General features: G+C 70.6%; 68 protein-coding genes (1 of these 68 cut by a window edge). 49 read left to right on the top strand and 19 right to left on the bottom strand.

Annotated features, from left to right (window positions below):
• The 14 genes from ACWCRJ_RS09930 to ACWCRJ_RS09865 all read right to left on the bottom strand — a co-directional run.
• Positions 1 to 1,026 carry the 5' portion of an MFS transporter gene (locus tag ACWCRJ_RS09930; protein ID WP_450938793.1) on the bottom strand. It extends 144 nt beyond the left edge of the window, so 1,026 of the gene's 1,170 nt are visible here — the first part of the coding sequence; the start codon lies at positions 1,024 to 1,026; its stop codon lies beyond the left edge, outside the window.
• The gene (locus ACWCRJ_RS09925; protein ID WP_450938792.1) at positions 1,023 to 1,544 is read right to left on the bottom strand and encodes a hypothetical protein; all 522 of its coding nucleotides are present in this window, start codon (positions 1,542 to 1,544) and stop codon (positions 1,023 to 1,025) included. The genes ACWCRJ_RS09930 and ACWCRJ_RS09925 overlap by 4 nt, the downstream gene beginning before the upstream one ends.
• Positions 1,541 to 2,428 carry a winged helix-turn-helix transcriptional regulator gene (locus tag ACWCRJ_RS09920; RefSeq protein WP_450938791.1) on the bottom strand — a complete coding sequence of 296 codons (888 nt, stop codon included), beginning with the start codon at positions 2,426 to 2,428 and terminating at the stop codon, positions 1,541 to 1,543. The genes ACWCRJ_RS09925 and ACWCRJ_RS09920 overlap by 4 nt, the downstream gene beginning before the upstream one ends.
• A gap of 29 nt (positions 2,429 to 2,457) precedes the next feature.
• Positions 2,458 to 2,886 (bottom strand): hypothetical protein, encoded by a 429-nt coding sequence (locus tag ACWCRJ_RS09915; protein ID WP_450938790.1) that lies wholly within the window; start codon positions 2,884 to 2,886, stop codon positions 2,458 to 2,460.
• Positions 2,887 to 2,895: 9 nt separating this feature from the next.
• Complete coding sequence (locus ACWCRJ_RS09910) at positions 2,896 to 3,339, bottom strand: hypothetical protein (protein WP_450938789.1); 444 nt, start codon at positions 3,337 to 3,339, stop codon at positions 2,896 to 2,898.
• On the bottom strand, positions 3,336 to 3,812 hold the full coding sequence (locus ACWCRJ_RS09905; protein ID WP_450938788.1) for a hypothetical protein: 477 nt from the start codon (positions 3,810 to 3,812) through the stop codon (positions 3,336 to 3,338). Before ACWCRJ_RS09905 ends, ACWCRJ_RS09910 begins: the two co-directional genes overlap by 4 nt.
• A 112-nt stretch (positions 3,813 to 3,924) precedes the next feature.
• Complete coding sequence (locus ACWCRJ_RS09900; protein WP_318321038.1) at positions 3,925 to 4,284, bottom strand: SH3 domain-containing protein; 360 nt, start codon at positions 4,282 to 4,284, stop codon at positions 3,925 to 3,927.
• Positions 4,285 to 4,471: 187 nt separating this feature from the next.
• Positions 4,472 to 5,194, bottom strand: coding sequence for a hypothetical protein (locus ACWCRJ_RS09895; protein WP_450938787.1), 723 nt, complete (start codon positions 5,192 to 5,194; stop codon positions 4,472 to 4,474).
• 51 nt (positions 5,195 to 5,245) lie between these two features.
• The gene (locus ACWCRJ_RS09890) at positions 5,246 to 5,944 is read right to left on the bottom strand and encodes a hypothetical protein (protein WP_450938786.1); all 699 of its coding nucleotides are present in this window, start codon (positions 5,942 to 5,944) and stop codon (positions 5,246 to 5,248) included.
• Between the two features lie 30 nt (positions 5,945 to 5,974).
• Complete coding sequence (locus ACWCRJ_RS09885) at positions 5,975 to 6,439, bottom strand: N-acetyltransferase family protein (protein WP_450938916.1); 465 nt, start codon at positions 6,437 to 6,439, stop codon at positions 5,975 to 5,977.
• Between the two features lie 23 nt (positions 6,440 to 6,462).
• Complete coding sequence (locus ACWCRJ_RS09880) at positions 6,463 to 7,050, bottom strand: hypothetical protein (RefSeq protein ID WP_450938785.1); 588 nt, start codon at positions 7,048 to 7,050, stop codon at positions 6,463 to 6,465.
• Positions 7,047 to 7,541, bottom strand: a complete 495-nt coding sequence (locus ACWCRJ_RS09875; RefSeq protein ID WP_450938784.1) for a type II toxin-antitoxin system RelE family toxin — start codon at positions 7,539 to 7,541, stop codon at positions 7,047 to 7,049. Before ACWCRJ_RS09875 ends, ACWCRJ_RS09880 begins: the two co-directional genes overlap by 4 nt.
• On the bottom strand, positions 7,538 to 8,149 hold the full coding sequence (locus tag ACWCRJ_RS09870; RefSeq protein WP_239760567.1) for a DUF4913 domain-containing protein: 612 nt from the start codon (positions 8,147 to 8,149) through the stop codon (positions 7,538 to 7,540). The genes ACWCRJ_RS09875 and ACWCRJ_RS09870 overlap by 4 nt, the downstream gene beginning before the upstream one ends.
• Before the next feature lie 204 nt (positions 8,150 to 8,353).
• Positions 8,354 to 9,109 (bottom strand): DNA-methyltransferase, encoded by a 756-nt coding sequence (locus ACWCRJ_RS09865; protein ID WP_409125458.1) that lies wholly within the window; start codon positions 9,107 to 9,109, stop codon positions 8,354 to 8,356.
• 537 nt (positions 9,110 to 9,646) lie between these two features.
• Here ACWCRJ_RS09865 and ACWCRJ_RS09860 point away from each other — a divergent pair.
• From ACWCRJ_RS09860 to ACWCRJ_RS09755, 22 genes are all read left to right on the top strand, one after another.
• Positions 9,647 to 10,762, top strand: coding sequence for a C40 family peptidase (locus ACWCRJ_RS09860; protein ID WP_450938783.1), 1,116 nt, complete (start codon positions 9,647 to 9,649; stop codon positions 10,760 to 10,762).
• A gap of 203 nt (positions 10,763 to 10,965) precedes the next feature.
• Entirely contained in the window at positions 10,966 to 11,331 is a 366-nt protein-coding gene (locus tag ACWCRJ_RS09855; protein ID WP_450938782.1) for a hypothetical protein, read from the top strand.
• A 254-nt stretch (positions 11,332 to 11,585) separates the two neighbouring features.
• Positions 11,586 to 11,894, top strand: coding sequence for a DUF6112 family protein (locus tag ACWCRJ_RS09850; protein ID WP_217570564.1), 309 nt, complete (start codon positions 11,586 to 11,588; stop codon positions 11,892 to 11,894).
• Positions 11,894 to 12,577, top strand: coding sequence for a hypothetical protein (locus tag ACWCRJ_RS09845; protein ID WP_450938781.1), 684 nt, complete (start codon positions 11,894 to 11,896; stop codon positions 12,575 to 12,577). Before ACWCRJ_RS09850 ends, ACWCRJ_RS09845 begins: the two co-directional genes overlap by 1 nt.
• Before the next feature lie 41 nt (positions 12,578 to 12,618).
• A complete protein-coding gene (locus ACWCRJ_RS09840) occupies positions 12,619 to 13,983 on the top strand; it encodes an SCO6881 family protein (RefSeq protein WP_450938780.1) in 1,365 nt (454 codons plus the stop codon).
• 87 nt (positions 13,984 to 14,070) lie between these two features.
• Positions 14,071 to 15,543, top strand: coding sequence for an SCO6880 family protein (locus tag ACWCRJ_RS09835; protein ID WP_450938779.1), 1,473 nt, complete (start codon positions 14,071 to 14,073; stop codon positions 15,541 to 15,543).
• 255 nt (positions 15,544 to 15,798) lie between these two features.
• Complete coding sequence (locus ACWCRJ_RS09830) at positions 15,799 to 16,254, top strand: DUF6238 family protein (protein WP_450938778.1); 456 nt, start codon at positions 15,799 to 15,801, stop codon at positions 16,252 to 16,254.
• A gap of 29 nt (positions 16,255 to 16,283) precedes the next feature.
• Positions 16,284 to 17,798: an ATP-binding protein gene (locus ACWCRJ_RS09825; protein ID WP_450938777.1), complete on the top strand. Its 1,515-nt coding sequence runs from the start codon at positions 16,284 to 16,286 to the stop codon at positions 17,796 to 17,798.
• 459 nt (positions 17,799 to 18,257) lie between these two features.
• Positions 18,258 to 18,407: a hypothetical protein gene (locus tag ACWCRJ_RS09820; protein ID WP_259407623.1), complete on the top strand. Its 150-nt coding sequence runs from the start codon at positions 18,258 to 18,260 to the stop codon at positions 18,405 to 18,407.
• Between the two features lie 42 nt (positions 18,408 to 18,449).
• On the top strand, positions 18,450 to 19,232 hold the full coding sequence (locus tag ACWCRJ_RS09815; protein ID WP_450938776.1) for a hypothetical protein: 783 nt from the start codon (positions 18,450 to 18,452) through the stop codon (positions 19,230 to 19,232).
• Between the two features lie 23 nt (positions 19,233 to 19,255).
• Positions 19,256 to 19,795 carry a hypothetical protein gene (locus ACWCRJ_RS09810; RefSeq protein WP_450938775.1) on the top strand — a complete coding sequence of 180 codons (540 nt, stop codon included), beginning with the start codon at positions 19,256 to 19,258 and terminating at the stop codon, positions 19,793 to 19,795.
• The gene (locus ACWCRJ_RS09805) at positions 19,707 to 20,879 is read left to right on the top strand and encodes a hypothetical protein (protein ID WP_450938774.1); all 1,173 of its coding nucleotides are present in this window, start codon (positions 19,707 to 19,709) and stop codon (positions 20,877 to 20,879) included. The genes ACWCRJ_RS09810 and ACWCRJ_RS09805 overlap by 89 nt, the downstream gene beginning before the upstream one ends.
• A 40-nt stretch (positions 20,880 to 20,919) precedes the next feature.
• Positions 20,920 to 21,615, top strand: coding sequence for a hypothetical protein (locus ACWCRJ_RS09800; RefSeq protein ID WP_220645639.1), 696 nt, complete (start codon positions 20,920 to 20,922; stop codon positions 21,613 to 21,615).
• A complete protein-coding gene (locus ACWCRJ_RS09795; RefSeq protein ID WP_450938773.1) occupies positions 21,612 to 22,157 on the top strand; it encodes a hypothetical protein in 546 nt (181 codons plus the stop codon). Before ACWCRJ_RS09800 ends, ACWCRJ_RS09795 begins: the two co-directional genes overlap by 4 nt.
• A gap of 35 nt (positions 22,158 to 22,192) precedes the next feature.
• The gene (locus ACWCRJ_RS09790; RefSeq protein WP_450938772.1) at positions 22,193 to 22,789 is read left to right on the top strand and encodes a hypothetical protein; all 597 of its coding nucleotides are present in this window, start codon (positions 22,193 to 22,195) and stop codon (positions 22,787 to 22,789) included.
• Positions 22,790 to 22,843: 54 nt separating this feature from the next.
• Positions 22,844 to 23,593 carry a glycosyltransferase family 2 protein gene (locus ACWCRJ_RS09785; protein WP_450938915.1) on the top strand — a complete coding sequence of 250 codons (750 nt, stop codon included), beginning with the start codon at positions 22,844 to 22,846 and terminating at the stop codon, positions 23,591 to 23,593.
• Complete coding sequence (locus tag ACWCRJ_RS09780) at positions 23,593 to 24,120, top strand: hypothetical protein (protein ID WP_450938771.1); 528 nt, start codon at positions 23,593 to 23,595, stop codon at positions 24,118 to 24,120. Before ACWCRJ_RS09785 ends, ACWCRJ_RS09780 begins: the two co-directional genes overlap by 1 nt.
• 21 nt (positions 24,121 to 24,141) lie before the next feature.
• Positions 24,142 to 25,317, top strand: a complete 1,176-nt coding sequence (locus ACWCRJ_RS09775; protein WP_450938770.1) for a hypothetical protein — start codon at positions 24,142 to 24,144, stop codon at positions 25,315 to 25,317.
• 110 nt (positions 25,318 to 25,427) lie between these two features.
• Positions 25,428 to 25,766: a hypothetical protein gene (locus ACWCRJ_RS09770; protein ID WP_319645821.1), complete on the top strand. Its 339-nt coding sequence runs from the start codon at positions 25,428 to 25,430 to the stop codon at positions 25,764 to 25,766.
• On the top strand, positions 25,763 to 26,119 hold the full coding sequence (locus ACWCRJ_RS09765; protein ID WP_450938769.1) for a hypothetical protein: 357 nt from the start codon (positions 25,763 to 25,765) through the stop codon (positions 26,117 to 26,119). The genes ACWCRJ_RS09770 and ACWCRJ_RS09765 overlap by 4 nt, the downstream gene beginning before the upstream one ends.
• A gap of 91 nt (positions 26,120 to 26,210) precedes the next feature.
• Positions 26,211 to 27,362 carry an MFS transporter gene (locus ACWCRJ_RS09760; protein WP_450938914.1) on the top strand — a complete coding sequence of 384 codons (1,152 nt, stop codon included), beginning with the start codon at positions 26,211 to 26,213 and terminating at the stop codon, positions 27,360 to 27,362.
• 167 nt (positions 27,363 to 27,529) lie between these two features.
• Entirely contained in the window at positions 27,530 to 27,961 is a 432-nt protein-coding gene (locus ACWCRJ_RS09755) for a hypothetical protein (RefSeq protein WP_450938768.1), read from the top strand.
• A 119-nt stretch (positions 27,962 to 28,080) separates the two neighbouring features.
• Here ACWCRJ_RS09755 and ACWCRJ_RS09750 read toward each other — a convergent pair whose 3' ends face one another.
• Positions 28,081 to 28,983, bottom strand: coding sequence for a hypothetical protein (locus tag ACWCRJ_RS09750; protein ID WP_450938767.1), 903 nt, complete (start codon positions 28,981 to 28,983; stop codon positions 28,081 to 28,083).
• 519 nt (positions 28,984 to 29,502) lie between these two features.
• On the opposite strand from ACWCRJ_RS09750, the gene ACWCRJ_RS09745 reads away from it, so the two are divergent.
• The 27 genes from ACWCRJ_RS09745 to ACWCRJ_RS09615 all read left to right on the top strand — a co-directional run bounded on the left by ACWCRJ_RS09745 (position 29,503) and on the right by ACWCRJ_RS09615 (position 52,807).
• Positions 29,503 to 29,724: a hypothetical protein gene (locus tag ACWCRJ_RS09745; protein WP_450938913.1), complete on the top strand. Its 222-nt coding sequence runs from the start codon at positions 29,503 to 29,505 to the stop codon at positions 29,722 to 29,724.
• Positions 29,725 to 29,919: 195 nt separating this feature from the next.
• On the top strand, positions 29,920 to 31,056 hold the full coding sequence (locus ACWCRJ_RS09740) for an AAA family ATPase (protein WP_450938912.1): 1,137 nt from the start codon (positions 29,920 to 29,922) through the stop codon (positions 31,054 to 31,056).
• The gene (locus ACWCRJ_RS09735) at positions 31,053 to 32,852 is read left to right on the top strand and encodes a hypothetical protein (protein ID WP_450938766.1); all 1,800 of its coding nucleotides are present in this window, start codon (positions 31,053 to 31,055) and stop codon (positions 32,850 to 32,852) included. Before ACWCRJ_RS09740 ends, ACWCRJ_RS09735 begins: the two co-directional genes overlap by 4 nt.
• Positions 32,853 to 33,102: 250 nt before the next feature.
• Positions 33,103 to 33,552: a hypothetical protein gene (locus ACWCRJ_RS09730; protein WP_411150664.1), complete on the top strand. Its 450-nt coding sequence runs from the start codon at positions 33,103 to 33,105 to the stop codon at positions 33,550 to 33,552.
• Positions 33,553 to 33,657: 105 nt separating this feature from the next.
• Entirely contained in the window at positions 33,658 to 34,095 is a 438-nt protein-coding gene (locus ACWCRJ_RS09725) for a hypothetical protein (RefSeq protein ID WP_259407628.1), read from the top strand.
• On the top strand, positions 34,092 to 34,874 hold the full coding sequence (locus ACWCRJ_RS09720) for a hypothetical protein (RefSeq protein ID WP_450938765.1): 783 nt from the start codon (positions 34,092 to 34,094) through the stop codon (positions 34,872 to 34,874). The genes ACWCRJ_RS09725 and ACWCRJ_RS09720 overlap by 4 nt, the downstream gene beginning before the upstream one ends.
• An 8-nt stretch (positions 34,875 to 34,882) precedes the next feature.
• A complete protein-coding gene (locus ACWCRJ_RS09715) occupies positions 34,883 to 35,758 on the top strand; it encodes a hypothetical protein (RefSeq protein WP_450938764.1) in 876 nt (291 codons plus the stop codon).
• 36 nt (positions 35,759 to 35,794) lie between these two features.
• Positions 35,795 to 36,478, top strand: coding sequence for a hypothetical protein (locus ACWCRJ_RS09710; protein WP_450938763.1), 684 nt, complete (start codon positions 35,795 to 35,797; stop codon positions 36,476 to 36,478).
• 27 nt (positions 36,479 to 36,505) lie between these two features.
• Complete coding sequence (locus ACWCRJ_RS09705) at positions 36,506 to 37,255, top strand: hypothetical protein (RefSeq protein WP_450938762.1); 750 nt, start codon at positions 36,506 to 36,508, stop codon at positions 37,253 to 37,255.
• A complete protein-coding gene (locus ACWCRJ_RS09700) occupies positions 37,252 to 37,911 on the top strand; it encodes a hypothetical protein (protein WP_450938761.1) in 660 nt (219 codons plus the stop codon). Before ACWCRJ_RS09705 ends, ACWCRJ_RS09700 begins: the two co-directional genes overlap by 4 nt.
• Before the next feature lie 33 nt (positions 37,912 to 37,944).
• Positions 37,945 to 38,346 carry a hypothetical protein gene (locus tag ACWCRJ_RS09695; protein ID WP_239757755.1) on the top strand — a complete coding sequence of 134 codons (402 nt, stop codon included), beginning with the start codon at positions 37,945 to 37,947 and terminating at the stop codon, positions 38,344 to 38,346.
• A 43-nt stretch (positions 38,347 to 38,389) separates the two neighbouring features.
• Positions 38,390 to 39,166: a DUF317 domain-containing protein gene (locus ACWCRJ_RS09690; protein WP_411150575.1), complete on the top strand. Its 777-nt coding sequence runs from the start codon at positions 38,390 to 38,392 to the stop codon at positions 39,164 to 39,166.
• Positions 39,167 to 39,438: 272 nt separating this feature from the next.
• Complete coding sequence (locus ACWCRJ_RS09685; protein WP_318323381.1) at positions 39,439 to 39,828, top strand: hypothetical protein; 390 nt, start codon at positions 39,439 to 39,441, stop codon at positions 39,826 to 39,828.
• On the top strand, positions 39,825 to 40,640 hold the full coding sequence (locus ACWCRJ_RS09680) for a DUF317 domain-containing protein (protein ID WP_450938760.1): 816 nt from the start codon (positions 39,825 to 39,827) through the stop codon (positions 40,638 to 40,640). The genes ACWCRJ_RS09685 and ACWCRJ_RS09680 overlap by 4 nt, the downstream gene beginning before the upstream one ends.
• A 58-nt stretch (positions 40,641 to 40,698) precedes the next feature.
• A complete protein-coding gene (locus tag ACWCRJ_RS09675; RefSeq protein WP_239757751.1) occupies positions 40,699 to 41,079 on the top strand; it encodes a hypothetical protein in 381 nt (126 codons plus the stop codon).
• Complete coding sequence (locus ACWCRJ_RS09670) at positions 41,070 to 41,936, top strand: DUF317 domain-containing protein (protein ID WP_239757749.1); 867 nt, start codon at positions 41,070 to 41,072, stop codon at positions 41,934 to 41,936. The genes ACWCRJ_RS09675 and ACWCRJ_RS09670 overlap by 10 nt, the downstream gene beginning before the upstream one ends.
• A gap of 17 nt (positions 41,937 to 41,953) precedes the next feature.
• Entirely contained in the window at positions 41,954 to 42,547 is a 594-nt protein-coding gene (locus ACWCRJ_RS09665) for a hypothetical protein (RefSeq protein WP_450938759.1), read from the top strand.
• 5 nt (positions 42,548 to 42,552) lie between these two features.
• Positions 42,553 to 43,323 carry a DUF317 domain-containing protein gene (locus tag ACWCRJ_RS09660; protein WP_450938758.1) on the top strand — a complete coding sequence of 257 codons (771 nt, stop codon included), beginning with the start codon at positions 42,553 to 42,555 and terminating at the stop codon, positions 43,321 to 43,323.
• 33 nt (positions 43,324 to 43,356) lie between these two features.
• A complete protein-coding gene (locus ACWCRJ_RS09655) occupies positions 43,357 to 45,156 on the top strand; it encodes a type IV secretory system conjugative DNA transfer family protein (protein WP_450938757.1) in 1,800 nt (599 codons plus the stop codon).
• Between the two features lie 289 nt (positions 45,157 to 45,445).
• Positions 45,446 to 45,817, top strand: coding sequence for a hypothetical protein (locus tag ACWCRJ_RS09650; RefSeq protein WP_450938756.1), 372 nt, complete (start codon positions 45,446 to 45,448; stop codon positions 45,815 to 45,817).
• A gap of 202 nt (positions 45,818 to 46,019) precedes the next feature.
• Positions 46,020 to 46,688, top strand: a complete 669-nt coding sequence (locus ACWCRJ_RS09645; protein WP_450938755.1) for a hypothetical protein — start codon at positions 46,020 to 46,022, stop codon at positions 46,686 to 46,688.
• Complete coding sequence (locus tag ACWCRJ_RS09640) at positions 46,685 to 46,930, top strand: hypothetical protein (RefSeq protein WP_450938754.1); 246 nt, start codon at positions 46,685 to 46,687, stop codon at positions 46,928 to 46,930. The genes ACWCRJ_RS09645 and ACWCRJ_RS09640 overlap by 4 nt, the downstream gene beginning before the upstream one ends.
• Before the next feature lie 186 nt (positions 46,931 to 47,116).
• Positions 47,117 to 48,076, top strand: coding sequence for an alpha/beta hydrolase (locus ACWCRJ_RS09635; RefSeq protein ID WP_450938753.1), 960 nt, complete (start codon positions 47,117 to 47,119; stop codon positions 48,074 to 48,076).
• A 23-nt stretch (positions 48,077 to 48,099) separates the two neighbouring features.
• Positions 48,100 to 48,978 carry a hypothetical protein gene (locus tag ACWCRJ_RS09630; RefSeq protein ID WP_450938752.1) on the top strand — a complete coding sequence of 293 codons (879 nt, stop codon included), beginning with the start codon at positions 48,100 to 48,102 and terminating at the stop codon, positions 48,976 to 48,978.
• Positions 48,979 to 48,983: 5 nt separating this feature from the next.
• The gene (locus ACWCRJ_RS09625; RefSeq protein WP_450938911.1) at positions 48,984 to 50,243 is read left to right on the top strand and encodes a DNA cytosine methyltransferase; all 1,260 of its coding nucleotides are present in this window, start codon (positions 48,984 to 48,986) and stop codon (positions 50,241 to 50,243) included.
• Positions 50,243 to 51,367, top strand: a complete 1,125-nt coding sequence (locus ACWCRJ_RS09620; protein WP_450938751.1) for a DnaB-like helicase N-terminal domain-containing protein — start codon at positions 50,243 to 50,245, stop codon at positions 51,365 to 51,367. Before ACWCRJ_RS09625 ends, ACWCRJ_RS09620 begins: the two co-directional genes overlap by 1 nt.
• 63 nt (positions 51,368 to 51,430) lie before the next feature.
• Positions 51,431 to 52,807, top strand: a complete 1,377-nt coding sequence (locus tag ACWCRJ_RS09615; RefSeq protein ID WP_450938750.1) for a DUF317 domain-containing protein — start codon at positions 51,431 to 51,433, stop codon at positions 52,805 to 52,807.
• Between the two features lie 135 nt (positions 52,808 to 52,942).
• On the opposite strand, the gene ACWCRJ_RS09610 is transcribed toward ACWCRJ_RS09615, so the two are convergent.
• The 4 genes from ACWCRJ_RS09610 to queC are packed head-to-tail and all read right to left on the bottom strand — an operon-like array spanning position 52,943 to position 55,417.
• The gene (locus ACWCRJ_RS09610) at positions 52,943 to 53,710 is read right to left on the bottom strand and encodes a GTP cyclohydrolase, FolE2/MptA family (RefSeq protein ID WP_450938749.1); all 768 of its coding nucleotides are present in this window, start codon (positions 53,708 to 53,710) and stop codon (positions 52,943 to 52,945) included.
• Between the two features lie 2 nt (positions 53,711 to 53,712).
• Positions 53,713 to 54,069: a 6-carboxytetrahydropterin synthase QueD gene (queD, locus tag ACWCRJ_RS09605; RefSeq protein ID WP_362713074.1), complete on the bottom strand. Its 357-nt coding sequence runs from the start codon at positions 54,067 to 54,069 to the stop codon at positions 53,713 to 53,715.
• Complete coding sequence (gene queE / locus ACWCRJ_RS09600) at positions 54,069 to 54,704, bottom strand: 7-carboxy-7-deazaguanine synthase (protein ID WP_450938748.1); 636 nt, start codon at positions 54,702 to 54,704, stop codon at positions 54,069 to 54,071. Before queE ends, queD begins: the two co-directional genes overlap by 1 nt.
• Positions 54,705 to 54,706: 2 nt before the next feature.
• The gene (queC, locus tag ACWCRJ_RS09595; protein WP_450938747.1) at positions 54,707 to 55,417 is read right to left on the bottom strand and encodes a 7-cyano-7-deazaguanine synthase QueC; all 711 of its coding nucleotides are present in this window, start codon (positions 55,415 to 55,417) and stop codon (positions 54,707 to 54,709) included.
• Positions 55,418 to 55,532 lie beyond the last annotated feature (115 nt).

Below are 55,532 nucleotides of genomic sequence, written 5' to 3'. Positions count from 1 at the left end.
CGGGAAGGGCGTAAGGAGCAGCAGGATCGTCACCGCGAGGGTGTTGCCGAAGACGTCGGCGGGGATCAGGTGGGAGCGCAGGGTGCGCAGCACGACGGTCATGCCGCTTTCGCCGGCCATGAAGAGCGCGATCAGCGCCAGATAGGCGGGGTAGGTGTGCGTGAGGGCGAGGGTGAGGCAGGCCGAGGCCGTGATCGTCGCGCAGACGGCCCCGGCGGGCCACAGACCGCAGCGGTCGATGGCGTGGCGGCACAGGGAGATCGCGATCAGGGAGGCTGCGGCGGCGGCCGACCAGAGCAGGCCGACATCGGCGCTGGAGTGGCCGAACTGCTGGATGACGATCACCGGGGCGGCGGCCTGCAGGAGGCCGACGGCGAGGTTGGACAGCGTCAGCCCCGCGACGAGCCAGCCGAGTGCCGGCAGCGCGCGTAGGGTCTGCCAGCCCGTCTTCCATCCCTGCCGTACGGCCGCCGGGGTAGTGGCGTGCTGGTCGGTGTGCTGCTTGGGGGCGAGGGCGGCGGCGAGCAGGGAGAAGGCGGCGGTCGCGGCGAGCATGCCGGTGGCGCCGGTGTGGGCGAGGAGCAGTCCGGCGAGCGCGGGTCCGGCCAGGGTCGCCGTCTGATCGATGCCGAGGAGCACCGACTGCACACGGTGAGCACGCGCACCGGCGGTACGGCTTGCCAGCCCGCCCGCGGTTTCGGCCGCGACGTAGCTGAACTCGGTGAGCACACCGGTGCCGGCGGCGAGCGCCATCACCGTGATGGTCTTCCCCAGCCCGCCCGTCTGGGCCCCAAGGAGCAGCGCGGCGGCCAGGACGAGGGTGGCCCGGGCGGTGGCCGCGAGGCGGAAGACGCGGGTGGTGCCGTGGCGGTCGACCAGGGCACCAGCCACGGCGAAGGCCATCAGCCGCGGCGCCCATTCCAGGGCGAAGGCCAGGCCCGTGAGGGCCGCGGATCCGGTGGTGGCGAGGACCAGCAGGGGGGAAACCGGTCGGTGGGAGGGCCGGTTTCCGGTACGGGCTCTCACGCAGCGTGCTCCGTCTCATCCGCCGCGTGGGAGGAGCGGGATGCCACGGGGTTAAGGACCTGCGGATGCGTCTGGAGCCAGTCGGCCAGAGTGTTCCGCAGCTGACCAAGCGCGAAGGCCGCCTCGGTGGGGAGGACGGCGCCGTTGTCCCCGAGCAGTTTCAGGGTGTGCTGGACGCGGGTGACGAAGTCCCTGGCCGTTTTGGGGTATTGGTGAGTGCGGGACCAGCGGGCGACGGTGTCGTACACCGAGGCGAGGTCCTCGCCTGCTTCGGTGAGCCGGTAGCGGGCCGGTGCGTGGTCGGTGAAGTGCACCAGGCCCAGTGCGCGGGCGACGTCGATGGCGTAGCGCAGCTGGTGGCGGGTGAGGTCGCCGAAGGCGCCCTGGAGGCTGCCGCGTCGGTGGCTGATGGGGCCGTTGTCGTCGATCTCGCTGACCAGCCGGATCAGGGATGGCAGGGACAGGGTGTTGATGACCTGGCCGGCGTGCGGCTGGTTGAGGATCGCGGTGCTGGTCATCGGCGCGGGCCTCCTGCCGGAGAGATCGCCAGGGGGCGGGCGGGTATCGGGTGGGAGAAGAGGTCGCCGGGCTGCCACGGTGTGGCCGGGGCCTTGGCCATCTGGCCCTGGGCGGGCGCGGCCGGTGGCGCGGGCAGTCGGGACTGGGTGGTCAGCCATGGTCCCGAGCGGGCTGAGGAAGACGGTGTCAGGGCTTGGCCCCACAGGGAGTGGGTAGCTTCGGCGAGGGGGTATCCGGCCGCCCACGCGGAGAGGGCCTGGTAGACGGGGGCGAGGGCCTTCCCGCTGGCGGAGAGCTGGTAGTCGCCGGCCGGTGTGGTCTCGGCCAGCCCGTCGTCGATCACCCGGCGCAGCGGCGGGTAGACGCGGCTGAGGCTGTAGTGGGGCATGACCTCGGCGGCCAGTGCCTTGGCGCTCGCCGGTCCGCGGGCTTTCAGCGCCCACACCAGCGGCGTGGAATGCCGCGGGCTGATCAGGGCGATCGTGTCCTCGATGTTCTGTGCCACCGCGACCGGCTGCGACTGAAGCTCGCCGGTGGCCTTATTCCGTACGAGAGGCTTCTCCAGATGCGTGTCCCCCCAGGCGGCGAGCACGGGCAGAACGGGCATCAGGTCGGCGCCGCGACGGGTCAGTCCGTAGGTGACGTGCCGGGGGGTGTGCTCGGTGCGTTCGACGAGACCGGCGTCGACGAGCTTGCCCAGCTTCGGGTGGAGCTGGCCGTCCGCGAGCAGGGCGAGCTTTGCCTTGACCTCGCTGTAGCGCAGCGGCTGGGCGGCGAGGGTCATCAGCACCCACACGCTCCAGTTGGGGGCGAGCATCTGAAGGCTCTCGGTGACGCGGGACAGGTCGTTCAGGGTGGTGCGGGACAGACCGGTGGCGGCCAAGGGGGATTCTCCTCAGGCGGGGCGATGGGTCAGCGGGTACGGGCGACGGCACGCGCGGGAGCGGGAACCGGTGCGGCAGTGGGGGCGGCCGGCGCGGGCTCGGGCTTCGCGTCCGGGGCAGGGACGCGGTGCAGGCTGGCCAGGACGCCGCTCAGGGTCTTGGCGTGGGCGTCGCGGGTGGCGACGGCGTCGGAGATCCGGCGCGCGCAGTCGAGGATGTGACCTGCCTCGAAGGTGCCGATCTCTCGTTCCGGATCGGCTAGTTGAAGCAGCCGCTGGCGTTGGAAGTCGATGTTGCGCTCGGCGAACTGCAGGTCTGTGAGGCCGGCGATCAGGGCGGCGAGCATGCTGCCGTCGGGGTTGAGGCCAGCCAAGGTTTCAAGGTCGGCCAGCGGCTGGGCGTACAGGTCCTCGATGCGCTCGGCGATCGTCTGGGCCGTGGCGACAGGTGCGGGCAATCGGGGCTTTCACGGTCGGGGCCCTCGCACTGCCCCGGCTCGGATGTCGGCCGGGGCAGGCGGAAGGGCGGTGGTGGTCGTCGGCTGCGTGAGCCGTACGGGTCGGCGTGGCACCGGCCCGGGTGGAGGCATGGTGCGCAGCAGCTGGCCGAGGGCGGCGACGTAGCCGTTGCGCCCGGCCAGGGCCGCTTCCATCCACTGGGCGTCGAAGCGCAGGTCGTCGGCGGACAGTTCGCTCATGTCGCGATCGGCGGCGGTGGCCTCGTGGACGCGGTCCCGTACCCAGGCCACCTGCTCCTCGGCCACCACGAGGAAGGAGCGCAGCTCCAGCGCCCGCCGCAGCGCCGCGGACGCATCGCGGCCGGACGCCTGCGTGTACAGCTCACGCACGGGGGCGCCGAACGTCTGCTCCAGCAGGCGGTCCTGGCTGGAGGTCTTGTCGGCCACGCTCACCGCGCCGCCCCGCGTACGGGTGCCTGCGCGGTGTCCGGCCCAGACGGTGCGGTGGCGGGCAGGGCCGGGCCCCGGCGGGCGGCGGGCGCCGTCCCGCGCCACGCCCCCGGGCTGCGGTTCCCGATCGCCTGAGGGTCGAGGAGGTGGCGCACCGTCATGGCGCGTCCCTCCCGCACGGTGTGCGCGCTGTTCACCGAGTCCGCGAGCCGCATGACGTGTTCGGGCAGCTCGACGAATTCGCCGTCGGGCACCGTGTCGACGTGGTGGGCGAGGGCTTGGGCAAGGGCGTCTTCGGCCCTGTTCAACACCTGCTGGGCCTCGGTAAGCAGCCCGTGCCAGCGCACGATCGTGGTGGCTTCCGGGTGGGCCTGCGGGGCGGCGACTACCGCGCGCCGCAGCTCGGCAATCGGCATCTGGAAGCGGGACTGGATCTGCTCGGTCAGGACGCCCAGCACGTCGTTGGCGTCAGGCACAGCGCAATTCCTTTCCGTTGGATTCGAGGTGACAGGGCGAGGCATTTCCACGGCCCAACCGCCTTACAGACGAGTGCGATTCAGGGCCGTTCGGGAGAGAAGGGCAGACTGGTTAGTCCAGGCACATGCGGACGTCTCGATAGACGTAGGTCCCGGAAACCCAGCCCTTGACGCCGGTGGTCTTGTCGGTGATGTACACCCACTTCGCACCCTTGGTGGTCTTGTGCACCGTGAACTTGTGCGACTTGTAGAGGATGCCGACAGCGGTGGACTTGGTCGTCGCCTTCTTGCGGATGGTCACGGCATTGGTGCCGTGGACCGCCCACGGGAGGTACGGCTTGCTGGTGCAGGATGACGCGGGCACCGCAGTGGCGACGGACGTCGGCGCTGCGGTGGCCGCAGAAGCCGACGCGAGGGGCAGGGCGAGCGCGCCGAGCAGTGCGGCGGATATCGCAATTCGGGTTGAGCGCATGGGAAATTGAGCTCCATGTCAGGAAGAAGGAACAGAGAATGCAGGCCGGACAGTTGCCTGTGCGGGCCGGATTCAAGAGTCCGGAGAATCCCCGGTTTCGCTAACCGGGGATGAAGTGCTATGTTTCGCCGCCGCCGGACGGGAGCGGCGTGAATCGCCCGGGAATCAACGGGCGTTGCCGCAGCCCTCACCGGCCGGGCCGGCGCGGTGGTTCAGATGACACGACGCGTGCCGCAGCCACAGGCCGGGGGCTCTGGCGGGCGGGAGGCGCGGTCGTGGGCAGCGGGAGGTCTTGGCCGCTCCAGTGCGCTTCCCACCACGTCGTGGCGGCTTCGAAGGTGGCGAAGCCGCCTTCGCGCAGGGTTCGTGTCCAGGTGTCGGTGTCGACTTCTTCCAGCAGCACCCGGAAGGGCAGGGGGACTCGTTCGTCCAGCGCCCGCAGCAGCACCGTGGTCTGCAGGGGCGCGTCGTCCTTGGTGTAGCTGGTCAGGAGGGCGAAGTGATCGCCGTCGCCACGCAACCGCTCCTCCAGCACACGAGTGGCGTCGTCGGCGGGTGTGCCGCCCAGTCCCTCGGGCAGCAGGATCTTGTCCTCGGAGCAGCCGCGGGCTATCAGCCAGGACTGGGCCATCGCCGGCAAGGGCAGCGTGGCGTGGTCGAAGCGGAAGGTCCTTGTGGCGGTGTCGCGCTGGAGGTGGAGGGCGACGAGTTGGGCGTCACCTGGGATGCCCCAGGTGACGGCCCCGTTGTGGAGCACGAAGTAGCTGTGCCGGCCGTCGCTGGTGTGGTGCTTGGCCAGGACCGTGAGCTGGTCCTCGTCGATGCCGATGTGCTGCCAGAACTGTTCGTCGACGGAGTCGTTGACAGCCCTGTAGCCATCGAGACGGAAGGCCGGGGTGTCTTGGGCCATAGATACATTCGGATCGATCAGCGGTTGAAAGTGGCGGTCCTGGCGCCCGGGTCAGCGGCGGGGGGCGGAAGAGGCTGGCCAGGTTCCGGGACGCTGCGCGGGCGGTGCAGTCCGCGTGGCCGGCCGGTGCGGTGCGGCGAGGAGCGCACGGCCGGTGTCGGTGAGGGTGACGGGCTGCCCGGCGTGCAGCGGATGAGCGTCGTCGCGCACGACGAGACCGGCCGCCTCAAGTCGCTGAAACTGGCTGTAGGCGAGGCGGGTACCGGATGCGGTCACGACCGACAGGCGCTGGGTGAGCAGGTGTTCGCGCAGCTTGGCGCCCTGGGCGATGGCCAGCAGGGCCGCCTGATCCGACGCTGGCAGCTCCGCCGCCGGACCTGTTCCACTCGAACGAACGGCAGCCTCGATGGGTTCGAGCGCCGCCACGACCTGTTGCTCGCGCTCGTCGCGGGTGGCGGCGGCCTCTTCCAGCGTGGCGACGGTGCGGTTGATGCGCGAGAACAGGGCCTGGTCGACCGCGAACTCCCCGGAGGCCAGCCGCTGGAGCTGGACCCGGTAGAAGGTCACGCCGTGTTCGGCCTGGACCAGAGTGCGGTGGGCGTCGACCAGGCGGCTGCGTGGCTCGTCGAGGAGGTCGCGGTCGCGGTGCTGCCACAGCTGGTCGATGCTGTGGCCGACGGCCAGCTCGATGCGGTGATCGAGCGCCGTGAGCGCCTTCTTCGCCGGCGCGGGGGCAGGAGTGGCAGGCATGAAATAGGACTGGTTTCTCGGTGGGGGCGATCACGACGGCGCATGGCCGGCGGGGATGTCGCCGAAGGGAATGCGGACATCGAGGTGAGAGCCGTCGCGGGTGTGTACGGCGGGGCCGAGCCGGGCGAGGAGGCGCAGCATCGGCGTGTTAGCGGCGTGGAGGTACGCAGTCAGGGTGTGGGCGCCACTGCGGCGGGCGTGGTCGGCGGCGTGCCGGGCCAGCAGGGTGCCGATGCCGCGGCGCTGGTGGGCGTCGGCGACCTGCAGTCCGAGATCGACGACGCCAGCTTCGTGGCTGACGAGCCCGGCCGAGACCATCGCGAGCGGACGGCCCTCGGCGTCGAGGCCGATCCAGACATCGCAGTGGTCCAGCAGCCGGGTGAAGTCGCGATGGGTGATTCGGGTCCGCCCCCAGCGCAGGAGCAGGTTCGACTCGGAGCAGTCCTGGTGGAGGGAATCGGCCAGCGGCCGGTCCGCCTCGGTCGCTGGGTGGATCGTGGCGAGGGACGGCTGGTGGATCAGGGGGCGAAGCCCTGCAGGGCGATCAGCACGGCACCGCGCCGGTACCCCTTGACTTCCCTGTCTTCGTCCATGGCGCAGGCGTACACGTTGTTCAGGGCCAGGAGCTTGGCCAGGCGGGCCTCGGTCAGTCCGGCGTACGGGCCGCGCCCGTCGGAGCCTCCGGCGAGGTCGCTGAGCAAGCCGATGAGGTCCGCTGCCGTCAGGGCGGGCGGATCGCCGGCGGCGGCGAAGGCGTCACGGCAGGCATGCAGGATCGTTTCGGGCTCGCTCCCGCAGTGCAGCGCGAAGTCCTCCTGGGCTTCGGTGGCCTCGGAGACCGGCGCGCAGCAGCAGAGCTGGGACACCAGCCGGGTCAACTCCACTTCGAGCCGCAGGCGTTCGGCGAGCCGGTGGGCGAAGGTGTCGGGTCGTTCGATGGCGAGGACACCATCTGCGTGGTCGCCGACGAGGGCGTCGAGTGCCTCGTCGAGGTCGTAGCAGTCCCGGGCGATCTCCAAGATGGCCAGGTGATGCTGATTGGCGGACGGGGGCTCGACAGCCAGCGCCTCGGCGACACGGTCGAGGATGAAGGACAGGCGGGTCAACGGACAGGGCCTTTCAGGGGAGTGTGCGTGGGTGCGGCTGAGGGAAGGCCCGGCACCGCGTAGGGCGGCGGGCCGGGCTTGGGAACCGGCGGCCGTTGCGTGTCCATCTGCGGGGAGCGGGCGCGGGCGGCGTGGGTGCGCGCCCCGGTCGGGCGCCGGGCGATACCGAGGCGGGCCCTCGCCGTTTCGTACACGTCGTGCCGGGCGCGCGGGCGTACGGCGACGACGTGGATCTCGGTGCGGTGCGTCGCGCCGGGCGGGGCCGGGCGCTGGGCGTAGACGATGCGCCAGGCGTTGCGGTGATCGACGTAGAGCTTGCGGCACCCGGTCAGCTCCTCGGTCAGCTTGCCGCCGAACAACTGGGCGTTGACGACCTTCTGGAGCTGGTCGAGGGCCAAGTCGCGTATGTCGCCCGGGGCCTGGAGTAGGTCGGTCAGAGCCCTCGGGTCGAAGGACAGGCCGAAGGCCGGCCGGGGTTCGGGATCGCTCATGCGGCGGCCTGGCCCGGCTCGCCGACCGTGGGTGGCTCGTCGGCGGGGGAACTCGCCGCCCGGGTGGAGGGTTTGGGCCCGGGCAGCAGGCGGTGGGCGGGCCGGTCCGGGTCGGTCATGCACGCGGACAGCGGCCCGCCGGGGGCGCGAACGGTGGTCATGGCATGGGTGAGAAAGTCACGGTGCCACACGAACAAGCCGCTGGGTCCGGCTTCGGGGTCCTTGTGCTGCTGGTAGGCCAGCCACAGGGCATGCAGCCAGGCGACGACACAGTCGTGTTCCTGCCACTGCTGGCACCAGGGCGTGGCTGTGGTGACCTCCGCGCCGTAGATGGGCATGAGGAAGTCGTCCACCCAGTCGCTGAGGCTGTCGAGTTCGTCCTCGTACTCCTCGCCGTCCAGTTCCAGGATCGGGCGCGGCTCCGGTGGGGCGGGCGGTACCGGCAGGCCGGCGAATCCCGGGAGGCCGAAGCTGTCGAACGCGCGTGGTCCGGTCTCCGTGGACAGGCTGTCGAGCTGCTGGGCCTGCTGGGCCGACTGCTTGAGCAGCTTGCGCACGCTGGCCTCGATACTTTCCAGATCCGTGTCCGGCAACCGGACCGGTTCCATTTCCCCGTCGTCGTTGGGGTTTATGGATTCAGGCACGAAAGAGTCCTCCTTGAAGCCGCTTCCCATGGGCTGGGATGGCGGCTCCAACCATCCGGACGATCCCCGGTTTCGCTAACCGGGGATCCGGTGCTATAACGCTTGCACTCATGACCGGGAAGGAATCCGGTAATTCAGATTCCGCCCAGGTCGGACAGCCCCTGCGGGTCAGGAGGACAGGACGAAGTCGTCCTGATTCAGGGTCTGTTGCAGGGTCTCGGTCAGCCGGTCGGCGGCGATCGTCGCGTAGTGCTCGGTCTTCTCGACGCCGATGAAGTCACGGCCTTCCAGAAGGGCGGCGACGCCGGTCGAGCCGGAGCCGGCGCAGAAGTCGAGCACCGTGCCCTGCTCAGGGCAGATCTTCACGAGCTCGCGCATCACCTCGACCGGCTTCTGCGTGATGTGCTGCCGGTTCTTGCCCGACGGCTGCGACGCGCTGTAGAGGCCGGGCAGGTAGACCGGGTTGCGGGAGGCGTCGATGGCACCCTTGGAGGCCCAGACAATGAACTCGCAGTTCTGCGTGAAGCGGCCCTTCTGGGGCCTGGCCTGCGGCTTGTGCCAGGCCAGCACACCACGCCACAGCCACCCGGCCGCCTGGATCGCGTCCGTCGTGGTGGGGAGCTGACGCCAGTCGGTGAACAGCAGCGCCGTGCCACCCGTCTTGGCGAGCCGGTGTGCTTCGGTCATGATCTGCGTCAGCCAGAATCCGTACGAGCGCTGATCCATGTTCTCGCCGGTGAAGTCCGGCAGGTTATGGCCGGCGTCGGCGGAGGTGTACTTCTGCTTCGCGCTGCGGGAGGTGCGCTCCTTCGCCGTCCGGCCACCAGAGTTGTACGGCGGGTCGGTGATGACGGAGTCGACACAGCCTTCCGGCAGTTCGGCGAGGACGCTGAGCGCGTCGCCCTGGTGCAGGGAAAAAGGCAAAGAGATACCCCAATTTCGGGTCGGGTGAGATGAGGGGGGAAGACCTCCGGCTCACGCATGTAACCCCGGGCAGGCCGAATGCGGGCATGACGGCGCCGCTGACCTACGAAAGTGGGGTGGCGAGGGGAGGAGCCAAAACTGTAAGGCACGATCCCCGGTTGAGACGCATCGCCGCCTTCCAGCCCAGGAAATCAGGGCTTGATCGCCTGCGATTTCGGCAACCGGGGATCCGCCCTTACTGTTTTGCAACTGCCCGGCGAACACCGCCGATGGCGCAATCCCTGCCCCTGCCTTCATGGAGATTTCCCCGTGCCCCGGCACACGTGACCTGACACCCACGCGCCTCGTGAGCTGAAACCAGCGCTCACGAGGTACATCCCCGACTCACCCAACTCCCGTGCCGCAGCGCCCTTTCCGCCTCTACTGCCGCGCGGCCGGGACCGTGCCTTCGAAGGACCCCCTTGTGACAGCTCCCTACCCTCCCCTGCCCGAACACCGGCCCCCGGACCGTGACTGCCGCTCGGGAGGCGTCCCCGGTTGAAGGGCGTAGCCGCCGGCATCGGCGTCGTCGCCCTCTCCCCTCTCCTCCTCGCCGGCACGGCCATGCTGATGGCCTCCTCCAGCGAGGCCGCCCAGAGCACCTACTCGTCCCTCACCTGCGTGGGCGACGTCGACACCGACGCCGTCGTCGAGCAGGTCACCAAGATCCTCAACGGCGCATCCGCCAAGGACGTCCACGTCGAGGGCCTGAGCCTGCCCGAGGAACAGATCCCCAGTGCTCAGACCATCGTGGCCACCGGGATCAGCCTCCACGTGCCGAAGAAGGGCCAGATCATCGCGCTCGCCACCGCGATGCAGGAATCACGGCTGCGCAACCTCAGCTCCGGCGACCGCGACTCGCTCGGGCTGTTCCAGCAGCGCCCGAGCCAGGGCTGGGGTACCGCCGAGGAGGCCCACGATCCTGTCTACGCCTCCACCCAGTTCTACGAGCACCTGCTCGCGGTGGACGGATGGCAGCAACTGACCGTCGCCCAGGCCGCGCAGAAGGTCCAGCGCTCCGCCTACCCCGACGCCTACGCGAAGTGGGAGGAGCTGGCCACCGCCCTGCAGAAGGCGATCGCCGCCACCTTCCCCGACGCCGACCAGGACGCCACGGAGACGGACACCACCTCCAGCACCGCGTCCTGCACGGCGGCCGAGGACGGCTCCGGATACGGCACCATCCCCGAAGGGTCCGTACCGAAGGGCTACTCGATCCCCAAGGACGCCGACCCGAAGGCCCGCAAGGCGATCGCCTGGGCGATGGCGCAGCTCGGCACGATGTACCAGTGGGGCGGCACCTGCACCGCGCCGCACGGCCCGGACCCGATGGGCCGCTGCGACTGCAGCTCGCTGACCCAGCAGGCGTACGCCCATGCCGGCATCCAGCTCACCCGCACCACGTACACCCAGATCAACGAGGGCAACGCCGTCTCCCCCAAGTCGCTCAAGCCCGGTGACCTGATCTTCTCCCGCGGCAGCGCCGCCCGCCCCGAACACGTCGGCATGTACATCGGCTCGGGCCTCGCGATCGAGGCACCCCGGACTGGAAAGCCAGTTCGAATCACGCCCCTTGCGGACTGGGACATCCTCGCCGCCCGCCGTGTCATCTGACCCTCGGTCGGGGCGCAGACCCCACATGCCACCTGGCCTGCATCACCAGTTCAGCGCGGGAACGGCCACGCACGGCACGTGAGCCGGATCGCGGCTCCCAATCCCCCTGGGCCGCTTCCTTGCCCGCCTGCATGCGGCCCATCGGCAGGACGACCTGCCCGTTTCTCTCCCTCCCCCCTCTCTCGACATCACGGAGCATCTGAGTGATACCTCACCACCGCGTCCGGCGCGCTCTTGCGGCCGCCTCGACGGGCCTGGCCGTCGCAGTCGGCGGCCTGGCCACCGCCTCCATGGCGCAGGCGTCTGACACCGGCCATACGACGATCTCGTGCAGCGCGGTCAAGGTACGCAAGTCCCCGGCGAAGAACGCCACTGCGCTGGGCGTCGCCTACCGGCACGACAAGATCGCCTACAACCAGTTCGCGTACAAGCGCTCCGAGAAGACCTGGTACACCCGGGGCACGGTGACCCGGAAGTCCGACGGCAAGAAGATCCGCGGCTACCTGATCTACCAGTGCGCGAACCCGTACGGCAGCAACGGCGCGCCCACACCGCCGATCCCGAAGTAGTACGCCAGGCAGCCGGATCAGAGGCTGAGCCGTAGCGCCGTCGAAGCGGCACCGGCCCGCGTTGTGGCCTCTCCCCAGCCTCGGCACGAGCGCTGCTGTGCCCTCGCGCGCGACGACGCTTCGCATGTGTCGACGGGCTCGGCCAGATCCCGTACGGCTGCCGTCCGCCTCCCCGAGGCCGCCGCCTCCCACCTCCTCCCCTTCTCTTCATTGATTCCCGCGCGTCGGCTTCGGCGCGCGCAAGGAGCCTCCCTTTGCACCTGCTCGACACCGTGCAGTACCTGGCCTACGACCCCGGCATCACACCCTCCGGCGGTGGCCTGCCCGGCCTCGCCGTGCTGAAGAACGTCGTCAACTCCATCAACCTGTTCGCGATCGTCGCCGTGGTCGGCGCGCTCGCCGTCTCCCTCGGCGTGTGGGCCTGGGGCCACCACACCGGCGGACACCAGGCCGAGGCCAACGGCAAGAAAGGCGCGGTCGTTTCGGCCGGCGCCGCCCTCGGCCTCGGCGCCGCGAACGGCGTGGTCGCGTTCTTCTCCGCCCTCGGGTCGCAAGTCCACTGATGCCGAAACGACTCCCCTCCCTGTCCGGCTACGGCATCGGCTGGTCGACCCGGCAGCGCATCACGGTCAGCGCGATCGGCCTCGCCATCCTCCTCGCCCTCGCCGCCACCGTCGCTGTGTTCACCGGCCGCACCGGAACCAACGACAGCCAGACCGCCACTCCGCCCAGCCCGAGCAGCACCGCCTCCGCGTCCGCCGACCCGACGGCGTCAGCCGGGGCCGGTTCGGTGGCGAAGCCGCCGCCGGTGGCCGACCCGGTCAACTTCGCCCAGGCCGCCGCAGCGATGCTGTGGTCGTACGACACCCGGACCACCAGCCGTGATCAGCAGCTCGCCGGGATGAAGGCGTGGCTGACGGCGGAGACGAAGTACGCCGACTGGTCCTCCCTCACTGCCCAGGTACCGGATCCGGTGCTGTGGTCGCGGATGGCCGACCAGGACCAGTACGCCACTGCCGCCGTGGACGAGGCCCACTACCCGTCGGCGTTCAAGCAGGCACTGGCGGACGACCCGTCGGCGATTACCGAGGCGTACATCTACGCCGTCACCGTCACCGGCAAGCAGCAGATCGCCTGGAAGAAGGGCGGCGCCGGCGCCGAGGACCGCTCGATCACCCTCGCCGTGCAGTGCCGTCCCAACGCCGACTGCTCCCTGGTCTCCATCTCCCCCCGCGTCGTGCCCTGACACGCGCCCCGAGCCCACTAAAGAAAGGAGGGTGACTCCCCTTGGGCTTCTGCGACCTCCCCCTCGCGGACAAACTGTGCGCGGTCGGCGACGCGGTCTCCTTCGCCTCCGACCCGGGCGCGGCCATCGGCAACTGGATGGCCAAATCAGCGGGCGAACTCGCCGCCGCCGGAGCCGACTTGGCCGCCGAGGCGGTCAACACCACCACCAAGGTCGACCTGAACGCCGGATGGTTCCGCGACAACTACGAGATGATCCTGCCGATCGGCCTGATCGTCCTTGTCGCCACATTCTGCGCCCAGCTTGTCCGCGCCGCGATCCGCCGCGACGGCCAAGCCCTCACGCAGGCATTCACCGGCACCGCCGCCGGCGTCCTGTTCGCCTTCACCGCGATCGCCTTCACCACTGTCGCCATCGAAGTGGTCGACGCCCTCTCTGACGGCCTACTCAAAGCGGCGGACCTGTCCATCGATTCCGCCGTACGCCGCATCGTCAAGGTCGCCGCGATCCCTGGCCTGTCGGCGATGGGCTGGCTGGTCGCCGTCTTCGCCGGCGTCGGCGCCGCCCTGGGCGCGTTCCTCTACTGGTGCGTGATGATGGTCCGCAAGGTCGGCATCCTCGTCATGGTCACCCTCGCCGTCTTCGCGGGAGCGGGCGGCGGCTGGGAGGTCGCCCGGCGCTGGCGCAAGGGCTGGATCGAGGCCACCGCCACCCTCGTCGTCTCCAAGCTCCTGATGACCGTGATCTTCGTGCTCGGTATCGCGGCGATGGGCAAAACGGAGGCCAAGGACGGCGTCGCCGCCCTCGCCGACGTCATGGCCGGCATCGTCATCATGGCGCTCGTCCTGCTCTGCCCCTACGCCACGTTCAAGTTCGTCCACTGGGCCGCCTCCGAAGGCTCCGACGCCGAGACGCTGCACCGCTCCGGCGGAGCCGGCGCGCAGATGGCCCGCCAGCACGCCGAACGCGCCGGCCGCAAAGCCGCCGCCGCGGTCGCCACCGCAGGAACTGGCGGTGCCGCGGCCGGAGCGGGTGCCGCTCCCCAGGGCCCGGACGCCGTGCCGGGCGGTTTCCCCGGCGACATCGCCACCAACGCCACGCCGGACACCGGCAAGGAAGGCGGCGGTTCGGACGCTCCGTCATCCGGGGGCGAGGGGATCAAGAGCGGTCTGGAGAAGGCCGTGCAGCCACCGCCGACCAATCCGCGCGACGACACCAGCGGCCACCTCGGCGGCAGCCCTGGACCGGCCTCCGGCGGAGGATCTCCCACCGGCAGCGGTTTCATGTCCGCGTCCGCGTCTCCGGCCGACGCTTCCACCCCGCCGCCGCAGGGCGCCCCGCCGGCTTCGCATTCCACGCCTTCGGCCGGAACCGGCACTCCACCGCCTCCACCCACCGGCCTCTGACCCTGCCCCCGCGCCGGGACGGCACACCCGCACTCCCCTTCAGGTGTGTCGGCCCGGCCCCGCCCCGCGCTCCCCGGAACCGGCTCCTTGTCTGAACTATCCGTCTCCCCGATCACGGTCAAATTCCCGCACCGCTCACGGCGCGGGATCCTCCTCGGTCTCTCCCTCCCTCAACTCACCCTCGTCTCCACTGCGTTGGCGCTGCTGCTGATCACGGTGGTGACCACGGGGCTGCTCGGCGCCATCGCTCTGACCCCCCTATGGGCAGTCGTCGCTGCCCTGGTCGCCGTCCGCCGCGACGGCAGGTCCCTGATCGACTGGGCTCCGATCGTCTCCCGCTACGCCCACCGCCGCCGCACCGGCCAGACGCTGTGGCTGGCCCGGCCCATCTCCCGGCCCCGCCAGGACGGCGTGCTGCACCTGCCCGGCACCGCCGCCTCGCTGAAGGTCGTCACCCCCGGCGACTCCGCCAACCAGGCTGCCGCCGTCCACGACCCGCACCACCAACGGCTCACCGCGATTGCCCGGGTCAGCAGCCGCGCGTACGCCCTGCTCGATCCGGCCACGCAGAACTCGAACGTGGCGGGCTGGGGCCGGGCGCTGGCTGGCATCGCCCGCACCGGCCACGTCGCCACCGTGCAGGTGCTGGAACGTACCGTCCCCGACTCCGGCGACACCCTCGCCCGTCACTGGGCCCAGCACGGCCGCCCCGACACCCCCGTCGCCGGGCAGGTGTACTCCGAACTGGTCGCCTCCGCCGGCCCAGCCGCCGCCCCGCACGAGGCGTACCTGGCCATCAGCCTGGACCTCAAGGCCGCCAAGCGCCTCATAAGCCAGGCCGGCGGCGGGCTCCCCGGCGCCTTCACAGTGCTGGAGCAGACAACTTCGGCCATCGCGCTCGCGGCGCGCAGCGCGGGGCTGATGGTGACGGGCTGGCTGACTGCGCGGGAGATCGCCGCGGTCATCCGCACCGCCTACGACCCTCACGCCCTGTCCGCCCTGCAGCAGTGGTCGCCGAATGGGCGGGCCGAGGCCGACCCTGCTGCTGCCGGGCCGGTTGTCCAGGTCGAGGAGTACGACCGCCTCGGCACCGACACCGCCCGCCACGCCACGTACTGGATCGAGAACTGGCCCCGCACCGAGACCACTCCCGGCTTCCTGCACGGGCTGATGTTCACCGCCGGGGTCCGCCGCAGCCTGTCCCTTATTTACGTGCCGCAGGGGCTTGAGTCCGCGCTGCGCGACGTCCAGCGTAAGAAGGCGGCGATCATCGCCGACGCCAACGAGCGTGCCCGCCGCGGACAGGTGGATTCCGAGGCCGACTCGGTCGAGTACGCGGACGTCAAGGTCCGTGAGCGGCAGCTGATCGCCGGCCATGCCGACGTCGCCCTGACCGGGCTGCTCACCGTCAGCGCCGCAACGGACGCCGCTCTCGACGCCGCGTGCGCGCAGATCGAGACCGCCGCGGTCACCGCCCAGGTCGACCTGCGAAGGCTCTTCTTCCAGCAGCCCGACGCGTTCGCCCTCGCCGCCCTGCCGCTCGCCCGCACGGCGCTGTGACAGTGGTGCCGGGATGACGCTCCCGCTGCGCCAGACGGCATGGCCCGGACATCGTCTTCCTGCCCCGGCAGAGCCGCCCCGGACTGAGCGCTTCCGGTGAGTACGTCGATTTTCGCCCCGCCCAGACCCTCTCCGCCCGGGCCTCCACCAGCCGATCCGCGCTCACCGGTATATGCCGCTGCCGACCACCACTTCGCTCTCCGGACCCGTTCCCGCCCTCGCCGACCTCGCCGTTCTGCGGCACCAAGGACTCCCTTGAACGCACTCCCCACCACCGACGCGCATCCCTACCTCCGCGCAGCCACCGCCGGCCTGCGCCACCACACCCGTAGCCACGCCACCTCCTGCGCGCCGGCCGACCGCCTCCACCTGGACACGTTGCACGCCCACCTCACCGCAGCCCACCAGCTGCTCGACCAGCTCACCGACACCACCCGGCCCCCGCATCCGGCCGCCGGGCGTCATCTGGCCGCCGCGCACCTGCGGTTGTGGCAGGCCACCGCTGCCGTCCACGACGCCTTCCACACTGTGCCCACCGGCACCGAAGGCTCAGCAACCGAGGAGTGCCGACCCGAGCGGCTCCCCGACGGCCCGCTGGTGCTCACGATCTGCCAGCGGCACCTGGCCGCCTCCCACGCGATCCGCCGCAAGACCACCCCCGCCGACCTGGCCACGCCATTGCACGGCCACACCACCAGCTGCACCATCTAGAACCCGCGCCGAATCGAGCCCGTCCCGCCATGACCCACCGGCCCGCCCGACGCGCCCGCCGCGCCTCGGCATCCCCCCTGTTCACCCCCCACGGCACCGACCGGGCCAGCCGCAAGACCGCTCGCCGTCAGCTCGCCGAAGCCGCCGCCAAGGCCCGCGCCGAAGCCACCACCCTCCCGGACGGCAGCGAGCCGGTCGAGCCCGAGATGCCTCCTCCGCTGTACCCGGCCCGTGGCCGTCCCGGCCCCGGCTCCGCCCGCGGCAGCCGGCTGAAGCTGCCGCAGCACCGCATGACCACCGCCACCGCCAGCGGGGCGTACCCCTTCCTCGCCGAAGGCGGTCTCGGCGCCGAGGGCATCTACATCGGCCGCGACGTCCACGCCGAAGCGTCCTTCACCTTCGACCCCTTCTCCCTGTACGGGCGCCTCGAAGGGTTCACCAACCCCAACATCCTGCTCGCCGGTGTAATCGGCCAGGGCAAGAGCGCGCTGGCCAAGTCCTTCGCCCTGCGCTCCATCGCCCACGGCTACCGCGTCTACGTGCCCTGCGACCCCAAGGGCGAATGGACCCCCGTCGCCTCCGCACTCGGCGGCACCTCCATCGCCCTCGGCCCCGGCCTGCCCGGCAAACTCAACCCGCTAGACGCCGCCCCACGGCCGGACAACGTGCCGGAGGCCGACTGGGCGGGGGAGATCCGCAAGCGCCGTCTGCTCCTGCTCGGCTCCCTCGCGCGCACCGTTCTCGGCCGCGACCTGCTGCCGATGGAGCACACCGCGCTCGATGTCGCCCTCGACGCGGTCGTCGCCCAGGCCGCCACCGTCCACCGCACTCCGCTGTTGGGCGACATCGCGGCCACCCTCAACCATCCCGACCAGCTCGATGCCGCCGCTGGGCTCATGTCCGGACGGCTCGGCGAGGCCGCTCGTGACCTCGCCCACGCTATGCGGAGATTGGTCCACGGCGACCTGGCCGGCATGTTCGACGCCCCCTCCACCGTGCGATTCGATCCCACCTCGCCGATGCTGACCATCGACCTGTCCCGGCTCGGCGGCTCCGGCGACGACACCGCCCTCGTCCTCGCCATGACCTGCGCATCCGCCTGGATGGAATCCGCCCTCACCGACCCGCACGGAGGTCGGCGCTGGATCGTCTACGACGAAGCCTGGCGCCTGATGCGGCACCCCGGACTCCTCCAGCGCATGCAGTCCCAGTGGAAACTCTCCCGCGGCCTGGGCATCGCCAACCTCATGGTCATCCACCGGCTGTCCGACCTGCTCACCGCCGGCGACGCCGGATCACAAGGCCGCGCCCTCGCCGAGGGCCTCCTGGCTGACTGCTCCACCCGCATCATCTACCGCCAGGAAACCGACCAACTCCACGCCGCCGCAGCCCTGCTGGGGCTCACCTCGGTCGAGACCGGCGCCATTGCCCACCTCAACCGCGGACGCGGGCTGTGGCGCGTCGCCGGACGATCTTTCATCGTTCAACATCAACTCCACCCTCACGAGCTGGCCCTGTTCGACACCGACGCACGCATGCACTAGAACTCCCGCGAGTTCCCTCCCACTGCGCGACAGAAACGACTCTGACCCACCTGACCTGGAGTACCCCTGCAGCACCCCGACTTCGAGCTGTACGACAACGTCGGCCGCACCGCCGACCAGATCAGCGCCTACCACACTCGCTCCGCCACAAGGGACGACCTGTACCGCTGGGCGGAGCGCGATGCCGAAGCCTTCCGCGCTCAGCACACTCTGCCGCCCGAGCCCTTCCCCGCCCCGGACCTGAGTCCCTACCGCGAGGCTCTGGACGCGGCCGAGACTCCGGCCGAGTTCAGCACCGTCCTCAACGCCCTGCTGGACGCAGTCGCGCCGTTCCTCAACGAGGTCATCGAGCACCTGGCCGCCACTGCCCAGTGGAAGGGCCGAAATCGCGGAGCCGAACCCGAGTCACCGCCCTGGCTGCTGCGCGGCGCCGCCAGCAGCATCGCTTCAGCGCTGGCCATGGCAACCGAAGCGGAACTGAAGACCCTCCGCGCGCACTACGACCCGCCGCCGGACCTCGACGCGCTCATGAAGCAGACCCGCACCGCTCCCGGCACGCCCCCAGCCCCGCCCGGACCGCAGCCCGGCTCCGGAGGCCCGCGGCGCTGAGCGCCGACGGATCAACCACCCGCCGCAGCACCTCAGGAATCCATGCCCCCGTCTCGCACCGATCTGTCCGCCTTCGCCGCCGCCCTCGCCGAACGCCTGCCTGGCGCCTGGACGAGCGAGTATCACCGCCACCCCGCTTACGAGAACCAGTTCCCCACCGTCGAAGGGCTCTGGGACGCCGGCCACGTCGACTACATCGTCAACCAGTACGTCCTCGGCCATGACGCCGTCCTCCACGGCCCCCACGGACAGCAGCTCTACGTCACCGACCGGCCCCTGTACCGCCACCAGTTCGTGGTGGCCCCGCTGGAGCCCGAGGGCTTCAAAACCCACCAGATCTCCCCGGTGCGTGAGCCGGACGGCATCGCTGTCCCCAACGATCCGGTCCGAGCCGCCGCCGCAGTCATCCGACGCTTGCTGCCCCGCTACCAGGTGGCCCTGGACGCTGTCCGTCACAACGCCCTCGTCCAGCCCGAGCCGCCACACCGCCAGCCCGCCCCCGAGGTCGCCCAGACCCTCACGCTGGTCTGGTACCCGGACGGCGTGGTGGGCGCCCCGTACGACTCGGTGCCCGAGGAGGCACGCATGACGCTGTTCGGCTGTCGCTTCCAGTACAGCCCGCACGAGTCCGCCTTCGTACTGCCAGCCTCCTACAGTTCCAAAGAGCGCGCCTTGCTGGTCCAGCTCGTCGCTCTGCGGCTCACGCTCCAGGGCATCGGGGTCAACTTCCGCCGCGCCGCTCCCCTCTCTTCCCCTCCGGCAGCTGCCGCGAGAAAGGCACTGACGACGGTGTCCGCAGCCCCGACGTCCGCCACCCGGCGGTAGAACCCGGTTCCTGCATCAAGGAGTTGCCGCTGTCCGATCCCGACCAGCGGATGCTGCTGCACGACGTGGCCGACCGGCTCAACACCGTGGCCGATCAGCTTCCGCTCCCCGACCAGATCCGCCCGGATCCCGCGCTGAGCGAGATCCTGGACGATGAAGTCCGCCATCTGGCCCGCCTGCTGGAATTCCTGGCCGGGGAGAGCGCCTTCCGTCACCGGGCCGCCGCCCGCTACCCGGCCCGGACCACGGCCACGGTGCGCCGCACGACACTCGCGATCGCGAGCGCCGCCGAACCCACCGGGCTCGCGCTCGCCGCCCTCGGCGCCGCCGTCCACCACCTCGGCCATCTCGCCGACCTCACCCGCCAGGCCCCCGGCCCCGCCCGCGATCAGGCGGTCACCGCCGCGCACCAAGGGCTCGTGGACCGCCTCGGCGACAGTCGCATCCACCTCGCCCGCGCCGCGAAGCACCTGCGTGCCGCAGCCGACACTCGCACGGCACCGGCCGCGACCACCGTGCCCTCCGCGCCGTCGGCCACCACTACCGCATCCCGTTCCCGCTGATCCCCTCCCCCGGAGCACCATCATTTCCCCGCACAACTCCGCCCGCCGCGCCGCCCTCCTGCTCACCACGCTCGTAGCGGTCACGCTGACCGCGTCCGCCTGCACCACCTCCCACACCAGCAGTCCTGACGCCGCAGCCAAGGCCACCCGCGCCGCCTCCCCCACGCCGACCGCATCCCCGGCGCTGACGAAGCAGGAGGCCCTCGCCCAGATCACCCGCTACTCCAAGATCAACAACGCGGCCAACGACGACAACAACCGCGCGCTCCTCGGCACCATCGAGGACGGCCCGCTGTACGCGATGTCGGTCGCGGACTACAAGGAGAACGAGGGCCTGCCCCAGGCCGACCGCGAGAAGTACAAGCCGTGGTCGTACAACCTCGCCTCCACGAACCTCTACATCTCGCGCTTCACCGCCGGCCAGAAGAAGTGGTTCGCCGCCGTCACCTACAACGGCAAGAAAGACAAGTACGCCCGCGTCCTGATCATGGCCGAGCAGACCAGGACGAAGCGGTGGGAGATGGTCGCGGCCGTCGACCTCGACGACAAGAAGCAGGCTCCGAAGATCGCTCTCGACGCCGACGGCTACGCCACCGCCCTCGACGCCACCTCAACGAAGAACGTCGCCGCCCCGCTCGACGTCCTGCGCGCGGCCGTCACGGACAACTTCACCAGCGGCGGCGACACCACCGGCAAGAAGGTGTTCACCTCCTCGAAGGCGTCCGCCCGGCAGATCAAGGCCCACGACTCGACCTTCCACAAGTTCGGCAGCCGCGGCACCACCGCGTTCTCCGCCGCCACCCCGGAGTTCACCGACAGCTACGCCCTCAAGACCGCCAACGGCCACGCCCTCGTCGTCTTCGCGCACACGCACACCCAGCGCGACGCCGTCGCCTACTCCGGGCTCGAGATCGTGCCGGAGAAGAAGGACCGCGCATGGCTCGGCACGGCCAACAGCCCGTCCTTCACGTACACGTTCACCTGCTCCGATGTCGCCACCGTCCCCACCACGCCGGGCAAGTCGACGCTGATCGGCTACACCTGCCGCCGCACCGATGCCCACGGCATGACCACCTCCTCGTGACCACGGCCCCCTCGACACCTCACCGCACGAAGAACCGCCCTTGCACATAACCGAGTTCACCCACGCGCTCGCCGACCGCCTGCCCGGCTGGCAGCCCTCCCCCACCGCGGTACCCATCGCCGACGACCCGGCCAGCAACCGGATCTGGGACAGCGGCCCCTTGCCCTACGCCGCGTTCCAAACAGACGACGTCCAGCGCAGCGTCCTGACGCACCACTGGGGCCTGCAGCTGTACGTCATGCCCCGCCCCCACCGGCCGGACCAGTACCTCGTCCTGCCGATGCTGCCCGCCAACACCAGCCACCAGCACGTTCAGGGTCTCAAAGCTCCGCGCGGCATCGCCGTCCCCTCCGATCCCATGCGGGCCGCAGCCAGGATGCACCGCCGCCTGCTGGCCGACTACCGCTTCGCGTCCCCCACCCCGATCCGGCGCAGCAGCCCCGGCCACCTCCAGGTCCACGTCACCCTCGACGCCCAGCGGCGTCCACGGATCCGCACCGGCTACATCACCGTCTTCATCGAACTGCTCGCGCACGGCGGCTTTCTGCTCGACCCCGCCACCGGCGAATGCCACCTGCCGGACACCCTCACCCCCGAGCAGACCCGGCGTCAGCTGATCAAGAGCCTCCAGCGCCTGCGGCACCGCGACTTCCACATCACCGTGCACTCCATCGAAGGCCCGCGCTCCCACCCGCCCCTTCCACGGGGCAACCCGCGCAAGGGAAACCGCCGATGAGCCAGAGCCACGACGCCTTCGTCCACGCCCGCCTGACCACCTGGCAGCGCCGCATCAACGAGACCGCAGCCGGCCTGCTCCCGCCGCAGGCCGGCAGCGCACAGGCTGCACTCGTACCCGTACTGGACCAGCTGGTCGCCGTGTACAACCTGTCCTCCGGCCTCGTCGCCGATCTGCGGCAGTCCACCGACAGCTCCCTCGCAAAGACCGACGCGGGACGTGAGTACCTGACCCAGCTGGCCACCGCCCTCGCACACAGCAACCGCGCGGCCACCCACCTGAGCACAACGGTGATCGGGCTCGCCGACACCCACCGGCTCACTCCTCGCCCCGGCACCGCCACCCCGGTCGAGAGCCAGCTGGGCATCACTCTCGGCCATGCCGCCGCGCTGCGCAGCCTCCAGCGTGCTCTCGAAGCCGTCACCCACGCGCTCGCTGAGGCTCAACCCGGTTCGGCGTCTTCCCTGATGCCGACTGTCAGCGAGCAGCACCGCCGGGCCGCCGACGCCGGTGGCACCCATCCCGCACGCCGCCGCCCCTGAAGCGCATACGTCAACCACCCACCATCCGCACGTCCTTGGAGAACTCCCTGGCCACCCGTTCCTTCATCGCCCGCCCCACCGACACCGGATATGCCGGCGTCTACGTCCACTGGGACGGCTACCCCAGCCACCACGTCCCGCTGCTGCTCGGCGCCCACCAGTACCGTTTCGACGGTGACCTCGACGCCCTGTGCCGGCACCTGATCGACGAGGCACCCGAGGGCTGGTCCCAGCTGGGCACCGACCTCCTCGACGGCGCCCCCGAACCCCTGCGCGCCGAACTCGTCGGCAACGACGAACACCCCAGCAGGAAGCACGACAACGTCCATGTCATCACCGTCGGCGCAGCCGAGCCTGAGCCGTGGACCGTCACCGAGAAGTCCCACGGGGGCCTGGACTGGGGGTACGTCCTGCACCCCCATGGCATCGAGGTCATCTCCCTCCACGCGGAAGACCGCGGCCCCCTCGTGGCCTGGGCCACCGACCCCCGGGCCCGGTTCAGCAACGGCACCTACCGCTGGCGCCTGGGCCACCCGATCCCGGCCACCCTGCCACCTCGGGCGACCGGCCCCAGCACACCAGCCACAGCTCCAGCGCCGACCGCCACACCTCGTACCGCGCCCCGCCGCTGACCCCTTCTCGTCCCCTCTGCCGCGGAGAACCTCCTGCACTCCCCCACCGCCAAGATCACAGTCGTCATCGCCACCCAGCTACGCCCCGACCGGCTCGACCACCTGACGGCCATGTACGAGAGCCTCACCCGGCAGAGCGTGCCCTGGGAAGCTGTGATCGCGCTCGACGGCGCCGACCGCACACGCCTGCCGACGCCCCTCGCGGAGGACTCGCGCGTGTGCATCCTCTCCCTACCCCGGCAGGTCGGCGCGGCCTGCGCCCGTAACCTCGCCCTGGGCTGCGTGCGCACCGAGTTCGTCAACTGGGCGGACGACGATGACGAGTTCACCGACGATGCCATGGCCGTACGGTTGCGCACCCTGGAGATGACCGGCCTGGGCTGGTGCGCGGGATACAGCGAGGACCTGCACCCGGACGGTTCGGCCTCGCTGTGGCGGTGCCCGACACCGCCCGGCCGGCACGAGGCCGGAGACGTGTGGACCTACTGGACGAGGCCCGAGGACACCATCCCGATCGGGCCGACCACGATCCTGGCGCGTACCGATCTCGTACGCGCAGCCCCGATGGGCGGACTCGTCCAGGGCGAGGACTACATGGCGGCGATCGGCGTCACCTGTCTCGCGCCGGGCATCCTGCTGCCCGTCCCGGTCTACCGCTACCGCAAACACCCAGGTCAGATGACCCGCCAGGACGGCTATGACGTCCTGGAGCCGGGGGCTCGGCGGCATGCGTGGAACTACGGACGCAGCCTGCGAGCCACCCTCTCCGGCCGGGAAACGAGCGATGCAGCCGGGGTGGTCTGATGTCCTCCTCCGTCACCCCGGCCACGCTCGATTACCTGGCTCAGCGTCTGGACGAGCTGGCAGCCCAATTCCCCACCAGCCCGGACGCTGTCGACCTAGTCACGCTTACCGACGACATCGGCACGCTGGGCCACCACCTGCAGCACGCCATCGAACGCGCGCAGGAACGGTTCACCGCGCCGGAGACGGTCTATCCGCCCGAACGCGTCGCCCTGGTCCGGCTCGCCAGGGCCGCCGCCGGTATCGCGCGAGCTCTGGACACACTCGCCGAGGCCCTGACCTATGCCACGACCGGCTTCCAGCGCCAGGCCGTGGAGGGCCTCGCCCACTCGCCTCTGCGCAACGACCCCGAGGTCCTGCGGATCATGACGGCCGAGAAGTACGTCGCGGCCCGCGCCCGCCTGCGCCACACCGCCGCTGCCCTGCGCACGGCATCCACACCGGCTGGGTCATCCACGCCTCGAACGACCGGGCTACAGACCCAGCCTGCTGCTGGCCCGCAGCCACGGCAGCCGAACCGCCACTGAGCCTGTCGAAGGACCCCCGAGATGCCCCCGAACCCTCCTGCCGAGATCCGGCTTGCCTACAGCCGTGCCGCCGGTCTGGTCGCCATCGCCCACGGCGAGCAGTACCGGTGGGCCAACACCGCCTTGGAACAGGCCGGATTCACCAAACGGGACGACGGAAGCTACAGCACGCCCGGCCCCGCCGTCCGCGCTGCCGCCGCGAAGCTGCTGCCCCTCGCCCACCGCCACCACGCCACCGTGGACGTCAGCCCGCGTCCGTTCCTCGGCGACAACGCCGACCGAATCGCCGCGCAGCTGCCCGGGACGTGGACCGCGCAGGTCGAGATCTACGCCCATCCCGTCTGGCAGGGCGATCTGCTGCCCTGGCTGTGGGACCGCGGTGAACTCGTTCGGACCGTGGAGGACCAGCGGGTGCCATACGCGGCGACGCTCACCAGCGACACCGGCGTCGAACTGCTGCTCGCGGAACGGGGCGAGGATCCCCAGCGCGGCTATCTGGTCGGGGCGCTCGCCTCCCTCCAGGAGTTCAACGACAGCTACAACAACCCCTACGCACCGACCAGCATCGTGCTCCCCTCCCAGCCGGACCTGGCGACCGAGGCCATCACGGATGGGTTCCTGCCCGCCTACCACCGGGCCCTGCACGCACGGCGTCTGGACACCGTGATCACGGCACTTGACGAACTGCGCGCCGAATACGAGGACGTGACGGCGATCTGGGTATCCGGCCGCTCCAGCGACGGCACCCTCCTCGACGGCCACGGACGAAGGGAGGCGAACAGGGTCTTCGCCGAGCGCGCCTGGCGCACCTTCCGTCCCGTCCTGACTCACGCGCCTGACCTGCTGCAACAGTGCGGTGCCGCGGCCACCGGCCGTTCTGCCGACGCCGACATCGTGGTCCAGCTGAGCGAGGCTCTCGCCTCCAGCCAAGCGGCACTTGATGTCTGGCGGCACAGCCAGAACCCCGCCTCCGTCCAGCCTTCCGCCCGCCTCCTGCCGCCGGCCGAGGTACGCACCCGGCTCGGGCTTGAGGCCGTGCCGGCCATCGAGACCTGGCTCGCCCAGCGCGACGCGTTCGTGCGCATCGCCCGCTCGGCCGAGCCCAGCGACCCCGCCCGGCCGCCCGTCGGCGGGCCCGTTCCCTGCTCCCAGCCCGCCGTACCACGCCCCTCCCATCCACCGGCCCCTCGCCGCTGACCAGCAGAAAGGATCCCTCTCTGTCCGACCACTTCCGCTTCCGCCACCATCCCGAACACGGCTTCGTCGCCACCGCCGCTCCGAGCTTCACACCCCACCTGGCCGAATGGTTGCTCGTCCGCGAGCAGTTCGAGCCCGTCCCCTTCTCGCCGGGCCTGTACCGGCTCACCGAGCCCAACCGCGACGGGCTGCGCCGCACCCGCCAAGCCGTCCACGACCTGCGCAACCTCGGCTACCGCGTGCGGGACGACAGCGCACTCGATCCCGCCCACGCATCAGCTCCACCCCGGCCGACGGCCAGCAACGACCTGGCCGAACGGCGCTCCCGCATCGCACGGGCCGCCGCCGTACGCCCCTCCCGGATCACAGCCCTGGCCAACGCCGCACCGTCGGCGCCGCCTGCCGCCTCCGGTAAAGCCCCGGCTGCCGGTCAAGGACGGAGCCGGTGAACCTGACCAGCGAGCCGATCCGCATCACCCGCGGCGAAGGCGGCGAGGTCGAAGTCGAAGGACCGTACGACGAGTTCGCCGCACGCATCCTGGCCCGCGCCGGATTCATGACCTTTCCGACGCTGCGCGGGCAGTGGGTCCGGCTGCCCTTCGACCTCGGCCGCGCCTGGGAGAACGAACACGCCAGCTGGGCGGCCGACATGCTCACCGCCGCCCGCTACCGCGTCGACCTCGACCCAGACCTGCGACCCGGCCTGCCCGACGGATCCGCGCCGCCGACGACCCGCCATACGAAGGCCGCGATGACCGCCCAGCCCGCACCGCCCGGTAGCGCCCGGCGCCCTCGCCGCTGATCCCTTGAATGGAAACACGTCTCCTCAATTGACCACGATTGATCATGCGGCGGGCCAGGCCCCGGCCGCCGCCTCGACTTCCTATCGCGCTGTGCTGGGCAGCCGGCATGTCGCCCGGCTGCTTGGCGGCACTCTCATCGGACGCATGCCCAACGGCATGGCGCCCGTGGCCATCGTGCTCCTGATCACCTTCCAAGGTGCCTCCCTTGCCTCCGCCGGACTGCTGAGCGCCCTGTACGGGCTGGCTGGCGCACTCTCCCAGCCGGTCAAAGGCCGCCTGATGGACCGTCATGGCCAGATGCCGGTGTCCGCACCCGGCGCAGTCATCAACTCCGGCTGTCTGCTGCTCCTGCTGGTCGGAGACGATCCGATCCTCGTGCTAGCCGCGATCGTGCTCGCGGGCCTGTCCTCCCCTCCCCTGGAGGCAGGACTGCGGGCCCTGTGGCCCACCGTCCTGCCCGACCCCCATCGGCGCCGGGTCGCCCTCGCGCTCGACACCGGCTCCCAGGGCCTGCTCTACATCGCCGGCCCGCTCCTGGTCGCCGCGCTCACCACCGCCTCCGGTCCCCGCGCCGCGATCCTCGCGACCGTCGTACTCGGCCTCCTGGGCACGACCGTGGTGCTCACCGCGCCCCCGTCCCGCACCTGGCGCCCGCAGCTCACCGCTGGCTCCGCCGCGGCCGGGCTGCACGGCACGCCCCTGTCGCTAATCTTCGTGGCCCATGCCGGCTTCGGAATCGCCCTCGGCGCCATGAACGTCTGGGCGGTGGCCATGGCCGAACTGCACGACATGGATCTGCTGTCCGGGCTGATCCCCGCCGCCTTCGCCGCCGGCAGCTTCCTCGGCGGCCTCCTCTACGCCCGCCGAGCCTGGCCGGGCTCGCCCATCGTCCAGCTGCTATCGGCCGCGGCCGGATTCTGCGCCGGGTGGCTGCCACTGCTCGCCCTTCCCGGCCCTCACATGGCGACCGTCGTGGCCACCGTGCCGGGCATGTTCCTCACTGTGGTGATCGCCTGCGGCTTCACGACCGCGGACGCCCTCGTGCCAACTCAGCGGAGAACCGAAGCGTACGCATGGCTGATCGCCTCGGTCGGCGTCGGCCAGGCCGCCGGCACCGCCCTGGCCGGGGCCCTCGCCACCCACCGCCTCACAGCCGCGGCCCTGCCCGCGGCCGGAGCCGCCCTCGCTCTGACGGTCCTTGCCGCCGCCCGCCACCGCATCACCGCCCGTGCTGGCCACTGAACCCACCGCCGTCGTCCCACCCGTCTGTTGTCCACCCAGCGACAGCGGCACGACCCGCGGGCCCGAATGGGGCGACTGCCGCTGGTCCGAGTCCGACACGCCCACCTCCCCGTGGATGTCGCCGCCGCCCCGCTTCCCATCCCTCACCTCTGAAAGGCACTTCCGCCTTGCCCCACCCGTCTTCGTCCGTCTGGGACCACCACATCGAGGACTGTGCGGTCTGCACCTCACCCGACCGCGACGAGCCGGCCCTGCTGCGCTGCGCCGTCCTCACGGTCTTGCAACACGGCGTCTTCATGGTCGAGGACGACATCCCGTTGGCCGAGATCCTCAGCGACGGCAGCCACTACCTGCGCGATCTGGCTTCGTCCCTGGGCGGCGACGAGACCACCCCGGTGCCCAAGGCCGAGCAATGGCCCTGGGTTGACGCCGAACTGCGCCTGGCCGTAGGTCTGGACGCCGTCAGCACCCTCGATGCCCGTATCGACGGCGTCCTGGCCACCGCTGCCCGCAGGACCCCGCGGCGCCAGGCGGACCTCCTCGCACGCGCCGCCGAGCAGTTCGCCCAGCAGCACGCACCAGCCTCCCGCACCCCCTGACCCCGCCGGCGCCCGCGCCGCCCCCACACAAAGGAGAATCCCCGCCCATGGCCGTTGTTGGTAAGTCCGGCTATCAGAAGTTGCGGAATGGTCCTCCATCCCGTGGAGATCCACGGTGGTCACCGGTCCCGGTGGAGGACTTCATCTGGCTCCCAGTCCGCGTAGAAGTCGTTTGGTGACTCATCCAGCTTGACCTCCTCTGCGAGGTCCTCCAACTCTTCAAGTTCCTCGTGCTCGACCCGGAGGTCGCAGGCCGGGCAGGTGAAGACGAAGGGGGTGAACATGACCGCCCACTCATCCTCGTCCACGTGCGTGTCACCACTAAGCCAGCCCTGCGATTCGCATGCCGGGCAGGTGGCGGGCTCGTCGTGTTCGATGTAGCCGGGAGGGGAGACTCGCGCAATCGCGCCGAGGACGATCTCGCGTTCCTTCTGGGGCAAGTGGCCGAAACGTTCCGTGAAGACATCTTTGGCCCGAGCAAGTTTGCTCTCCAGCCGGACACGGACAGCTTCCACGTTCTCTTCGAGAAGCCTGTCGTGCAGGGACTCGTAACCGCCCCAGTAGGAAAAAGTGTTGATCTTGAGTTCGACGAGCAAGGGGTCGATCAGCCGGAGACATGTGGTGAAGACGGCATTGACCCCTGACCGGTCGTACATGCCACTGTGTGCGACGCCGTTACGAGCATTGGCTAGCGGTCCAAGCGCCCGCTGATCGACCGGCATTTTCTTCCGCAAGATCTTCTGCGCTCGGGCATGGGCTTCGGCCAAGCCGATGGTCTTGACCTGCTCCGCGGGAACCGAAGCGTGTGACCCGTGACCCGTCGCGTGCAGCAAGGAGTTGAAATCCTTGCCTTCCACTACGAGAGCCGGGTGGAGGCTGGCCAGGTATGACTTGAGGAGATGCTCGGCAGCGATCCCGGCGTGGTGGACCGCCAGGTCATGAGACGACGGGCCTTCGGCGAGCGCGGTGAAGGCCGCAATCATCCATTTGCGCGAAGAGAGCTTGAGCCGTTCAGAGTCCATGGCCAGGACACTAGGCGGCTGGAGCAGACACATTGTCGGAATTTCGGTGGCCCTCAATAGTGCCACCGGCGACATATGTCCGCTTCTGGCTGCCCCGGCGCCGAGCAGCCTCTCGCCAGAGCTGGGCTCCCCGGCGCCAGCGCGGCCTGTGCTCTCGCCGTCCTTCTCACCGCGCGCCGACGTCTCGGCCCCACCAAGCAGCGCCAGCGCGGTCGGCACAAGACGCCCTGATCAGGGCGCAACTCCCCTACTTTTCGACCCTTTTGAGGAGACTCGTTTATGGCCGTTGTTGGTACACCCGGCTATCAGAACGTGCGGAAAGACGAGTCAGGTAGCTGCGGGGCGGTGAGGCCCGCCCTGGAGCATGTCGGCAGTCATTGCCCATCGTTCGTGGTCCAGCCACGCACCGTTGATGTGCTGGAACCTCCGGGCCCGCCTCGCCTTCGCCCAACACCCCACCGCTTTCACGCCACCACCGATAGGAGATCCGCCTTGCCCGAAGCACCAGCAGAGCCGTTCATGACGATCCGGCACACCATCACCGGTGAGATCACCACCACCGGCTACAACGCCGCCGCCCGGCGGATCCTGCTCCAGGCCGGCTTCGAAGAGACGCCAGGCTGCGCCTGCCGAGTGACGGAACCCGGTACGGAGCGGACGCACGGGCCTGCTCGGCAGCCAGCGAGCTGCTCGTCGCCGGCCATCCCGTGCACCTGGACCGAGCCCTCGGTCGGCCGGTGAGCGCCGACGGTACGCCCCGGTTGGCCCGGTCGCCGATGTCGGCACAGTCCGTGATCCGCTCCGAGAGCGGCCGGCCTCTCCAGCGCATCGCCAACCCCGCCCGCACCCGCACCTGTTGAAGGGGCCTCGTTCTTGACCACATCCGGAACGCCCACCAGTCCAGCGCGCACCAAGGGCGGCGAACTACGGGCCAAGGTGGCCCGACTGCTGGCCGACCGGCCGGCGGACACGCTCACCATCGGGGACATGGCCAGGCAGCTGGGCCACTCCCACGGCGCCGTGCGCAACGCCGCCCTCACCCTGGTGCGACGCGGCGAGGCCGACCAAAGCGGAACCGGACAACCGGAGTTCCGCGCGAACGCGAAGACCGCCGCAGCCGCGCAGACCGCTGTGATCAGCCCACCGGGCACCCACGCTCCCCGCGCCCAGCCTGCCAGCACGACCATTCCCGCAGCAGCCACGCCCAGGCAGACCGGCCCGATCCGCCGCGCGGGGGGCCAGGTCTACCACCCCCGGGAGCTGGCCGATCTGCCCGACGTCGAGGCGCTGAATCGCTTGCGCGACGCCGACGTGCCGGTGCTGCTCTACGGCCCTCCGGGCACCGGCAAGACGTCGCTGGTGGAGGCGGCGTTCCCGGACCTGCTCACCGTCGCCGGTGATGGCGACACGACGGTCGGCGACTTGATCGGCGAGTACACACAGGACGACGCGGGAGGCTACGTCTTCCAGTACGGTCCGCTGGTCACCGCGATGACCGAGGGCCGCGCCCTGCTGATCGACGATGCCACCTTGATCTCACCGAAGGTCCTGGCGGCGCTGTATCCCGCGATGGACGGGCGCAGGCAGATCCAGGTCAAGGCCCACAAGGGCGAGACCATCAAGGCCGAGCCAGGCTTCTATGTGGTGGCGGGCCACAATCCCGGCGTCCACGGGGCGGTTTTGACGGAGGCGCTCGCGAGCCGGTTCAGCGTGCAGATCCAGATCGGCACGGACTATGACCTCGCCCTGGCGCTGAGGATCGATGCACGGGTTGTCCGGGTCGCCCGACACCTCGCCCACCAGGTCGAACTCGGCGAGCTGGGCTGGGCCCCCCAACTGCGAGAGCTGCTCAGCTACCAGAAGACCGAGGCCGTCCTCGGCACCAAGGCCGCGCTCGCGAACCTCGTCGGCATCGCTCCTGTGGAGGATCGCGACGCCGTCGCCGCCGCCGTCATCAAGGCTGCCGGCGTCAAGAAGATCGCGCCCCTCACCCTCGGCAAGCAGCTCCCCGCCTCAGCCGCCCGGCAGCCCCCGGGCAGCACCGGCTCCGCACACCGGGGCCGCTCGCGATGAGCGCCCACCACCACGTCCAGTCCCCCGCCACCACGCCGGACGACGACGCCGACCTCGCGCGATGGGACGACGACGGCGCCCCGCCCGCGCAACCCCGTTCCTCCCCTGACGCGTGGCTGCGCGTGGGAGCCGAACTCGGCGATCGGCTGGTCGCCCTCTCCGGCCGCCAGGACCTCCTCGTCACCTGCCGCCCCGGCACGCGCAGCGGCGCACCGGCCGCGTTCTTCCCCACTCTGGGAGAGGTCGAGTTCGACGCCGGCCTGTTCGCCCCGCTCCAGCCCCGCGAGATCCATCCGCGGATCGTGGGCGACGAGGAGCGGTATCCCGCCGCCTGGGGAGTGTTCGTCCACGAGGCCGCGCACGCGGCCCACTCCGTCTGGACACAGCCTGCCGGAGCGAACCCCCGTGTCGTCGAGGCCGCGCTCCTTCTGGAGGAGAGCCGCGTCGAAGGCGCACACCTGATCACGCGGCCCACGGACCGTACGTACCTGCGCACCAGTGCCCGAACCCTGGTCATGCCCGACATCGCCCACCCCACCCTCCAGGGCATCGAGCATGCCGCCGGCGTGGCGGCCCTGGTCCTCGGCCGCCGTGACGTCGGCATCCTGGACGCAGGCGAGACCCGGGCCGTCGCCGATCTGTGCGAAAAGGTGCTGGGCGCAGACCTGCTGGCCACACTCACCCGCATCTGGACCGCAGCCCACCAGTGCGCCGACCACGACGCCACGACCATGCTCGCGCACGCTCAAAAGTGGTGCGACGCTCTGGACGCCGCTGCCCCCGCCCTGCCCGTGCCGGAGAACCTCACCGATCTGCTGTCCGGCGCCGTGGGGGTCGTCATGGACAGCACGGCAGCCACCGACGCCGCCGACCTCGTGGCACAGGCCGCAGCGACCAACGCCATGGCCGCGCAGTCCAAGGCGCAGGCTCAGGACCGCGCCCAGCGGGCCGGCCAGCGACGCAAAGCCGCCGCCACCGCCAAGTCGGTCTTCAACGCCCGTGGCACCACCGTCACCCCCGACGGCACACCGGCGCCCTACGGCAACCCGGTCACCGGCACCCGCAGGCCGACCGCCGCCGAGCAGAGTGCCGCCGCGCGCCTGAGCCGCGCCCTGCGTGCCGCCGCCTACCGCGAGCGGACCGAGGAGCGGACCACCAGCCCCACCCCGCCCGGCCGCCTCAACATGCGCGCGGCCCTCGCCCGCGATGCTCAGCGCGCGGCCGGGTCGGTCCCCACCGCGGAACCGTTCACCCACACCCGCCGCCGGAACTCCCCCACCCCACCGCTGCGTGTGGGTATCGCCGTCGACGTCTCCGGCTCCATGCGTGCCGCCTGCGCGCCCGTCGCGTCCGCTGCCTGGATCGTGGCACGCGCAGCAGCCCTGACCGACCCCGACTCCCTTACCGCCACCATCGCCTATGACAGGCACCTGACCGCATTGACCCGACCCACCCACCGAGCACCAGAGCGCGTGACGACGTTCGATGCCAACGGCGGCCACCACAACCTCGGCGACGCCATCGACGCACTCGACCACGGCCTCGAACTCAGCCGCCCCGGCGCCGGCCGCCTCCTCGTGATCGTCACCGACGCCCGGTACGGCAGCGACGAAACGGCTCAAGCCGTCACCCGCGTCAAGCAGCTCACGACCGCCGGCTGCGCCGTACTCCAGCTCACCCTCACCGCGGAGTCCCGCCACTTGCCGGGGACCACCTTGCTGCACCTGCCCCAGCCCTCCAGTGCTCCCGTCGCCATCGCCACGGCGGCCACAGACGCCATCCGCAGGACACGCTGAGACGACGCAGAAGGCGGAAGCGTCCCCGAGACCACCGCCAAGCACTCCAGACTACCTCCGTCCGCCGCATGAATCGTGCATCTGATGCATGACCCTCCGCAACGACGCAGGCCACCACCCCAACCGCCAACGAAAGGCACTCGATTTGAAGCCCCAGACCAGCAGCCCGACCTCGAACGTAACGCCCGTCAAACGGAATTCCCCGGGGGTCCAGAAGACCTGGACCGTCGTCCACGCCTGTGGACACGAAATCACGCATGACCTGTCTGACCGTCCCGCCGACCGACGCGCCGGATTCGCCCGCTGGCTCACCGAACGCGACTGCACCGAATGCTGGAAGGCCGCCCGCGACGGCGACAGCGCCGGCAAGGAGGAGTGGCTGGCCGCCAAGCGAATCGAAGAACAGCAGGCCGCTACCGTGTGGGCCGAGCAGTTCGAGATGCCGCCGCTGGAGGGCACCGAACGCGCCCAAGGCTGGGGCGAGCGCTCCCGCCATCAGCTGGTCACCCGCGCATACGCCGCTCTGGTCACCGAGGGCACCTGGGACGAGACCGACTGGACCGTCCTGGAGGAGAAGGTCCGCACCGTCACCCGGGCCGGATGGTGGATCGACCAGCGCGATGCCGAGGGCACCGATCTGCCCGAACTCCTCGACGCCGCAACCGAGAACGACCGCGGCACCGAGAACCCGTACCGGTAGCCGACCAGCGGTATACCCGACGATCCCCGGTTATCGAAACCGGGGATCCTCCGGAGCATTGACCTTCCACCGCCACCCCGTGCCGCTCGTGGAAGGACCCCTGCTGTGCCCGACGCTCCCGGCCCCTCGCACATACCAGCCGCTTGGAGACCGTCCCTGGAGCCGCTGACCGCCCAACGGGACATCACCCATGCCCACTTCGCCCCTGGCGACACCGTTGTGATCCCGACCGGCGTCGCCGACGGCAGGCTGTCGGGCGACGTCATGACGATCGTCGCTCCTTCCTGGCACCTGCCGACGGACGAGGACGGCTGGCGGCTGCGCAACCCCAGGGGCGGCGAGCGCACCTTCATCACCGCCCACCCCCGCTACATGATCCACCTCTCCCGCCACTGCCCCGACTGCCTGATCTACCGGCGCGCCTTGGAGGACTACGTCCTGCCCAAGGTGCCCGTCGGTAGCGGGTCCTTCGACTGCGGCTGGTACTCCCTCACCCACCTCAACCAGCTCGTCCATCTCGCCGACGCCCGAGGTGGCCGGTGACTCTCCCCACCCGCCGCCCCGGAAGGGCCCTGACCCTGCTGCATGCCGGTGCCGAAGCCGCCTCGGCCATCCCGGCACCCCACTGGCCCGCGCAGCTGGCCGCCAATCTGAGCGAACTCGACGCGACCTGGCAGGAATCCGCGCAGCTGTGCGCCGACGCCGCGTGGACCGCACGGGCCTCCGGCCACAGCGTGCTGGGCCTCCTGCACCCCGATGACGCCCTCGCGCCCGGGCCGGACCCGATCATGACTACGGCGTATCGGCATCTGTACCTGAGCGCCCTGCGCTACGACTTTCGCTGCCCTACCCTCGCCCTGCTCGTCGAGCAGCTCTCGCTTCAGGAACGAGAGGGCCTGGACTGCTACAGCCGCGCACTGTACGCCTTCGCCCTGCTGGGGCAGTCCCGGTCCGAGGGCCTCCCCCTCATGCAGCAGGTCCTCGACGACGCCGGCGACCACGTCAAGACGTTGCATGTGCTGCTGCACGGACTGTGGCTCGGCCACGATCTGCCCGGGCGGGAGGAGCGCATGCTGCAGATCCTCGGCCAGCCGCCGTTCGCCTCGCGCACCGACCCGATCGCCCTGTTCCGTGAGGCCGGCGCCCTGCGCGGGCTCGGCAAGTATCAGGCCGCTCTGGAGTCGATCGACCGCGCACTGGACCTGCTGCCGCCTGGCGACGTATCCGTCCACGCCGACCTCGTCCGCGAACGCTCCCTGATCGCCTCGGCCCGCGACGTCCAGCACCTCGTCGGCCGCCACGCGGAAGCAGGCCCGGAATGATCCCTCGCGTGCACACCCGCAGCCCGTACGCCACGGAAGCGCTGACCGAGGCCCTCGGACGTCCCGTGTCCGAACAGGAGGGACTGACCGGGCACACGGTGGTCGCCCACTGGCCGGGCCTGGAGCCTGTCGCCCCTGACGACGAGCAGCAGATCTGGACATCGCAGGATTGGGCGGACCACCTGGACACGCCGTCGTGGGAGTATCCCCGCGCCACGAGTCCCCGGAAGGACCGATTCGCCATCTGGCACGCCGACGTGCGTCTCGCCCTCGGCGACCGCCAGCTCACCGGCCCGGAGTGGTCCGAGATCGCGCACCGGCTCGCTCGCGCCGTCGGCATCGCCACGCCCGGCGACACGCGGAGCTGCCGCTGGATCGCAGTCCAGGCTCAGCCCCGGCGCCTCGATCTGATCGCCAACCTCATCCTTCCCGACGGCACGTGGACTTCCCAGCCCGGCCTGCTCCTCCGGCTGGCGGCGGAGTGCCGGCGCCTGGAGACGGCCCTCAGCCTCCTTGGGCCCTTGCCTGCCCGGTCCTCGCCGCACGCCTCCGCTCTCCCGGCCGCCGTGCACTCGGCTGCCGAGACGACGGGGCAGCTTGCCGAGCTGCTGCACCAGCTCGCCGATGAGGCCACCGGGCCGCTGGTCACCGGGCGCGGCCTCGTCGAGTACGCGGCGCACCGTCTCGGCGCCCTTCCCCACGCCTACGGTCCCGCCATGGAACACCAGCTGGGATGGATCGCCCGCCGCCTGTACGGCATCCAGCAGGACCTCGACGCCGTTGTCGCAGACCTGGCTGCCACGCCTGACCGGACAGCTCCGCCACCCGCGCTGCCTGTCCCGCGGCCTCCGACCGCATCTGCTCGTACTCGTTCAACTCCCTAGAAAGTTTCTGCCCCTTTGGCCCTGGCCGACCGTCTGTTGACTTTCCGGCGCGATGTTCATTCCGGCGAAGTCCTTGCCCGCGGAGGAGATCCCGAAGCCCACAGCATCCTGGAGCGCACCGGGTTCGTCCTCGTCGCCCGGCTCCACGAGCGCTACCACCGCCTGCCCACCGGCCTCGACGAGGCCGAGGAGCAGCGGATCGCCACCCGCGCGGTGGCCCGGCTGCGTGCGGTGAGCTACCACGTCGACTGCGACGAGGCGTTCGACACCGACCGCCGGGAACCGTACTACCGGCCCCTCGGCGCCCAGGTCGCACACCTCGCCGATCGTCTCCGCGAGGCGACCACGACCGACGAGGCCGCCGACGTCCTCACCGAGTTGACCGCCACCCACGACGGCATCCTGACCGCCCTCGGCGACGTACTCGTCGCGGCAGCCGACTTCTTTGAAGGACTCGGCCAGCCTTCCGACCAGTACACCGCCCGACGTTTGCGCTACCTCGCCGAGGAACGGTTGCGGATCGTCCGGTCCGACCTCGCGCACACCCGCACCGACCTCGTCGGCCGGCACACGCTCCACCCCGGCCGGCGGCCGTGCACGGCCGAGACCGGCCCGGGCGAGACGGAAGCCTCCGCCGTCTGCGCCTGCCCGCCACCCCGCATCCCCACCAGCCCCGGTCCCCTCCCCACCGCGCCGGTCCCCACCAGCCGCCGGAGATGACCCGCCTGTCCCTTCCCGAGGAGACCTTTGCACGCCCCCGATGACTCTCTCGCCTCCTTCGCCGCCGTCCTCGCCGGCGAACTGCCCGGCCAGTGGAGCAGCCAGTACCACCCCGACCGCGGAGACAACGACCACGACGAACTGGCCGTCGATGTCTGGGACATGGACCAGGTCGCCGATGCCATGGCCGAGTACAGCCTCGACCACTGCGCGGTCCTGACCCGGCGCGTGGACGGCACGCGGCTGTTCGTCATGGACCGCAAGGGCCACGACGACGGCTTCCTCATCGCCGCCATGGCGCCCAAGGACCTGCCCATCGAGGCGTTCCGCGACGTTCGCGAGCCCGACGGCATCGCCGTCGACGCGGACCCCTTCCACGCCGCCAAGCACGTCCGGCTGCGCCTGCTGCCCCGCTACGACCAGGCCCTCGCCCAGGTACGGGACAACGCCTCCCGCCTTGCTGCGGCCCTGGCCGACGAGCAGCGCGTCGTGATGACCTGGTCCGGCGAGGACCTCGTCGTCGCCAAGCCCGATCGCGACGACATCGCCCGGGCCCTGACCGAGTACGGCTTCACCTTCGACACAAGCCGGAACGTGTTTGTACTGTCCGACGGCGACTCAGCCCGGGTGGCCGCGTCCGTCCGCGCAGCCGGCCACCGTCTGTCCGAGCTGGGTGTCGGCGTCCTCCTGTCCCGCCCGACAGGCCGGGCCGCGCTGGACATCACACCTGCCCAGCGGCCCGCCCCGCCGACTCCGGCCCCGCACCGAACCCGGTGACAGGCCGGGCCCCTGGTGGCGCGCCGGAGTTCTTCGTCCTCAGCTACATCACCATCACCCGCGATCCGCGCACGCGGCTCGTCGTCGCCATCGGCGGCGACGAACGCGCGGCCGGCATTCTCCAGACGGCCGGAGGATTCATCGACGCCCCGGGCCCTCGCGGCCCCTACCACCGCCAGCCCCACACCATGGCTGTCGACGAGCAGCGCACCGGCGCCACCGCCGCGGCCCTGGCCCTGCTGCAGGCCGGCTACAGCGTCCACCTCGACCCCGCCCTCAACACCCTGAGCAGGCGGGACGAGGACCGGCAGGCCGCCCACCGCTACCTGGACCACCTCGCCGAACGCGCCCGCAACGCCAGCGGCGGCCACGAACGGGCCTCCATCCTCACCGAGATCGTCGCTCCCGACGACGGTGTGCTGCCCCGCCTGCGCGACATCCTGGTGTCTCTCTGGACGCGTTGGGACGACCGCCTCCACGACGCCGGACGGCCAGCGGCCCCCGCTGAGCAGCTGATCGACACGGTCAACGGCCTGTCCCGCCACACCCAGCGGCTCCAAGACATCCGCAACCAGGCCGCCCGTGTCCCGGCATCTGCTCCATCCCCCGGCACCACGGCCAAGCCCGTCCCCGCGGCGCCCGGCCGGAGCCGCTGACTGCCCCTCTTCCGCCATAGGAGCATCCACCCGATGGGTAACCGTGCCGACGACGAAGGCACCGACGTCGAGATCTACCGCAAGCCCCTGACCGACACCGTCCACGCCGACACCCCCACCGGCGCCCCCGAACAACTCCTTGCCCTGCTCGACCGGCTCGGCTTCGAACGCAAGACCGTCTCGCCCGCAGGCACTGCGGGCCCGACCTACGCCTGGCACGAGGCCCCGAGCCACCTCAGCGAGGACGAGAAGAAGCGACTGGCCACCCGCGCCGTCCCCCCACTGCTCGCGGCCGGATACGTCGTCCACATCCCCGACTACCTCTTTGACCAAGCCGCCTACCTCAGCGCCGCGGACGAACTCCGCACCCAGCGAGCGGCACCGGCCACCGCCTCGCCCGCGACGACCGCCCGGCCCCGCCGTACGCGTGGCTGAATCACCCCGGCCCTCGGCCCGTCCCACAGGAGTCCACGCCCCGGTGCCCCAACGTCCGCCGCAGGCCGTCCCGTATGTGCTGGCCTCGCCCGGCTACCTCGCCGGCGGCGGCGACTGGGAACACCTGACCGAACTGCTGCTGCACGGCCACGGCTGGCGCAACGTGTCCACGATCGACCAGCACACCGCCCTGGCCAGCCCCGACGGACGCCTCCACGTCATCCTCAACCGACGCGCGGACTGGGCCTGGACCCTGCACGCCACCACCCCTGACGGGCAGGACTGGGCAGTGCTCCTCGGCGCGCACATGCCCGTCGAGTACATCACCGCCATGGTCAACGCCCTGCTCCAGCCGCCGCCCACCGGCGACCGGGCGGTCCTCGACCCGTTGCGTGCAGCGGGCTGGACCGAGCAGGCCACCGGTCCCGGGGCCTCGGCCGTGTCACCGGACGGCCTGGTCCACTTCACCGAGGAACCCGCTCACCCCAGCGCACCGAGACCCTGGCGCGCCGCCTGCACCGTCAACAGGTACCGGTGGTGGACAGCCACCTTCAGCACCCGCACCCCGCCCGGCATCGTCACCGCGTTCACCCGCAGCCTCGCCAGCGACGATCCGCTGCCGCGGATGGCCATCGGAACACCGCTGTACGGCTGCGGGCCCTACACCCGTCTCACCCCGACACCACACACGTATGAAGACGAGCAGGCGCTGCTCAAGGCCCGGATCGCCGACGTCCGCAGCCGCCGCGTCACCGGACCAGGCCCCGCCACACCGCCGCCGAACCCCATCGGACGCACGCCGGCCACCCGCACGCGGTGAGCCTCACCCCTCTCGTCGACGTGCACCGCACCACCCCGTTCAGGAGATTTCCGTACCCCGCACCTCCCCTCGCCCCACGCCACCGCCGATCACCGCCAAGCGCCGGCCTCGTCTGGCCGTCTTCCTCTTCCGCCGCTACCTGCGCGCCTGCATCGTGCGCGCCCCCGCCCAGGCCCATCAGCTTGCCGGAGGGCGGCCCGAGGCCGCGCTGGATGAATCCCGGCGCCTCGGCCACCACACCTGACCCCCACCCGTCTGCCTCCAGGAGGCCCGTGACCGACCCGCCCCTCCACTCCGTCCCCCACGCCCGCGCGATCGCCGAACAGCTCGGCCAGCTCACCAGTCAGCTCGCGCTCGCCCCACCGCGCGAGGCCGCCCACATCCTCGCCACCGTCCTCGACCGCGACGTCGGCATCCTCGGCCACTTCACCCAACTGATGGCCACCGGCTCCCAGTTCGCCAAACGCACCTCCGAGCAAGGCATCCTCCCGCCCGAGGTCTGGCTCGCTGTCGGCCGCGCCGCCAACGAACTCCACGACATCGGCCTCGACCTCGACGAACACACCGAAGCCCTCGACGCCCTCGCCAGCGCCGTGGCACCAGCTCCCACGACAGCGCCGAAACCGGTGCCGACCGCCATGGTCGTGAGGAGACGCCGGTGAGCAGGAAACAGTGGACCGGCTGGCGCACACCACGCGCCGGAGGCGAACAGGCCGAGCAGCACTACCTCATCGAACCCCGTCATCTCGCCGGCGGCGGCAACCTCGGCCACGTCACCGAGTTCCTGCGCGCCTCCGGCTGGAAGGACTCCTCCCGCCAAGGCGGCCCGTTCGTCTTCGACAGCCCCGACCGCACGATCCGTATCGGCTACGACCCGCACACCCAGCCTGGCGGCTGGACCATCTCCGGCAAGGCCGCCGGTGCTCAGCCGGCGTGGCATGCCACCTTCGGCCGGCAGACCCCGGTGGAGATCGTGGCCGGCGTCACCGACGCCCTCACCCGCCCCCGCTCCGCACACGCGCCCAACGCCTGGGCTCCGCTGGAGCAACAGGGCTGGACCAGTGAGCGCGGCGAGGACCAGTCGTTCACCGCCGTCCATCCCGGCCGCGACACCTGGCTGCAGTACCGTCCCGGCGAGCGCGGCCAGGACCTGTGGTGGGCCGGGGCCCGCACGGAACACGGGCAGACCTGGGACGCGGTGTTCACCCCCACCACCCCGCTGCATCTCATCGAGGCATTCGCCACGGCGCTGGCCGACCCGCAGCCGGTGATGCGACCGCGCGGACATGTCCCGCCCACGAGCCGGGTCCGCACCACGTCCGTCTCGGTGCTGCCCTCCCAGCTCTCCGCCTGGCAGCAGGCCCGTATCACCGCCGCCCGCGCCGCTACCTGGGCCCGCTTCGCCACCACCGGCGCCCGCAAGCCGTCCCGCACCGCGGGCCCGTACGCCACCGCCGGTGGCCGACGCCGCTGACCCGCCTCGGGCAGCCCTCGCCAGGCGCCCGTTTCCCACCCCCACGCACGAGGAAGTTATGACCGACCTGACCTTTGACGACGCCCTCACCGCCGAAGATATCCACAGGGCTGTCCACAGCCTGGCCCGGCTCACCGCCCATCTGCGCACCGGCCCGGAGAACACCGAAGCCGCCGCTCTGCTCGCCCCGCTCGTCCACGCCGCCCCCGCCCTCATCGACACCGTCGCCCAGGTCCTGCGTGAGGTCTCCCGGCTCCTGGCCCAGCACGCCGACGTCCCGTGGGACGCGACCGTGACCGACCTGGTGCGCGAGTATCTCGACGCCGCCACGGCCGTCGATCAGCTGCGCAACCCGCTCAGCAAGACACTGAGCCTGCTGGAACAGGCCCCGATCCGTACCGTGCACGGCGATGGCGGGGGGAGCGGTACATGCCGGTGACCGAGCGACAGTTGGCCGGCTTCCGACGCGACCACGAGTCGACGATCCTGCATTCCACCAGTCCCCGGCACCTCGCGGGCCCCGGTGACGCCCGCCACGTCACCCACGCCCTGCTCGCCGCCGGCTGGACCATCACCTCCGACCCGGCTTCCCCCGAGACTGAGGTCACCAGCCCCGACCTGCAGGCACGGCTGCAAGCCGCACCCCAGTTCAACCCGTCCGGCAGCTGGTGGCGCCTCACGGTCGAGCCGCCCAACTCCCGTAGTTGGTATGCCTCGTTCACCCACCAGGTCCCGGCCGAGATCCTGGCCGGACTCACCGACACGCTCCTCACCCCTGCCCCTGCGGACCCGCCCGATCCGTGGGACCACTTCCGCACAGCGGGCTGGAGCGTCACCCAGAGCGAGAACGGAACCGGCTTCGAGGCCCGCTCGCTCGACCGGCGGGCGGTCGTTGAATACAGCCGCCCCTACGACGACGAGATCTCCTCCTCGTTCTCCTGGCGGATCCGCACCCGGGAGTACCCCGCCGACGCCGCCGAGTCCGCTTTCGACGGTCGCCCGGTCTGGAGCGGCTGGCTCGACGGACACGCCCCCGCGCAGGCCATCGCCGGCTTCATCGCCGCCTTGACCAGCGCCGAACCGCTGCTGCGCGGCTGGGGCCGGCACAACTGGCACCACGACGTCCAGCACGAGCGAACCAGCCGGACCGGCACGGATGTCGCCGACGCTCACCAGCAGCGCCTCAAGCACATCCAGGCCCAGGTCCGCGCCGCGCGACGCCGTCAGCGGCTGGACACCACCCCCTCCTCGGCTCACGTCGGCGCCTCCAACTCCTCGGCGGCTCACACCCGATGACTGATGAAAGACCCCCTGTGGCCTCCCCACCCTCCCCTCCGAGCGTCATCCACCAGCAGCGCCTCGACCAGCTCGCCGCGTTCCTCCACACCGGCGAACAGATCCTGGCCGCGTGGGACGCCTACTCCGACCAGCACACCGACCCCGACAGCTGGCCGTACGACGACGAGTCCTACGGGCGGCGCGCCGCCCGCCGCGACGCCGACACCTGGATCGCCGCCGCCCAGATCCGCCCCTTCGCCCGCGAGCTGATCTCCACCGCCGAAGTCCAGCTCCAGCAGCTCCCCGCCCGGGCCGTCCAGTCCCACTGGCCGTGGCACCTGGCGGGCGCCGAAGACGCCCTCGACCAGCTCGACGCCTTCGAGGAGGACTATCGCGCCCGCCTCGACGACCTGCCGCCCTCCGCCCGGCCGGGGACAGAGGCATACGACGACCTCATCGACGCCCGCAACGCCGAGGCATGGCACGCACTCAACGAGCTGGCCCTGCACGCCCCCGTGATCCTCGCCATTCACACGACGACGCAACGCACCTCGCCTCGTCTGGAGGCCGTCGCGCCTCGACCCGCTCCAACGGCCTCCGCTGCCGCGGCGCCCGTGGCACGGAGGTGAGCCGCATGCGTTTCCTGCCTGACGATGCGGCCGACGAACTGCTCGTCACCCCGCCCTGCCTGGCCGGGGGCGGGGACCCGCGCTGGGTTACCGTGGCCCTCCACCAGGCCGGGGGTTGGCGCTACGACCACACTCCGCTCTCCCCGATCGTCCATCTGGTCCGGCCCGACCAGCAGGCCGAGCTGAGCCTGTACCCGGACCCGGACGAGCCGTGGTGGACGATCCTCCACGCCCCCACCGACGAACACCCCGCCTGGTACGCCCGGTTCGGGGCGCGCCTCCCGGTGGAGATCCTCGCCGCGTTCACCGACGCCCTCACCGAGCCCGCCCCCGAAGCGGCGGCGGCGAGTGATCCCTTCGAGATCCTGTACGCGGCCGGCTGGCTGGAACACTCCGACGTCTCGGCCTCGTCCCCCGACAGCCCCGTCCGTGTCGAGCGCGCCAGCCAGGGGCAAGGCAGCTGGTTCGTCACCACCTCCCTGCCCGGCGACCCCGACACGGTGATCTGGCGCGCCCACCTCGGCGCCGACACCCCGCTCCACCTGGTCGCCGCCTTCACCAGCGCCCTCACCGACCCCGCACCGCTGCGCCGCGACCCGCTCGCCCTCCCCTTCCAGGCTCGTCCCCACCTGCGGACGGCCCCCGCTCCGACGGGCCCGCCGGGCGGGCTGGATCCGCTGGAGCAGCGCGTCCAAGACCTCGGCGCCCGCCGCCGGCGTGGCGCGCCCTTGCTGCCGCCGCGTCGGCCGCAGCCGCCACCGCGCCGTACGCGCTGACCCGGCCACACCCCTCACTCCGGAATCCTGCCCTTGCCCCACGCCTCCCCCGCCTCCTCCAGCAGCGACGGCTACGACATCGCCTTCAAGGTGCTCCTCGGCGCCCTCGCGATCGCCGTCCCCCTGTCCAACCTCGCCTGGCTGTGCGGCAACCTCGCCGCCTGGGCCACCCACTCCGGTCCCTGGGCGCCGTACCAGCCCATCAACGCCCTCCTGCACCCCGACCAGCTCTGGCCCACCGCCGGAGAAACGACCCTGCTCATCGGTGCCCGCATCATCCCCGTCACCGTGATGATCGCCCTCGCCGTCACCGCCGCAGTCGTCTGGTCACGACACAAGAACTCCGGCAGTGGCCGGAAGAAGAAGATCGCCGGCATGGCCAAGGCGAAGGACATCGAGCCGCTGATGGCCCGGGCGATCACCGCCAAGGCCCGCTCCCTGCGCCCCAGCCTGAAGGACGCCAAGCACATCGATGCCGCCGACACCGGCATCCTCCTCGGCAACCTCCAGGGCACCAAGCACGAGGTCCGCATGGGGTACGAGGACGTCGCCGTCGCCATCATGGCGCCCCGCTCCGGCAAGACCACCTCGCTCGCGATCCCCTCGATCCTCGCCGCGCCCGGCCCCGTCCTGCTGACCTCCAACAAGGCCGCCGGCGACGCCTACACCGCCACCCTCGACGCACGACAGAGGACCGGCCGGACGTGGTCGATGGACCCGCAGCAGATCGCCCACGCCGAACGGGAGATGTGGTGGAACCCGCTCGCCGACGCCAGGACCCTCGACGGCGCAGGCCGTCTGGCCGGCCACTTCCTCGCGGCTTCCGTGGACGCCAGCCAGCAGGGCGACTTCTGGTCCAAGGCCGGCAGCAACATCCTGTCGCAGCTGTTCCTCGCCGCGGCTCTCGACGAACGGCCCATCACCGACGTCATGCAGTGGCTGGCCTTCCCCGCCGACCGCACCCCCCTCGACATCCTGCGCGACCACCAGTTCAGCGCGGTGGCCGCCCAGCTCAAGGGCACCGTCGAAGGACCGCCCGAAACCCGGGACGGCATCTACGAAACCGCCCGACAGTACGCCGCAGCCCTCCTCAACAGCGATATCGCGGCGTGGGTCACCCCGCAGAAGGACGTGCCCGAGTTCCGGCCGTCGGAGTTCGTCTCGTCCACGGACACTCTGTACCTGCTGTCGAAGGACGGTGGCGGCGGCGCCAGTGCCCTGATCGCGGCGTGCGCGGACTCCGTCATGCGCGCGGCGACCGCGCAGGCCGAGCGCGCCGGCGGACGGCTCGACCCGCCCATGCTCGCGATCCTCGACGAGGCCGCCAACGTCTGCAAGATCTCCGATCTGCCCGACCTGTACAGCCACTTGGGCTCGCGCGGCATCATCCCCATCACGATCCTGCAGTCCTACCGCCAGGGCCAGAAAGTCTGGGGCGACGCGGGCATGGACGCCATGTGGTCCGCGAGCACCGTCAAGGTGATCGGCTCCGGCATCGACGATCCCGACTTCGCCGACAAACTCTCCCGCCTCATCGGCGACCACGACGTGGAGACCACCTCGACCTCCATCTCCGACTCGGGCAAGTCGACCTCCGTGTCGATGCGGCAGGAACGGATCCTGCCCGCGGACGCGATCCGCGCCCTGCCCAAAGGCACCGCCCTGTGCTTCGCCACCGGCATGCGCGCCGCCATGCTCGACCTGCGCCCCTGGTACGCGGAGCCCGACGCCGACGCACTGACTGCCGCCTCCGCCCGCGCATCGAAGGCCATCACCGCCCGCGCCGTCGCCAAGCACGCCCCGCAGCAAAGCGACTACGGTCCCGCCGCCTGACCACCCACCACGCCCGAGCACCCCGCCGGGCTGCCCCACCTGTACCCAGCCACCGGGATGACCAATAGCCATCACCGACCACCACGACGTCTTCATCGGCTCGACCGATGACGGATGGACGTTCGCCGTCCTCAACCGCCCCATCCGCAACGCCGCCCGGCACCTGACCGCAGCAGGCTTCACGGCCCGCCAGCACCAGGGCCGCACCCTCTACCTCCTGCCGCCCGGGACCGCCGAGGACGCGCATGAGCGCGCCGGCGTCGCCTTCTACGGGCTCCTGTCCCACACCATGGACCTCGTCGACCTCGCCTGGACCACGCGCTACCCCCGCACCACCGACGCCGAGCCCGAGGCGACCATGCACTTCCACGACGGCATGGTCACCGCCACCGCGGTCACCGACCGGGCCAGGGGTGTCCTCATCCAGCACGGCTTCACCTCGACGAAGGCAACGCGGGAGTACACACTTCCCGCTGAGTTCGGTGAATCCGACGCCGTGGGTGCGGTGGTCTGTGCCGAATCCCACCTCTACACGCTCGGCGCCAGCGTGCGCGTCGACCTCGGGATCCCGACCCTCCAGGACATCCCGCCCGGGCCCTCCGGCCGTCCAGCCACGCCCGCGACACCCTCCCCGGACCAGGCCCACCGACGCAGCCGCTGACCACCAAGCCCCCGGCCCTCACCCGGAACAGCACCATTCACCAGATCGACCTGCAAGCCGAGATCGCCCAACTGCGGCAACTCGGCAGCGCCTTCGAGGACTTGCACAGCGAAGTCCGCTCACTCACCCTCACACCCGGCACCGACGCCCGGCAGCAACTCACGTCGAAGATCCTCTCACGAACGAGCTGGTCCAACAGGCCATGGAACGCCTGGCCGCCCTCGACGGCAGCCAGTACGCCGCCGTACCCGGCAGCCGCCCGTCCCTGGAAGCGCTCGCCTCCGTCATCTTCGCCGCCAGTATCGCCGCATCCGACTTGGCCGGCGCGCTGGAGGCCAACCCTCTGGAGGGCGCCGCGTTCCCCGGCCCGCCGGCCGATGAAGCAGCCGTGCGCACGGCACGGCACACGGAGGCCGTCCCCGCCATGGCGGAGCACCTCGCGGACGCCGCCCACCAGCTGAACCTGGCCCACACCGGCTGCTACTACCTCGCCAGCGGCATCAGCCGGGACCTGAAACAGCACGCCGAACAGCAGCAGGCGACACCCGTGCCGGAGATCACGGCCAGCCAGTACGCCGTCCTCGCCCGGCTGTCCGCAGGAGGCGGCATCCGTTACGTAATCAGCCGGCACGGCGTGCTCAAGGCCATCGACAAGGACCGGGCCACCGTGAACGTCGCCACCCTCAACGCCCTGATCAAGCGAGGACTCGTCGAGGTGGACACCACGACACCCCTGCACCAGGGCCAGCGCCTCGACGTCACCGCCGACGGCCGGCGTGCCCTCGCCCAGCACAAGCCCACCACGGTTGCCGCCCGAGCAGCGGCCGTGATGCCTCCTGCCACGAAGCAGGGAGCGGGCCGCAGACGGTGAGCTTCGCCCCGGCGGACCGCGTCCTGGCCTCCCCGCGCCACCTGGCCGGCGGCGGACTGGACCGGATCGGCGACACGCTCGGTCCGTTGATCCACCTGTTCGGCTGGAACTACACGCACGACGCCTTCAGCGACCAGCCGCGTGCCGACGGATCTTTGCCCTCATCGGTACCGACGCAGGACCAAGCTCCAGCCATCGCCGCCACGCCCACCGCTACGCCGCCCTGGGCACGCCACCGCTAATCGTCTCGGCGCCCAAAGGCCAGCGGCACGGGGCTGAACGCCCGGCCCCCTCGGAGTCTCGGGGCCCCGGTACCTGCCTACACCCCACTCACAGCGACAAGCGCAGTGCGGTGTCCAACAGCTGTCTCCGCCGCCCTCAGCGCACGGCTGCCCCTCCAGCGATCCCACCTTCCGGAGTCCACGCCCATGTCCCATCCGCCTTCTGTCACGGAGGTGTTGTCCGTCTCCGCCGCGGACGGCACACCCCTGGCTGTCTACCGCGATACGCCTGTGCGCCCGCGTCGCGACGGCGCGACGGTCGTCCTCGTGCACGGCGCGTCCGTCACCGCCGACTTGTGGCGTCTGCACACCCGGCACCTGACCGGTCTGGGCCTGGGCGTCCTGCGCTACGACCAGCGCGCGCACGGCCACACCTCCCGAGGCCGGGCACCGCTGACGGTCGACCAGCTCGCCGACGACCTGCACCAGATCCTGACCCGCCTCGTCCCCACCGGACCGCTCGTGCTCGCCGGCCACTCCCTGGGCGCCCTGGTCCTGCAGGAACTCACCGCCCTGCACCCCGAGCACCTGACCCGCGTACGGGGCATGGTGCTGCTGTCTCCCACCGCACGCGGTGCGACGGTGCTGCCCGGCCGCGGCCCGTGCGCCTGGCTGTTGGCCGCCGGGCGCAGCCTCGCTGCCCTGACCTGCGCCCACGCACCTCGCGCGGTGGATCTCCTGCGCCGAAGGCTTCCCGCCACGCACCCCCACAGCCTCGCCCCACGCCCCAACCGGTCGGCCGACAGGCCACCGCCGTGCCGCCACGGCGTCCGCCACACCGCGACCGGTGATCTCGCCGCCCTGTGGCAGTCCCTGCGCGACTACAAGCCGCGCGACCTCACCGTCCTGAGCCAGCTCGGCGACCGGCTGCTGCTCATGGCGGGAGCCGACGACCGGCACATCCCCGCCGCCCACACCAAGCAGCTGGCCGCCCACCTCCCGGCCGCCGCACTGGACGTCCTCCCCCGCACCACACACGCCTTGCCCATCCGCCACGCCGCCCTCATCAGCGCCCGCATCGCCCGCCTCGCCGCCGAACCGGGCCGGCCCCATCACCCCCAGGACCAGCTATTTCCAAGCCCCCCGCTTTCCATGCGATTTCACTAGGCGCCGGAATTCAATCCAGCACCATGCTCGCCCTGTCCGCCGAAGGCATCCTCCCCAAGGTCGACTACGCCATTTTTGCCGACACCGGCTGGGAACCCAAAGCCGTCTATTCCCACCTCGACCGCCTCGAACAGGAAATCGCCACCCCTGCAGGCATACCCGTCCTACGCGTCACCGCGGGAAACATTCGAGAGGACGCCCTAGATCCCGAGCACCGCTTCGCGTCCATGCCGCTGTACATCCTCAACCAGGACGGGAAACAGGGCATGACCAGGCGCCAGTGCACCGGGGAATATAAAATAAAACCGATCAAGAAGAAGGTCCGAGAACTTCTCGGATACCCCTACCCCCAGCGCATCCCCAAGGACATATTCGTCGAACAGTGGGTCGGCATCTCGACGGATGAATTCCACCGGGCCAAGGACGCCGACGTCAAGTACATGCGCAACCGACATCCACTCATAGACCTCGGCTGGTCACGCGCAGACTGCATCCGATATTTGACCTCTATCGGCCTGGCCGACACTCCGAAATCGAGCTGCCTCGGTTGTCCATTCCATGGAAACGCACAGTGGAGGAATATCCGGGACAGCAGTCCGGAGGAATGGGCGGACGTGGTCGCGTTCGACGCAGACATCCGCCAGGGCAACGCCCGCGCGAACGCCTCCGGGAACCGGCTGCTGGGCCAGGCGTTCCTGCACCGCTCCCGTGTCCCGCTCGACCAAGCCCCCATCGACCACGTCACCGCCGCGGAGTGGGCTGCGCGCCAGCAGGAACTCGACGATGGTGCCGCTGCGGTGGAGGAGCTGGAGAACGGCGTGGCCGACGGCTGCTCTCCCTGGGCCTGCCGCGGAGCCTCCGAGTACGAGCCGGTGCAGGACGACTTCGGACTGGCCTCGTGAGGAGGATCATCCTCGATCTGTTCGCCGGGCCCGGCGGCTGGAGCCACGCGCTCACCGTCCTCGGCGCGCGGGACATCGGCCTGGAGTGGGACGAGTGGGCCTGCAAGACCCGGGCCACGGCAGGGCAGTTGACGATCCGGACCGATGTCGCCCGCTATCCGACGTGGATCTTCTCCGGCCGGATCCTCGGGCTGATCGCCTCCCCGCCGTGCCAGGCATGGAGCATGGCCGGCAAGCGCCTCGGTCTGGTCGACCAGCCGCTCGTCCACCAGGCCGTCGCCGACCTCGCGGCCGGACGCGACACCCGCGAGCAGCTGCTCGGCGCATGCGCGGACGAACGCTCTCTCCTGGCGGCCGAGCCCATGCGCTACCTGCACGCCCTGAACACCGTGGGCGAGCCCGAGTGGGTGGCCATGGAAGAGGTCCCCGACGTTCTGCCGTTGTGGAAGCAGTACGCGGCCATCCTGCGCGCTTGGGGCTTCTCGGTGTGGGTCGGCATTCTCAACGCCGCTGACTACGGTGTCCCGCAGACCAGGCGGAGGGCGATCTTGCTCGCCTCCCGTGTACGGACCGCCGAGCCCCCACCTCCCACGCATGCACAACTGGCCGAGCCGGAAAGCCTGTTCGGGCCCGGCCGCGCCCGCTGGGTGTCCATGGCGGAGGCTCTGGGCTGGGGCGCCACCGACCGGCCCGTGCCCACTGTGTGCGCGGGCGGCGGACCAGGCGGAGGCCCAGAGCCCTTCCCCTCCGGCTCCCGCAAGACCCTCACTGACGCACGCGCCCGCGGCACCTGGGCACCCCGCCCCGACTCCGAGATCGTCCTGGCGTCCCGGCGAGAGGGCTCCGGCTGGACCGCCCGGCACGGCGCCCGCGACAACCGCCCCGCAGACGCTCCAGCCCCCACATTCACTGCCGAGGCGCACCGCTGGTCGTGGTCACTGCGCAGCAACAACCAGACCAACGCCACCATCCGCCGGTCCGACGAACCCGCCGGCACGCTCTTCTTCGGCCACCGAGCCAACGAGTGCACCTGGGTCGCCGAACCCACCGTCGAGGCAGCGGGGTCGGCACCGGAGCCGATCAAGATCACCGCCCGGGAAGCGGGCGTGCTGCAGAGCTTCCCCGCCGGCTATCCGTGGCAAGGCAACAAGGGCCAGATGTTCTCGCAGATCGGCAACGCCGTCCCCCCTCGCCTGGCCGCACACTTGCTCGCCCCGCACCTCAACAAGCCCTTCAACCCTGCCGACTTCACCCTCGCCGCCTGATGCCCCACACCCCCGATCCCCATGCCGACGACGACCTCGACCGCGTCCCGGCGCCGAAGCCCGTGCACTACGCCGAGCAGGCCCTGCTCGGCGCCCTCCTCATCGAGCCTGCGCATCTGGCCGACACCGAGCCGCTGATCGCCCACCACTTCGACAGCCACACCCACGCCGCGTTGTTCACCGCGATCCGCACACTCCCGCCGCCCGACCCCGCCGCCCACACCAAGGACACCGCCTGGCTCAACGCGGTGCTGGACCACGCCCGTCCTCACGCTCGCGGCCTGAGCGCCTCCTACCTCCACGCTCTCATCCAGTTCTGCCCGCAGCCCAAGCACACTGCGGCATACGCCAGGATGATCCGCGCCGACAACGCTCGCCGGATTCTGCGCGGGCACGCCGAACGCCTCGCGTCCACCGCAACCGACCCGGGCCTGCCCAACCCGGTCGCCGCGACGCTCGGCCTGGCCGACGACATCGGCCGCGTCCTGGATTCCCTCGCCGAACAGTTCGCCCCGCACCCCGGCTCCTTCCCCCGCACGGCACTCCCCCCGGATGTCCCACGGCAGGCCGGCGAGGAAGACCTCGACGAAGAGCGCCTCCTCCTGGCGACCGCCACCGCCTATCCGGCAGAGGTCCAGCAGATGCGGTGGCTGACCGAGGCGGACTTCCTGCTGCCGCTGCACGCCGCGCTCTGGCAGTCCATCACGGCGCTGGTCCACCGCGGCGACATGGTCGACCCGGTCACCGTCCTCGGCGAGGCCCAGCACCGCGGGCTGCTCACCGACTCCCTCACCCCCAAAGACCTGATGGCCCTGGTCTCCACGCCCGCCGGCTCCCCCGAGTACTGGGGCGAGAGAATCCTCCAGCGCGCCCTCCTCGCCCGCGCCCGCGCGGTTGCCGACCGGATCACCGCCTACACCGACGACACCACGAACACCCCCCACCAGCTCATCACCGGCAGCCGCCGCGCCCTGGCCGAGCTCAACTCCCTGCGCACCCGCTGGAACCGCGCCACCACTCCAGCCCCATCGCCCGCCACCCGGCCCTCGGCACGCCCCACCCCGGCCCCCCGAGCCGGTCCGCCCAACTGGCCGGCCTTCACCTCCGCACGCGCCCACCGATGACCTCAATCACCGGACCCGGCCAACCCACCAGCCGGGACCGAACCCGAATCGAGCCCCACCTCCATGTCCGACCACCCGATCGACGCCCACGTCCGCTTCGACACCCACCCCGCCCACACCAGCGCCGTGACCGCCACCCTCACCGGCACCCACCACCGCGCCGCCCAGGCCATCCTGGCCGCCCGCGGCTTCGAGAACCTCGACGACCACACCATGGTCCTGGCCCGGATCGACCACGAAGAGCCCTACTGGGCCCACCAAGCCACCCACGCCCTGCACGCCGAAGGCATCACCACCGAGATCACACCCCGGCTACGTGAAGCCATCGACGAGGAATGGACCTGGGCGAACTACCCCATGCACTGGCTGACCCGCGCCGAGGTACGGGAGGTCTCCAACGCAGCCCAGACCATCTACGACGACATCCGCCACGGCCGGCTCATCATCCACGCCCATGCCCACGACGGCTGGACCACCGTCGCCATCGGCACCTACCTCGACGGAGGGACCGTCGCCCTGCACGGCGAGAACCACCTGCGCTCCATCGCCGACAGACTCGAATCCCCCGCCCAGGCCCTCGCCTCCTTCCAACGCCTTCACGGCGACGCCGTACGCCCCGGACCCGCACCCATGACCGACATCGAACAGCAGACCGCCCAGGCACGCACCAGCCTCCGTTCACCCGACACGGCGCAAACCCCCGCCGCCCCGCACGTCGAGAGGGTCCCCTCCTACGAAGCCGACCCTGGCGACCACGAAGCCCTGCTGAACGACTTCCTCACGGAGAACAACGACTGGGAGAAGTACCGCACCTGGTCGGACGAGACCACTCACGCCGTCCACGAATCGCTCACTCTGCGTGCCGAGTTCGTCCACGAAACCGGCCCCCGCGACACCAACTGGACGCTCGCCGCCTACGAATCACCCGTCGGCGAGCGCCTCTGGCACGCCACCGTCACCGCCAGCACCCCCGTGGAGATCCTGCGCACCCTCCTAGACACCCTGGCCTCCGGTGACGCCTCGGAGATGGCAGTGGGCAGCCCGGTCTCCGAGAAGACCATCGCCGAGGCAACCCGCCCGCTCGCGAGCGCGGGCTGGGAGCACACGGTCGACGGCCGCTGGATCCGGTGGGAGGCACCGGGCGAGGACGCCGCCGGCGTCCAGTTCGACGCCTTCGCCGCCCAGCAGCCCAACAGCCCGCTGCCGACCTGGACCGTCTGGGGCGGCAACGCCGTCCACCAGCCCACCTGGGCACTCCGCTTCTCCCCGTACACCCCGGCGGCCGTCCTGCAGGACCTCACCTTCGAACTCGTCGAAGGGCAAGGACGCCGCCAGGTCCCCGCTGCTACGACTTCGCGACCAGCGATGCTGACTACGCCCGCCCAGGCGCCCGCCCCTCCTGGGCGGGCGCCTGCAGCCGATTCCACCCGGACCCGCTGAACCGTCACCGCCCCAGCCGAACGCCTGCCTGAGAGGGCCGTGCACTGAAAGTGCCGCCCTACGCATTGTCGGTCCGGTTCGCGCAGCAAGAGCCTGGGCCCAGCGTGAAGGCGCTGGGCCCAGGCTCCTCTGCCGTCACCCAGTGATGTGAGCGACAGCGTCGTGGCTGTGGATGCTCTCAAGGTTTCGAACGCGTACAGCATGCTCCAGGCCCCGTTCGCGGCAGGCGAGGCTGACGTCGCGCGCCATGTCCTCGACGAACACGGGGTGGTCGTACGCCTGCATCGTCAGAACGCGTTCGTCGGGCCGCTTGACCAAGGGCACGACAGGGGCGGATGCACACTGTCCCAGGATTCGTACAGCCTCGTGCACCCCGAGGGGATAGGGCGTGTCCCCGTGCCCCATCACGGACAGCGTGACGCGGCTGCGCTGGTTGTGGGCGCCGTAGTCCGAGATAGCTTTCGAGCACGGGCACAAGCTCGTCACCTCGGTCGTGACCGAGGTGATCACCGTCGTGTCGCCGTCGTCCCAGCGTCCTTCGAAACGGGCGTCGTGGACCTGCCACGACTCAGCGCCACTCGCGGGCGCGATCACGCTGGTACTCAACGGGACATCGATCGTGACTGCGAGTGCGGGCGCGTCGAGGAGGTCGGCACCGACCTTCAGGACGTACGGCAACTTGCGCGGATCGAATCGACGAAGGTGATCGTGTGCGAGAGCGACCATGCGGCTCATGTGGGTGCCCCGGCGGTCGTGCTGCAGCCGGACAGTCACTTCGATCTCGGCGATGCCATCCTGGCGGAGGTAGCCGTCCTCGAAGGACAGCGGGTAGCGCAAGCCGCTGATGCCGACGTCGTCGATCGCGATGCCGCGGGAGTCGGTCTCGTTCTGGATGTCGTGCATGATTACTCGCCCCGGTAGGTGCAGCCGGATGTGCACGTCTCGCGGACGGTAAGGGCGGAGAGGCCGGGCAGTGTCGGCTTCAGCCGATCCCAGATCCAGCGGGCGAGGACCTCGCTGGTCGGATTCTCCAGACCCTCGATCTCGTTGAGGTAGTAGTGGTCGAGTCGCGCTTCGATGGGCTTGAAGGCGCGCTTGACGTCACCGAAGTCCATGACCCAGCCCGACTCGGCTCCGACGGGCCCCTCGACGTGGACGATGACCTTGTACGAGTGCCCATGCAGGCGCGCGCACTTGTGGCCCTCGGGCACATTGGGCAGGCGGTGCGCGGATTCGAAGGTGAACTCGCGGAAGATTTCCATTACTGAATTCCCAGATACTTGTGCGTCTGGAGAGAGAGGATCCAGCGCGGGTTCTTCATGCAGTAGTCGACCGTCGCCCTGGTGTTGGCTTCAACGTCCGGACCGTCCATGGGCTGGAGCCGGAAGTACTGGAAGTCCAGGTGCTCGAACTGACTGGGGTCGCCTCCCAACTGAGGGTAAACGAGCTTCAGTTCGTCTCCGCGCTCAACTACCAGTTCGGAGCCGATTTTGGGGCTGACGCAGAGCCAGTCGATGCCTTGCGGCGGTACACGGGTGCCGTTCGTCTCGACGGCAATCTCGAAGCCTCGGGCATGAAGAGCGTCGATCGCTGCCTCATCAAGCTGCAGGAGTGGCTCTCCTCCGGTGCACACCACGAAGCGGTGCTCCCTGGAGGCCGAGGGCCACGCCTGTTCCACCGCCTGTGCGAGATCGTCCGGGGACGCGAAACGGCCGCCGCCTTCTCCATCAGTACCGACGAAGTCTGTGTCGCAGAACTGGCAGATCGCACGGTGGCGATCCTTCTCCAGGCCCGTCCAGAGATTGCACCGCGAGAAGCGGCAGAACACGGCTGGACGACCTGCATGACTCCCTTCGCCTTGAAGGGTGTAGAAGATCTCTTTGACCAGATAGGTCATTCTCACGCGCCCTGGTACTGCACGGGGTCGGTGACACCAGCTTCAGCGAACCCCTTCAGCCGGAGCAGACAGGTCTCGCAGTGCCCGCAGGCCCGACCCTGCTCGTCGGGGTCGTAGCAAGAAGACGTCAGGGAGTAGTCCACGCCCAGGCGCAGTCCCTCGCGGACGATGTCGGCCTTCGACATGGCGATGAGCGGCGAGTGGAGTTTGAGTTCCTGCGTCCCCTCAACGCCTGCACGGGTCGCCAGGTTCGCCATTTTCGCGTACGCGTCCATGTACTCGGGACGGCAGTCCGGGTAGCCGCTGTAGTCGACGGCGGTCACGCCGGTGAAGATGTCGCTCGCGCCGACAGTCTCCGCGTAGGCCAGCGCGAAGGAAAGGAAGATGGTGTTGCGTGCCGGTACGTACGTGATGGGCACGCTGCTGCCCGTGTCCTTGCTGCTGACGTCGTCCAGAGACTCGTGCTTGGGAACCTCGATCTCCGACGTGAGAGCCGAGCCGCCGAAAACTCGCAGATCGATGTCCGCGATGACGTGGCGAGCAACCCCCTGCGCCCCCGCCACCCGCTTCGCGGCCTCAAGCTCCACACTGTGCCGCTGGCCGTAGCGGAAGCTCAGCGCGTACGGCGTGTAGCCCTGATCCTTGGCAATCGCCAGAACGGTCGTCGAGTCCAGGCCGCCGCTCAGTAGAACGATCGCGGGACGCTCCGCCATGCCCTGCTCCCTAGTTAGCTCCGTGTGTACCGCTGCAGCTTACGGGAAAAGTGACAGGTAGAGTGACGCCAACAAACTTCCAGTTATCGGCGTCGGGAGCAGAGCCGCGTGAGGC

The organism is Streptomyces sp. NPDC002324 (genome assembly GCF_053593335.1).
This window is presented reverse-complemented; position numbering and strand designations above follow the sequence as displayed.

What these genes read in the sequence shown, in the direction of transcription:
- ACWCRJ_RS09925 (WP_450938792.1), bottom strand. Translation starts at nt 1,544, where the DNA reads ATGACCAGCACCGCGATCCTCAACCAGCCGCACGCCGGCCAGGTCATC.
- ACWCRJ_RS09900 (WP_318321038.1), bottom strand. Translation starts at nt 4,284, where the DNA reads ATGCGCTCAACCCGAATTGCGATATCCGCCGCACTGCTCGGCGCGCTC.
- ACWCRJ_RS09895 (WP_450938787.1), bottom strand. Translation starts at nt 5,194, where the DNA reads ATGGCCCAAGACACCCCGGCCTTCCGTCTCGATGGCTACAGGGCTGTC.
- ACWCRJ_RS09890 (WP_450938786.1), bottom strand. Translation starts at nt 5,944, where the DNA reads ATGCCTGCCACTCCTGCCCCCGCGCCGGCGAAGAAGGCGCTCACGGCG.
- ACWCRJ_RS09875 (WP_450938784.1), bottom strand. Translation starts at nt 7,541, where the DNA reads ATGAGCGATCCCGAACCCCGGCCGGCCTTCGGCCTGTCCTTCGACCCG.
- ACWCRJ_RS09870 (WP_239760567.1), bottom strand. Translation starts at nt 8,149, where the DNA reads ATGGAACCGGTCCGGTTGCCGGACACGGATCTGGAAAGTATCGAGGCC.
- ACWCRJ_RS09845 (WP_450938781.1), top strand. Translation starts at nt 11,894, where the DNA reads ATGCCGAAACGACTCCCCTCCCTGTCCGGCTACGGCATCGGCTGGTCG.
- ACWCRJ_RS09825 (WP_450938777.1), top strand. Translation starts at nt 16,284, where the DNA reads ATGACCCACCGGCCCGCCCGACGCGCCCGCCGCGCCTCGGCATCCCCC.
- ACWCRJ_RS09820 (WP_259407623.1), top strand. Translation starts at nt 18,258, where the DNA reads ATGGCAACCGAAGCGGAACTGAAGACCCTCCGCGCGCACTACGACCCG.
- ACWCRJ_RS09815 (WP_450938776.1), top strand. Translation starts at nt 18,450, where the DNA reads ATGCCCCCGTCTCGCACCGATCTGTCCGCCTTCGCCGCCGCCCTCGCC.
- ACWCRJ_RS09795 (WP_450938773.1), top strand. Translation starts at nt 21,612, where the DNA reads ATGAGCCAGAGCCACGACGCCTTCGTCCACGCCCGCCTGACCACCTGG.
- ACWCRJ_RS09780 (WP_450938771.1), top strand. Translation starts at nt 23,593, where the DNA reads ATGTCCTCCTCCGTCACCCCGGCCACGCTCGATTACCTGGCTCAGCGT.
- ACWCRJ_RS09775 (WP_450938770.1), top strand. Translation starts at nt 24,142, where the DNA reads ATGCCCCCGAACCCTCCTGCCGAGATCCGGCTTGCCTACAGCCGTGCC.
- ACWCRJ_RS09750 (WP_450938767.1), bottom strand. Translation starts at nt 28,983, where the DNA reads ATGGACTCTGAACGGCTCAAGCTCTCTTCGCGCAAATGGATGATTGCG.
- ACWCRJ_RS09745 (WP_450938913.1), top strand. Translation starts at nt 29,503, where the DNA reads ATGACGATCCGGCACACCATCACCGGTGAGATCACCACCACCGGCTAC.
- ACWCRJ_RS09735 (WP_450938766.1), top strand. Translation starts at nt 31,053, where the DNA reads ATGAGCGCCCACCACCACGTCCAGTCCCCCGCCACCACGCCGGACGAC.
- ACWCRJ_RS09695 (WP_239757755.1), top strand. Translation starts at nt 37,945, where the DNA reads ATGGGTAACCGTGCCGACGACGAAGGCACCGACGTCGAGATCTACCGC.
- ACWCRJ_RS09675 (WP_239757751.1), top strand. Translation starts at nt 40,699, where the DNA reads ATGACCGACCTGACCTTTGACGACGCCCTCACCGCCGAAGATATCCAC.
- ACWCRJ_RS09670 (WP_239757749.1), top strand. Translation starts at nt 41,070, where the DNA reads ATGCCGGTGACCGAGCGACAGTTGGCCGGCTTCCGACGCGACCACGAG.
- ACWCRJ_RS09660 (WP_450938758.1), top strand. Translation starts at nt 42,553, where the DNA reads ATGCGTTTCCTGCCTGACGATGCGGCCGACGAACTGCTCGTCACCCCG.
- ACWCRJ_RS09650 (WP_450938756.1), top strand. Translation starts at nt 45,446, where the DNA reads ATGGACCTCGTCGACCTCGCCTGGACCACGCGCTACCCCCGCACCACC.
- ACWCRJ_RS09645 (WP_450938755.1), top strand. Translation starts at nt 46,020, where the DNA reads ATGGAACGCCTGGCCGCCCTCGACGGCAGCCAGTACGCCGCCGTACCC.
- ACWCRJ_RS09635 (WP_450938753.1), top strand. Translation starts at nt 47,117, where the DNA reads ATGTCCCATCCGCCTTCTGTCACGGAGGTGTTGTCCGTCTCCGCCGCG.
- ACWCRJ_RS09630 (WP_450938752.1), top strand. Translation starts at nt 48,100, where the DNA reads ATGCTCGCCCTGTCCGCCGAAGGCATCCTCCCCAAGGTCGACTACGCC.
- ACWCRJ_RS09620 (WP_450938751.1), top strand. Translation starts at nt 50,243, where the DNA reads ATGCCCCACACCCCCGATCCCCATGCCGACGACGACCTCGACCGCGTC.
- ACWCRJ_RS09615 (WP_450938750.1), top strand. Translation starts at nt 51,431, where the DNA reads ATGTCCGACCACCCGATCGACGCCCACGTCCGCTTCGACACCCACCCC.
- ACWCRJ_RS09610 (WP_450938749.1), bottom strand. Translation starts at nt 53,710, where the DNA reads ATGCACGACATCCAGAACGAGACCGACTCCCGCGGCATCGCGATCGAC.
- queD (WP_362713074.1), bottom strand. Translation starts at nt 54,069, where the DNA reads ATGGAAATCTTCCGCGAGTTCACCTTCGAATCCGCGCACCGCCTGCCC.
- queE (WP_450938748.1), bottom strand. Translation starts at nt 54,704, where the DNA reads ATGACCTATCTGGTCAAAGAGATCTTCTACACCCTTCAAGGCGAAGGG.
- queC (WP_450938747.1), bottom strand. Translation starts at nt 55,417, where the DNA reads ATGGCGGAGCGTCCCGCGATCGTTCTACTGAGCGGCGGCCTGGACTCG.